The 57671-nt window shown below is 68.2% G+C and carries 48 protein-coding genes and 4 tRNA genes; 30 read left to right on the forward strand and 22 right to left on the reverse strand.

The window, feature by feature from the left end:
- Window positions 1-112: 112 nt before the first annotated feature.
- Window positions 113-195, reverse strand: a tRNA-Leu gene (locus AC3EO7_RS27960).
- Between the two features lie 236 nt (window positions 196-431).
- Between AC3EO7_RS27960 and AC3EO7_RS27965 the strand changes: the two genes are divergently transcribed.
- The 8 genes from AC3EO7_RS27965 (at window position 432) to AC3EO7_RS28000 (ending at window position 11016) form a co-directional block, all read left to right on the forward strand.
- Window positions 432-1868 carry an FHA domain-containing protein gene (locus tag AC3EO7_RS27965; protein WP_435592862.1) on the forward strand — a complete coding sequence of 479 codons (1437 nt, stop codon included), beginning with the start codon at window positions 432-434 and terminating at the stop codon, window positions 1866-1868.
- Between the two features lie 203 nt (window positions 1869-2071).
- Window positions 2072-2539, forward strand: a complete 468-nt coding sequence (locus AC3EO7_RS27970) for an FHA domain-containing protein FhaB/FipA (protein WP_067786390.1) — start codon at window positions 2072-2074, stop codon at window positions 2537-2539.
- A complete protein-coding gene (locus AC3EO7_RS27975; protein WP_431972452.1) occupies window positions 2536-4041 on the forward strand; it encodes a PP2C family protein-serine/threonine phosphatase in 1506 nt (501 codons plus the stop codon). Before AC3EO7_RS27970 ends, AC3EO7_RS27975 begins: the two co-directional genes overlap by 4 nt.
- Window positions 4041-5513 carry an FtsW/RodA/SpoVE family cell cycle protein gene (locus tag AC3EO7_RS27980; RefSeq protein WP_431972451.1) on the forward strand — a complete coding sequence of 491 codons (1473 nt, stop codon included), beginning with the start codon at window positions 4041-4043 and terminating at the stop codon, window positions 5511-5513. Before AC3EO7_RS27975 ends, AC3EO7_RS27980 begins: the two co-directional genes overlap by 1 nt.
- Window positions 5510-6976: a peptidoglycan D,D-transpeptidase FtsI family protein gene (locus AC3EO7_RS27985; RefSeq protein ID WP_431972450.1), complete on the forward strand. Its 1467-nt coding sequence runs from the start codon at window positions 5510-5512 to the stop codon at window positions 6974-6976. Before AC3EO7_RS27980 ends, AC3EO7_RS27985 begins: the two co-directional genes overlap by 4 nt.
- Window positions 6977-7013: 37 nt before the next feature.
- Complete coding sequence (locus AC3EO7_RS27990) at window positions 7014-8525, forward strand: protein kinase domain-containing protein (RefSeq protein ID WP_431972449.1); 1512 nt, start codon at window positions 7014-7016, stop codon at window positions 8523-8525.
- Window positions 8522-10429: a Stk1 family PASTA domain-containing Ser/Thr kinase gene (gene pknB, locus AC3EO7_RS27995; protein ID WP_431972448.1), complete on the forward strand. Its 1908-nt coding sequence runs from the start codon at window positions 8522-8524 to the stop codon at window positions 10427-10429. Before AC3EO7_RS27990 ends, pknB begins: the two co-directional genes overlap by 4 nt.
- Before the next feature lie 167 nt (window positions 10430-10596).
- The gene (locus AC3EO7_RS28000; protein ID WP_431972447.1) at window positions 10597-11016 is read left to right on the forward strand and encodes a CBS domain-containing protein; all 420 of its coding nucleotides are present in this window, start codon (window positions 10597-10599) and stop codon (window positions 11014-11016) included.
- A gap of 130 nt (window positions 11017-11146) precedes the next feature.
- Here the strand turns inward: AC3EO7_RS28000 and AC3EO7_RS28005 are convergent, their stop codons facing one another.
- Together AC3EO7_RS28005 and AC3EO7_RS28010 are read right to left on the reverse strand one after the other, a co-directional pair.
- The gene (locus AC3EO7_RS28005; RefSeq protein ID WP_431972446.1) at window positions 11147-12265 is read right to left on the reverse strand and encodes a dihydrofolate reductase family protein; all 1119 of its coding nucleotides are present in this window, start codon (window positions 12263-12265) and stop codon (window positions 11147-11149) included.
- Window positions 12262-12906, reverse strand: coding sequence for an aminodeoxychorismate/anthranilate synthase component II (locus tag AC3EO7_RS28010; RefSeq protein WP_435592863.1), 645 nt, complete (start codon window positions 12904-12906; stop codon window positions 12262-12264). Before AC3EO7_RS28010 ends, AC3EO7_RS28005 begins: the two co-directional genes overlap by 4 nt.
- A 215-nt stretch (window positions 12907-13121) precedes the next feature.
- On the opposite strand from AC3EO7_RS28010, the gene crgA reads away from it, so the two are divergent.
- Together crgA and AC3EO7_RS28020 are read left to right on the forward strand one after the other, a co-directional pair.
- Entirely contained in the window at window positions 13122-13385 is a 264-nt protein-coding gene (gene crgA / locus AC3EO7_RS28015; RefSeq protein WP_431972444.1) for a cell division protein CrgA, read from the forward strand.
- Between the two features lie 87 nt (window positions 13386-13472).
- A complete protein-coding gene (locus AC3EO7_RS28020; RefSeq protein ID WP_431972443.1) occupies window positions 13473-13931 on the forward strand; it encodes a PH domain-containing protein in 459 nt (152 codons plus the stop codon).
- A gap of 56 nt (window positions 13932-13987) precedes the next feature.
- Here the strand turns inward: AC3EO7_RS28020 and AC3EO7_RS28025 are convergent, their stop codons facing one another.
- Both AC3EO7_RS28025 and AC3EO7_RS28030 read right to left on the reverse strand, forming a co-directional pair.
- Window positions 13988-14857: a rhomboid family intramembrane serine protease gene (locus AC3EO7_RS28025; protein ID WP_435592864.1), complete on the reverse strand. Its 870-nt coding sequence runs from the start codon at window positions 14855-14857 to the stop codon at window positions 13988-13990.
- Between the two features lie 4 nt (window positions 14858-14861).
- Entirely contained in the window at window positions 14862-15389 is a 528-nt protein-coding gene (locus AC3EO7_RS28030) for a peptidylprolyl isomerase (RefSeq protein ID WP_431972441.1), read from the reverse strand.
- Window positions 15390-15507: 118 nt separating this feature from the next.
- Here AC3EO7_RS28030 and AC3EO7_RS28035 point away from each other — a divergent pair, with 118 nt between their 5' ends.
- Entirely contained in the window at window positions 15508-15720 is a 213-nt protein-coding gene (locus AC3EO7_RS28035; protein ID WP_431972440.1) for a hypothetical protein, read from the forward strand.
- A 12-nt stretch (window positions 15721-15732) separates the two neighbouring features.
- On the opposite strand, the gene AC3EO7_RS28040 is transcribed toward AC3EO7_RS28035, so the two are convergent.
- From AC3EO7_RS28040 to AC3EO7_RS28050, 3 genes are all read right to left on the reverse strand, one after another.
- Window positions 15733-16551, reverse strand: a complete 819-nt coding sequence (locus AC3EO7_RS28040) for an ABC transporter permease (protein ID WP_431972455.1) — start codon at window positions 16549-16551, stop codon at window positions 15733-15735.
- Between the two features lie 35 nt (window positions 16552-16586).
- Entirely contained in the window at window positions 16587-17660 is a 1074-nt protein-coding gene (locus tag AC3EO7_RS28045; protein ID WP_431972439.1) for an ATP-binding cassette domain-containing protein, read from the reverse strand.
- A gap of 824 nt (window positions 17661-18484) precedes the next feature.
- Complete coding sequence (locus tag AC3EO7_RS28050) at window positions 18485-19411, reverse strand: acyl-CoA dehydrogenase family protein (RefSeq protein WP_431972438.1); 927 nt, start codon at window positions 19409-19411, stop codon at window positions 18485-18487.
- A 226-nt stretch (window positions 19412-19637) separates the two neighbouring features.
- On the opposite strand from AC3EO7_RS28050, the gene AC3EO7_RS28055 reads away from it, so the two are divergent.
- Window positions 19638-20372: a DUF1275 family protein gene (locus AC3EO7_RS28055; RefSeq protein WP_435592865.1), complete on the forward strand. Its 735-nt coding sequence runs from the start codon at window positions 19638-19640 to the stop codon at window positions 20370-20372.
- Window positions 20373-20409: 37 nt separating this feature from the next.
- Window positions 20410-21762: a TIGR01777 family oxidoreductase gene (locus AC3EO7_RS28060; protein ID WP_435592866.1), complete on the forward strand. Its 1353-nt coding sequence runs from the start codon at window positions 20410-20412 to the stop codon at window positions 21760-21762.
- 32 nt (window positions 21763-21794) lie between these two features.
- Here AC3EO7_RS28060 and AC3EO7_RS28065 read toward each other — a convergent pair whose 3' ends face one another.
- On the reverse strand, window positions 21795-22631 hold the full coding sequence (locus tag AC3EO7_RS28065) for a MerR family transcriptional regulator (RefSeq protein ID WP_435592867.1): 837 nt from the start codon (window positions 22629-22631) through the stop codon (window positions 21795-21797).
- Between the two features lie 136 nt (window positions 22632-22767).
- Here AC3EO7_RS28065 and AC3EO7_RS28070 point away from each other — a divergent pair, with 136 nt between their 5' ends.
- The 3 genes from AC3EO7_RS28070 to AC3EO7_RS28080 all read left to right on the forward strand — a co-directional run bounded on the left by AC3EO7_RS28070 (window position 22768) and on the right by AC3EO7_RS28080 (window position 26037).
- Window positions 22768-23364, forward strand: a complete 597-nt coding sequence (locus tag AC3EO7_RS28070) for a lipocalin family protein (protein ID WP_435592868.1) — start codon at window positions 22768-22770, stop codon at window positions 23362-23364.
- 115 nt (window positions 23365-23479) lie between these two features.
- A complete protein-coding gene (locus tag AC3EO7_RS28075; RefSeq protein WP_435592869.1) occupies window positions 23480-24793 on the forward strand; it encodes a cryptochrome/photolyase family protein in 1314 nt (437 codons plus the stop codon).
- A gap of 77 nt (window positions 24794-24870) precedes the next feature.
- Window positions 24871-26037 (forward strand): DUF1444 domain-containing protein, encoded by a 1167-nt coding sequence (locus AC3EO7_RS28080; protein ID WP_435592870.1) that lies wholly within the window; start codon window positions 24871-24873, stop codon window positions 26035-26037.
- A gap of 49 nt (window positions 26038-26086) precedes the next feature.
- Here AC3EO7_RS28080 and AC3EO7_RS28085 read toward each other — a convergent pair.
- Together AC3EO7_RS28085 and AC3EO7_RS28090 are read right to left on the reverse strand one after the other, a co-directional pair.
- Window positions 26087-26159: transfer RNA gene (locus tag AC3EO7_RS28085), tRNA-Ala, on the reverse strand.
- Between the two features lie 46 nt (window positions 26160-26205).
- Window positions 26206-26313, reverse strand: a complete 108-nt coding sequence (locus AC3EO7_RS28090; RefSeq protein WP_357407440.1) for a DLW-39 family protein — start codon at window positions 26311-26313, stop codon at window positions 26206-26208.
- A 227-nt stretch (window positions 26314-26540) separates the two neighbouring features.
- Here AC3EO7_RS28090 and AC3EO7_RS28095 point away from each other — a divergent pair, with 227 nt between their 5' ends.
- Genes AC3EO7_RS28095 through AC3EO7_RS28110 form a run of 4 tightly spaced genes read left to right on the forward strand, consistent with a single transcriptional unit; the run spans window position 26541 to window position 28958 of the window.
- Entirely contained in the window at window positions 26541-27161 is a 621-nt protein-coding gene (locus tag AC3EO7_RS28095; RefSeq protein WP_431972431.1) for a YbaB/EbfC family nucleoid-associated protein, read from the forward strand.
- Window positions 27149-27508: a WXG100 family type VII secretion target gene (locus AC3EO7_RS28100; RefSeq protein WP_435592871.1), complete on the forward strand. Its 360-nt coding sequence runs from the start codon at window positions 27149-27151 to the stop codon at window positions 27506-27508. The genes AC3EO7_RS28095 and AC3EO7_RS28100 overlap by 13 nt, the downstream gene beginning before the upstream one ends.
- Complete coding sequence (locus AC3EO7_RS28105; protein WP_435592872.1) at window positions 27505-28365, forward strand: hypothetical protein; 861 nt, start codon at window positions 27505-27507, stop codon at window positions 28363-28365. Before AC3EO7_RS28100 ends, AC3EO7_RS28105 begins: the two co-directional genes overlap by 4 nt.
- A gap of 8 nt (window positions 28366-28373) precedes the next feature.
- A complete protein-coding gene (locus AC3EO7_RS28110) occupies window positions 28374-28958 on the forward strand; it encodes a hypothetical protein (RefSeq protein WP_435592873.1) in 585 nt (194 codons plus the stop codon).
- A gap of 192 nt (window positions 28959-29150) precedes the next feature.
- Here AC3EO7_RS28110 and AC3EO7_RS28115 read toward each other — a convergent pair.
- From AC3EO7_RS28115 to dnaA, 10 genes are all read right to left on the reverse strand, one after another.
- A tRNA-Ala gene (locus tag AC3EO7_RS28115) sits at window positions 29151-29223 on the reverse strand.
- A gap of 55 nt (window positions 29224-29278) precedes the next feature.
- Window positions 29279-29352 (reverse strand) — tRNA-Ile (locus tag AC3EO7_RS28120).
- 307 nt (window positions 29353-29659) lie between these two features.
- Window positions 29660-30778, reverse strand: a complete 1119-nt coding sequence (locus AC3EO7_RS28125; RefSeq protein ID WP_431972427.1) for a DUF3566 domain-containing protein — start codon at window positions 30776-30778, stop codon at window positions 29660-29662.
- Window positions 30779-30817: 39 nt separating this feature from the next.
- The gene (gyrA, locus tag AC3EO7_RS28130) at window positions 30818-33331 is read right to left on the reverse strand and encodes a DNA gyrase subunit A (protein WP_431972425.1); all 2514 of its coding nucleotides are present in this window, start codon (window positions 33329-33331) and stop codon (window positions 30818-30820) included.
- A gap of 55 nt (window positions 33332-33386) precedes the next feature.
- A complete protein-coding gene (gyrB, locus tag AC3EO7_RS28135; protein ID WP_435592874.1) occupies window positions 33387-35432 on the reverse strand; it encodes a DNA topoisomerase (ATP-hydrolyzing) subunit B in 2046 nt (681 codons plus the stop codon).
- 299 nt (window positions 35433-35731) lie between these two features.
- Window positions 35732-36640, reverse strand: a complete 909-nt coding sequence (locus tag AC3EO7_RS28140; protein ID WP_435592875.1) for an alpha/beta fold hydrolase — start codon at window positions 36638-36640, stop codon at window positions 35732-35734.
- A 192-nt stretch (window positions 36641-36832) separates the two neighbouring features.
- Window positions 36833-37396: a DUF721 family protein gene (locus tag AC3EO7_RS28145; RefSeq protein ID WP_431972422.1), complete on the reverse strand. Its 564-nt coding sequence runs from the start codon at window positions 37394-37396 to the stop codon at window positions 36833-36835.
- Window positions 37397-37770: 374 nt separating this feature from the next.
- The gene (recF, locus tag AC3EO7_RS28150) at window positions 37771-38952 is read right to left on the reverse strand and encodes a DNA replication/repair protein RecF (protein ID WP_435592876.1); all 1182 of its coding nucleotides are present in this window, start codon (window positions 38950-38952) and stop codon (window positions 37771-37773) included.
- A gap of 54 nt (window positions 38953-39006) precedes the next feature.
- Entirely contained in the window at window positions 39007-40182 is a 1176-nt protein-coding gene (dnaN, locus tag AC3EO7_RS28155) for a DNA polymerase III subunit beta (RefSeq protein WP_431972420.1), read from the reverse strand.
- An 844-nt stretch (window positions 40183-41026) separates the two neighbouring features.
- Complete coding sequence (gene dnaA / locus AC3EO7_RS28160; RefSeq protein WP_431972419.1) at window positions 41027-43060, reverse strand: chromosomal replication initiator protein DnaA; 2034 nt, start codon at window positions 43058-43060, stop codon at window positions 41027-41029.
- 607 nt (window positions 43061-43667) lie between these two features.
- On the opposite strand from dnaA, the gene rpmH reads away from it, so the two are divergent.
- The 7 genes from rpmH (at window position 43668) to AC3EO7_RS28195 (ending at window position 51821) form a co-directional block, all read left to right on the forward strand.
- Window positions 43668-43811: a 50S ribosomal protein L34 gene (rpmH, locus tag AC3EO7_RS28165; RefSeq protein ID WP_005516618.1), complete on the forward strand. Its 144-nt coding sequence runs from the start codon at window positions 43668-43670 to the stop codon at window positions 43809-43811.
- 21 nt (window positions 43812-43832) lie between these two features.
- Window positions 43833-44306, forward strand: a complete 474-nt coding sequence (gene rnpA / locus AC3EO7_RS28170; RefSeq protein WP_431972418.1) for a ribonuclease P protein component — start codon at window positions 43833-43835, stop codon at window positions 44304-44306.
- Entirely contained in the window at window positions 44303-44656 is a 354-nt protein-coding gene (gene yidD, locus AC3EO7_RS28175) for a membrane protein insertion efficiency factor YidD (RefSeq protein ID WP_431972417.1), read from the forward strand. Before rnpA ends, yidD begins: the two co-directional genes overlap by 4 nt.
- Before the next feature lie 4 nt (window positions 44657-44660).
- On the forward strand, window positions 44661-45749 hold the full coding sequence (gene yidC, locus AC3EO7_RS28180) for a membrane protein insertase YidC (protein WP_431972416.1): 1089 nt from the start codon (window positions 44661-44663) through the stop codon (window positions 45747-45749).
- Between the two features lie 123 nt (window positions 45750-45872).
- The gene (locus AC3EO7_RS28185) at window positions 45873-46379 is read left to right on the forward strand and encodes a Jag family protein (protein ID WP_431972454.1); all 507 of its coding nucleotides are present in this window, start codon (window positions 45873-45875) and stop codon (window positions 46377-46379) included.
- A 172-nt stretch (window positions 46380-46551) separates the two neighbouring features.
- Window positions 46552-47340: a 16S rRNA (guanine(527)-N(7))-methyltransferase RsmG gene (gene rsmG / locus AC3EO7_RS28190; RefSeq protein WP_435592877.1), complete on the forward strand. Its 789-nt coding sequence runs from the start codon at window positions 46552-46554 to the stop codon at window positions 47338-47340.
- A gap of 4358 nt (window positions 47341-51698) precedes the next feature.
- Window positions 51699-51821: a hypothetical protein gene (locus AC3EO7_RS28195; RefSeq protein ID WP_435592878.1), complete on the forward strand. Its 123-nt coding sequence runs from the start codon at window positions 51699-51701 to the stop codon at window positions 51819-51821.
- 1611 nt (window positions 51822-53432) lie between these two features.
- Here AC3EO7_RS28195 and AC3EO7_RS28200 read toward each other — a convergent pair.
- Window positions 53433-53915, reverse strand: a complete 483-nt coding sequence (locus AC3EO7_RS28200) for a hypothetical protein (protein WP_435592879.1) — start codon at window positions 53913-53915, stop codon at window positions 53433-53435.
- Between the two features lie 699 nt (window positions 53916-54614).
- Here AC3EO7_RS28200 and AC3EO7_RS28205 point away from each other — a divergent pair.
- The 3 genes from AC3EO7_RS28205 to AC3EO7_RS28215 all read left to right on the forward strand — a co-directional run bounded on the left by AC3EO7_RS28205 (window position 54615) and on the right by AC3EO7_RS28215 (window position 57640).
- Window positions 54615-55565, forward strand: a complete 951-nt coding sequence (locus AC3EO7_RS28205; protein WP_431954254.1) for a ParA family protein — start codon at window positions 54615-54617, stop codon at window positions 55563-55565.
- 70 nt (window positions 55566-55635) lie between these two features.
- Window positions 55636-56661, forward strand: a complete 1026-nt coding sequence (locus AC3EO7_RS28210; RefSeq protein WP_435592880.1) for a ParB/RepB/Spo0J family partition protein — start codon at window positions 55636-55638, stop codon at window positions 56659-56661.
- Window positions 56662-56911: 250 nt separating this feature from the next.
- Window positions 56912-57640 (forward strand): GNAT family N-acetyltransferase, encoded by a 729-nt coding sequence (locus AC3EO7_RS28215; protein WP_431971450.1) that lies wholly within the window; start codon window positions 56912-56914, stop codon window positions 57638-57640.
- Window positions 57641-57671: the final 31 nt, after the last annotated feature.

The following is a 57671-nucleotide window of genomic DNA, read 5'->3' on the forward strand; positions in this document are numbered from 1 at the left end:
GGGGGGGAAAACCCCCAGGGTGGGGGGTGGGGGCGCGCGCCCCCACAAAACACCGCGAAACGAGAAAAGGCTCGCGCTCTCAACGAGCACGAGCCTTCTATCGAGTGAAGCGTGGGCGAAGGGGGACTTGAACCCCCACGTCCCGAAGGACACTGGCACCTGAAGCCAGCGCGTCTGCCATTCCGCCACTCGCCCGAGCGACTCCGGAACATTAGCACGGGGCCGGTCGAGAAACGAAATCGGCTGGTCAGTGTGGCTTGTGATGCCCAATGAGCATCACGGGAACCCGCCGGGGTTTCCAAGAGTTACAGGTGTGGAGGATCGTGGATATCATGCAATGAACGTGGTCGTTGCGCGACACGCCATGCGCGTGTGTCGTTGTTATGAAGCTGGGAACGAGATAGGAAGACGCTCACCGAAGGGAGGCCGAGATGGGCATCGTTTCGCGGTTCGAGCGTCGCCTGCAGGGCGCCGTCGGTGACGTGTTCGCCCGGGTCTTCGGGGGCAACGTCGTGCCCCAGGAGGTGGAGGCGGCGCTGCAGCAAGAGGCCGCCGACCACGTCCAGGACTTGGGCGGTGGTCATCTGCTGGCGCCGAACAGCTACGTGATCACCATCAACTCGTCCGACCACCAGCAACTGGACGCCGATCACGACCTCACGACCCGCGCGTTCGCCAAGCATCTCCGGGACTACATCCGCGATCAAGGGTGGCAGACCTATGGCGAAGTACACGTAGCGTTCGAGGCATCACCTACGCTGCACACCGGACAGTTCAGGGCGAGCGGCCGCGTCGATCCGGACGTCGGCCGTCGAGCTGCACCCGCACCAAGCCCGGAACCCACGCCACAACGACCTGCACACCCGCAACCAGGAGCTGGCCCCATGACGCAGAACTCTGGCTACGACCCGAGCCGTGAGCCCGCGGAGTCCGATCCACGCAATCGCGGGTACGCACCTCCGCCCGGCGGGCGGGCAGGTGGTCCCCAGAACGGTGCGTACCGCGACGAGTACGGGCGCGGCTCCGCGCCGTACGGAGCCTCCGAGTACCAGGCACCGGACGCGCAGCAGGCGTACGGCGACTACCAGAACGGTTACGACTACCAGCAGGGCGGCCAGGGGTACGGCGGCGGCCAGCAGCAGGGCTACGCCGACCAGGGGTACGGCCAGCAGGGCGCCGGCTACGGCGACCGCGGCGACCGCGGCGGCTACGGCCAGCAAGGCTTCGGCGATCAGGGCTACGGCGCGCAGGGCTACCAGGAGCCGGGGTACGGCCAGCAGGGCGGCGGCTACGGCGACCAGGGCTACGGTCAGCAGGGCTACGGCCAGCAGCAGGGCTACGGTGACCAGGGCTACGCCGATCAAGGCTATGCCGATCAGGGCTACGGCCAGCAGGGCTACGCCGGTCAGCAGGGTTACGGCCAGCAGGGCTACGCCGAACCCGGCTACGCCGATCAGGGCTACGGTTCCGAGGAGCAGGGCGGCTACGGCCAGGCCTACTCGCAACAGTCCGGCTACAGCGGCCAGCAGCCGGGTTACGCCGCACCGTCGTCGTACAGCGGCGGCGCCGCCACGGGCTCCGGATACTCGGCCACGCTGCAACTGGACGACGGCAGCGGCCGCACGTACCAGCTGCGCGAGGGCAGCAACATCATCGGCCGCGGTCAGGACGCGCACTTCCGGCTGCCGGACACCGGTGTCTCGCGCCGCCACATCGAGGTCCGCTGGGACGGCCAGACCGCGATGCTGTCCGACCTCGGGTCGACCAACGGCACGCTCGTCAACGGCTCCCCGGTCCAGGATTGGCAGCTGGCCGACGGTGATGTGATCCGCGCCGGGCATTCCGAGATCCTGATCCGTATCGTCTGATCCCGTAAGCTCGCGGTGCAGGTCACGACATGGCCCCCACGGAATCGTCGGTCGTATCGTGATCGAAATCGACTGACGGCCCTATGATGCTGCCAACGCGCGCGGCCCCGAACCCGGGGCCGGCAAGCCGAGCAGGCTGTGGGGTGGGTCGAACCGCACCTACGGCACCGACGTACCTACGGTCGAACAGGAGGTGGAACGCCGTGCAGGGACTGATCCTGCAATTGACCCGTGCGGGGTTCCTGCTGCTGTTGTGGCTGTTCGTCTGGGCGGTACTGCGGACCTTGCGCAGCGACATCTACGCGGCCTCCGGCATCCGGATCCAGCCCAGGGCCGCACGCGGTTCCGCGGTGCTGCCTTCCTTCAGCCGAGGCCAGAAGGGCGCCAAATATCTTGTGGTGACTCAAGGTTCACTCGCCGGCACCCGCATCTCACTCGGCACCCAACCGGTGCTGATCGGGCGTGCGGACGATTCGACGCTGGTGCTCACCGATGATTACGCCTCTACCCGACACGCGCGATTGTCCCCGCGTGGTGACGACTGGTACGTCGAAGACCTCGGCTCGACCAACGGCACCTATCTCGACCGCGCGAAAGTCACCACCGCCGTCCGTGTTCCGCTCGGCACTCCTGTCCGTGTCGGCAAAACAGTGATCGAGCTCCGATCGTGACACTCGTTCTCCGCTACGCAGCGCGCAGCGACCGCGGTCTGGTCCGAGGCAACAACGAAGATTCCGTCTACGCGGGCGCCCGCCTGCTCGCACTCGCCGACGGCATGGGCGGGCACGCGGCGGGTGAGGTCGCGTCGCAGTTGATGATCGCCGCGCTGGCGCATCTCGACGACGACGAGCCAGGCGACGACCTGCTCGGCAAGCTCGACACGGCGACGCGCTCCGGCAACGCCGCCATCGCCGATCAGGTCGAGGAGGAGCCCGAGCTCGACGGCATGGGCACCACGCTCACCGCGATCCTGTTCGCGGGCAAGAAGCTCGGGCTCGTGCACATCGGCGATTCGCGCGCCTACCTGTTGCGCGGCGGCGAGCTGGCCCAGATCACCCGCGACGACACCTTCGTGCAGTCGCTGGTGGACGAGGGCCGGATCACGCCCGAACAGGCGCACACCCACCCGCAGCGTTCGCTGATCATGCGCGCACTCACCGGCAACGAGATCGAGCCGACGCTGATCATGCGCGAGGCGCGCGCGGGCGACCGCTATCTGCTGTGCTCGGATGGTCTTTCGGACGTGGTGAGCGACGAGACCATCGCCAACACCATGCGCGAGGGCAGCACCGACGAGTGCGCCGACCGCCTGATCGAACTCGCGCTGCGCAGCGGCGGTCCCGACAACGTCACCGTGGTGGTGGCCGACGTCATCGATCTGGACTACGGCCAGAGCCATCCGATCGTGGCGGGCGCGGCCTCCGGTCAGGACGAGGACACCCCGCCGCCGAACACCGCGGCCGGACGCGCCGCGGCGATGCGTCCGCCGCGCGCCGCGCCGCCGCGCCGGGCCGCGGCGCCGGAACCGCCGCCGCCGAGCAAGTCGCATCGGCTGCGCTGGATCCTGCTCGCGGTCGCGCTGGTGGTCGCCGTCGCCGTCGGCCTGCTGGTCGGCTACAAGATGATCCGCAACAACTACTACGTCGGCGCGGACAACGGCCAAGTCGTGATCATGCGCGGGCTGCCGGGTTCGGTGCTCGGGTATTCGATCCACGACGTCGACACCGTCGGCTGCGTCGACCGAAGCGGCGCGCTGACCATCATGAAGGCCGGATCGGATCTGCCGTCCGGCTGCCGCCAGCTGCGGGTCAGCGATCTCGAGCAAACCGGGCGCGACAAGGTCAACGCGGGCCTGCCGCCCGGGTCCCTCGGCAAGGCCGAGGACCAGATACGGCTGCTCGCCCAGCAGGAACTGCTGCCGCCGTGCCCGGCTCGCCAGACCACCGCGCCGCCGCAGCAGCCCGGTGTACCGCAGCCCGGTGTCGTGCCGCCGGGCGAGCAGGCTCAGGGACCGGTCGCACCGACCACGACGCCGAACCCGGCACCGACCACCGACCAGGGTGACACCAGGGGAACCGACGTCAGTACACCCACCCGGGTGGAGCAGGCGCCGACGTCGACCCCGGCGCAGAACCCCCAGATCTCGGGGGAGAACTGCCGGGTGACGGACTGATGTCCGCACCGGCACCACCGTCCGCGGGGGCCTTCCCCAGTCCCCCGGGCGGGTTCGCTCCAGCGCCGCCACCGTCCACCAGACGCCACGTCGAACTGCTGCTGCTCGGATTCGCCGCACTGATCACGACCGTCTCCCTGTTCCTGGTCGAGGCCAGCCAGGAACAGTCGGTCACCTGGGACATCGCCAAGTACGGCCTGGCCTTCCTCGCCCTGTTCGGCATCGCGCACCTGGCCGTCCGCCGGTTCGCGCCGTTCGCCGATCCGCTGCTGCTGCCGATCGTCGCGCTACTCAACGGTCTGGGTCTGGTGCTGATCCACCGCCTGGATCTGGGCGCCGCGCAGAACGCGGAATTCAACTCGGAGCCGGTGCCGTCGCCCGATGCCAACCAGCAGATTCTCTGGACCGCGCTCGGCATGGTGGTGTTCGTCACGCTGCTGATCGTGCTGCGCGACTACCGCACGCTGGCTCGCTACAGCTACACCCTCGGCCTGATCGGGCTCGTCGCGCTGATGATCCCGGCGCTGCTGCCCGGTGCCTACTCGGAGACCAACGGTTCCAAGATCTGGATCAGGCTGCCGGGTTTCAGCGTGCAGCCCGGCGAATTCGCCAAGATCCTGCTGATCATCTTCTTCGCCTCGGTGCTCGTCGCCAAACGCGATCTGTTCACCACCGCGGGACGGCACATGCTCGGCATGGAGTTCCCGCGCGCCCGCGACCTCGGCCCGATCCTGGTGGTCTGGGTGGTGTGCATCGCGGTGCTGGTCTTCGAGAAGGACCTCGGCACCTCGCTGCTGATCTTCAGCACGGTGCTGGTGATGCTCTACATCGCGACCGAGCGGGTGGGCTGGCTGATCATCGGCGGCAGCCTGCTCGCCATCGGATTCGTCTTCGCGTACCAGTCGTTCAGCCACGTGCGCGTGCGCACCAACACCTGGCTCGACCCCTTCGCGGATTACCACAACACCGGCTACCAGATCTCGCAGTCGCTGTTCGGCCTCGCCACCGGCGGACTCGCGGGCACCGGCCTGGGCAGCGGACGGCCGAATCAGGTGCCCTTCGCCAACACCGACTTCATCGTCACCACCATCGGTGAGGAGCTCGGCCTGATCGGGCTCACCGCGGTGCTGATCCTGTTCCTCATGCTGGTGATGCGTGGCCTGCGCACCGCGATCGCCGTGCGCGACAGCTTCGGCAAGCTGCTCGCCGCCGGGCTCTCGTTCACTCTCGCCGTCCAGCTGTTCGTCGTCGTCGGCGGCGTCACCAAGCTGATCCCGCTGACCGGCCTCACCACGCCGTTCATGTCGTACGGCGGCTCTTCGCTCTTGGCCAACTACGCGTTGCTCGCGCTGCTGATCAAGGTGTCCGACGCGGCCCGCGCCCCGGCGCCGGTGCGCAAGAAGGACCCGGCGCCGATCGCCGACGCACAGACCGAGCTGCTGCGCCGCTCGGAAGCGAGGCCGCAGGAATGAACACTCCCCTACGGCGGGTCGCGGTCGCGGTGATGGTGATGATCGTCGCGCTGCTCGCGAACGCCACCTACGTACAGGTCATCAAGGCCGACGATTACCGCAGCGATCCGCGCAACTCGCGTGTGCTGCTCGACGAGTACTCGCGCCAGCGCGGCCAGATCTCGGCGGGCGGCACCGTGCTCGCCAGCTCGGTCGCCACCGACGACCGCTACAAATACCTGCGCACCTACCCCACCGACCCGAAGGCTTACGCGCCCGCGACCGGCTACTACTCGATTCAGTACGGCAGCGCCGGGCTGGAGCGCTCCGAGGACCAGGTGCTCAACGGTTCGGACAGCCAGCTGTTCGGCCGCAGGCTCGTCGACCTGGTGTCCGGTCGCGATCCACGCGGCGGCAACGTGCTCACCACCCTGAATCCGGTGATGCAGCAGGTCGCCTACGAACAGCTCAGCGCGAAGGGTTACACGGGCTCGGTGGTGGCCATCGAACCGAGCACCGGCAAGATCCTCACCATGGTGTCCACTCCGAGCTACGACCCGAACCTGCTGGCCGGGCACGACGGGGCGCGCACCACCGAGGCGTGGGACACGCTGAGCAAGGATCCGAGCCAGCCGATGCTCAACCGGGCCGTCTCGCAGACCTACCCGCCCGGCTCCACCTTCAAGGTGGTGGTCACCGCGGCCGCGCTGGCCAACGGCGTCGCGACCCCCGACGATCAGTTCACCGCCGCGCCCAACATCACGCTGCCCGGCACCAGCACCACGCTGGAGAACTACAACGGCGCGACCTGCGGCTCCGGCCCGACGGCCTCGCTGAACGAGGCGTTCTTCCGGTCGTGCAACACCGCGTTCGTCGAGCTCGGCGTCAAGGTGGGCGCCGCCAACCTGAAGGACGAGGCCGCCGCGTTCGGCATCGGCCCGCATCGCGGCATCCCGATTCCGGTGGCGGAGAGCACCGTCGGCACCATCGGCGACAACGCCGCGCTCGGCCAGAGCAGCATCGGCCAGCGCGATGTGGCGCTCACTCCGCTGGACAACGCGGTGATCGCCGCGACCATCGCCAACGGCGGAGTGCGGATGGAGCCGTACCTGGTGGATCAACGGCAGGGGCCCGATCTGAGCGTGTTGTCCAAGACGAAGCCGGTCTCGGTCGGCCAGGCGGTGAGCGCCCAGGTAGCGTCTCAGCTGACCACCATGATGGTCGCCTCCGAGGAGAACACCGTCGGATCACGCCAGTCCCGATACACGATCGCGTCCAAGACCGGAACGGCCGAGCACGGCAGCAACCCGCGCAACACGCCTCCGCACGCCTGGTACATCGCGTTCGCACCCGCGCAGAACCCCAAGATCGCCATCGCGGTGATCGTGGAGAACGGCGGCGATCGGGCGCTGGCGGCCACCGGCGGCTCGGTGGCCGCACCCATTGCCAGGGCCGTGCTGGACGCCGGTCTGCAGGGGGGCTGAACGATATGAACGAGCGAGTTGAAGTTCGGGGGCCCCGATGCTGAACAACGGCGCGATGATCGCCGATCGCTACCGCCTGCACCGCCTGATCGCCACCGGCGGCATGGGTCAGGTGTGGGAGGCGCTCGACACCCGGCTGGATCGTAGGGTCGCGGTGAAGGTGCTGAAGGCGGAGTTCTCCGCCGACCCGACCTTCCGGCACCGGTTCCGCACGGAGGCCAAGACCACCGCACAGCTCAACCACCCCGGAATCGCCGGCATCTACGACTACGGCGAGACCTACGACCCGAGCGCTGGCGAGACCGCCTACCTGGTCATGGAGCTGGTGCAGGGCGAGCCGCTCAACACCGTGCTCAATCGGATGGGCAGGCTCTCGGTGCAGCAGGGCCTCGACATGCTCGAGCAGACCGGCCGCGCGCTCGAGGTCGCCCATGCCGCGGGCGTGGTGCACCGGGACGTGAAGCCGGGCAACATCCTGGTGACGCCGACCGGTCAGGTGAAGATCACCGACTTCGGCATCGCCAAGGCGGTCGACGCCAGCCCGGTGACCAAGACCGGCATGGTGATGGGCACCGCCCAGTACATCGCGCCGGAGCAGGCCGTCGGCGAGGACGCGACCGCGGCGAGCGACGTGTACTCGCTCGGCGTGGTCGGCTACGAGGCGCTGGCGGGGCAGCGGCCGTTCAGCGGCGACGGCGCGATCACCGTGGCGATGAAGCACGTCCGCGAGAATCCGCCGCCGATGCCGGAGGATCTGCCGCCCAACGTCCGCGAACTCATCGAGATCACGATGGGCAAGGACCCGAACCTGCGCTACGCCAGCGGCGGCGAGTTCGCCGACGCGGTGGCCGCGGTCCGCGCGGGTCATCGTCCGCCGCCACCCCGGAACGCGGGCTCCGCGGCCGCGTCGTTCGCGACCGGCGCCACCAGGGTGCTGCCGCCCGGCCCGACCGTCATCCTGCCCGCAGGCCAGGCCGACGGCGCGACCGTGCGCTACAGCGCTCCCGCGGCCGCTGCCCTCGGTGGCGCCGCGGGCAGCGCGCCCGCGACCATGATGAACACGGGCGCGTCGAACGGTCGGCCGCCGGGCAAGAAGCCGTGGAACACGACGCAGAAGGCGCTCGCCGGTCTCGGCGTCGGTGCCGTGCTGCTCGGCGGCGCGGCGATCTGGCTGCTGTTCGGCGGCGACACCAACCCGGACCCGGTGCGCGATCCGGTCAGCTCGTCGGTCGCCCCGCCGCCGATCCCGACCACGACGGCGGCGCAGCAGACCACCACCAGGTACGTGCCGCCGCCACCGGTGACCACGACCGAGGAGCCGACGCCGACTACCACCGAGCCGCCGACGACGACTCCGGAACCCACGACGACCACGGCGCCGCCGAGCACCACAGCGCCGAGCACGACAAAGACCACCAAGACGACGAGTCCGAGCACCACCCGCACCTGGTTCCCGACTTTCGACTTACCATTTCCGGATAATCCCGGTGCCCAGGGCCCCGGCCCCACTCGTAGCGCGCCCGCCACTCCTTCACAAGGACCACGATGACGACCCCGAAGAATCTCTCTTCCCGCTACGAGCTGGGCGAGATCATCGGCTTCGGCGGTATGTCCGAGGTACACAAGGCGCGCGACCTGCGCTTGAGCCGCGATGTGGCGATCAAGGTGCTACGCGCCGACCTGGCCCGCGACCCCACGTTCTACCTGCGCTTCAAGCGAGAGGCGCAGAACGCCGCCGCGCTGAACCACCCGGCCATCGTCGCGGTCTACGACACCGGCGAGGCCGAGGTGGACGGCGGTCCGCTGCCGTACATCGTGATGGAGTACGTCGACGGCGACACGCTGCGCGACATCGTGCGCGGCAAGGGTCCGCTGCCGCCACGGCGCGCCATGGAGATCGTCGCCGACGTCTGCGCCGCACTGGATTTCAGCCACAAGGCCGGGATCGTGCACCGCGACATGAAGCCGGCCAACATCATGATCAACCGCGCGGGCGCGGTGAAGGTGATGGACTTCGGCATCGCCCGCGCGCTGGCCGACAGCTCCAACCCGATGACCCAGACCGCGGCGGTCATCGGCACCGCGCAATACCTTTCGCCGGAGCAGGCCCGCGGCGAGACCGTCGACGCACGCTCGGACGTGTACTCGGTGGGCTGCGTGCTCTTCGAGATCCTCACCGGCGAGCCGCCTTTCACCGGTGACTCGCCGATCGCGGTGGCCTATCAGCACGTCCGCGAGGACCCGCGGCTGCCCTCGCACGTGTACTCGGGCGTGCCGCGCGAGCTGGATTCCGTGGTGCTCAAGGCGATGAGCAAGAACCCGGCGAACCGGTACCAGACCGCCGCCGAGATGCGCGCCGACCTGATCCGGGTGCTCGGCGGCCAGAAGCCGAGCGCGCCGATGGTGATGACCGACGAGGACCGCACCACCATCCTCGGCAACAACGAGCCGCCGCCGCGCAGCTTCCGCACCGTCGAGCGCAACGACGACACCGCCGAGCAGGAACCCGCCGAACCGGGCGGCCAGCGCCGCACCGCGTATCTCGCGCTCGGCGCGGCGGCCGCGCTCGCCGTGGTGTTCGCGCTGTTCTGGGTGCTGATCGGTCCGGGAAGCAAGCCGGATCAGGTGGCCGTGCCCGATCTGTCGAACAAATCGCTGGCGCAGGCGCAGGACTCGTTGCAGAAGCTCGGCTTCACGGTGGCCATCCAGCAGAAGCCGGACAGCAAGGTCGCCAACGGCAACGTCATCTCGACCCAGCCGCTCGGCGGTTCCCGCATCGACGAGGGCAGCACGGTCACCGTGCAGGTCTCCAGCGGACCCAAACAGGTGCAGGTGCCTCGGCTGGACGGTCTGACCGTGCAGCAGGCCGAGCAGGAGCTCAACGCCGTCGGCCTGCGCATGGACCCGAGCGTGGTGCGCAAGGAGTCGAGCGCACAGGACCTGGACAAGGTGATCGGCACCGAGCCCTCCGCGGGCGCACGGGTCGACGTCGACCAGGCGATCGTGGTCTGGCTCGGCAAGGGACCGGAGAAGGTCAGGGTGCCCAGTCTGGTCGGTCAGGACATCAGCGTCGCCCAGCCGAACCTGGTGGACAGCGCCGGTTTCAAGATCGTCATCGAAGAGGTGCAGTCCTCGAAGCCGAAGGGCGAGGTCATCGCGACCAGCCCGGCGGGCGGCACCAACGCCGACAAGGGTTCGACGGTGACCGTCCAGGTGTCCAGCGGCGATCAGATCAGCATGCCGTCCCTGGTGGGTCTCACGCCGTCGCAGGCGGTGGAGAAGCTGCGCCAGAGCGGCTGGACCGGCAGCACGAGCCAGATCGGCCAGAACACCACCGGCACCTTCGACGCGGGCAGCGTCGGGCGGATCGTCAACCAGCAGCCGTCACCCGGTTCGTCGATCTCCAAGACGAGCACGATCACCATCACCACCGGGGTGCTGGGCCCGCCGTGATTCCGAGCCCGCCGTGATTCTGGGCCCGCCGTGATTCCGGGTCCGCCGTGATCCGGATTCGCACGGCGCGATCGTTATCGGAAAGTCGCGACCGGTCGGTGTGATCGGCGCGAGAATGGGGCTGCTCCATCCGAACCAGCAATCAGCATGGAACAGGAGGCAGCCCCATGACCACTGCCAGGGACATCATGAAGCCCGGCGCTCAGTGGATATCCAAGAACGAGACGGTCGGCAAGGCGGCGCGCATCATGGCCGAGCTGGGCGTCGGATCGCTCGTCATCGCGGACGAGAAAGAACGGATGTGCGGCATCATCACCGACCGCGACATCGTCGTGAAGTGCGTGGCCCAGGGCCGCGCGCCGACCGACACCCGCGCGGCCGAACTGTGTGAGGCGACCCCGCGCTGGGTCTCGGCCGATGCCGACGTCGAGGTAGTGCTCGAGGAGATGGAGAGCCATCGCATCAAGCGCATGCCGGTGGTCGAGAACAAGAAGCTGGTCGGCATGATCAGCGAGTCCGATCTGGCCAGGCATCTCGACGACAACCAGCTCAGCGAGTTCGTGACGGCGGTCTACGGCCGGCCGTGATCGAGTAGCGACCCGTCGTCCGGAGCCGCAGACTCCCGGGCGGCGGGCGGACGCGAAACGTTTCGGCTCGTCACGTTCACCCTTACGGCCGTCCTGCGGATCCCTCCGCCGACGGCGCGGTGGCTCGCTGCTACGACAGGTCCAAGTGCCGGTTCATCGACATGGCCTCGTCAGCGAGGTCGGGTAGTTCTATCACCTCGACGCCGTGCTGCCGCAGTTTCTCCACGCCCACGCAGTTCACCACGAACGTCGTCGGCTCACGCCAGGCGATCACCACGCGCGGGATCCCGGCCCGCAGGATGCGCTCGGTACACGGCGATCTGGTCGCCGTCGCGCGCTGCGAACAGGGTTCCAGGGTGCTGTAGATCGTCGCCCTCGCCAGTCGCGGATCGTCGGCGGACAACTTGTTCAGCGCGGATTCCTCGGCGTGCGCCTTCTCGTCGGTCTCGCGCGAATATCCCGCGGCGATCTCGACGCCGTCGGCCACGATGACCGCGCCGACCGAGAACGCGGTGTCGCTCGGCGGGCACTGCCGCGCGAGCTCGATGGCTCTGCGCAGGAATCGGTGGTCGGCATCGTCGGGGCGCAGGAGGTAGCGCAGCACCGCGATGTCGCCGACCTGCTCGACACCGGCGAGCGTTCGGCGCAGGGTCGAGCCGCCGGGGAAGCGAGCGTCGGCGAGAAAACGCGGCGCGGCCGAATCACCCACCACGATCGGCGCGACGGCCAGCTGCAGTTCGTCGGCCAGGTCGGCCGCGAGGAAGGCCGTGTGCATTCCGGTACCGCCCTCGACCATCAGGCGTTCGATGCCGCGCTCGCCGAGATCGTCCAGCAGCGCCGCGAAGTCGATCTCCGCGCCGAGCGCGACCACCTCGGCGATGCCTGCGAGGTGGTCGGCCAGCCTGGCGGCGCCGGAATCGGTGGTGTAGACGAGTTTCTTCCCGCCGTGGTGCCAGAAGTTCAGCTCTCGGTCCAGGTCGCCGCGCGCGGTGACGGTGACCTTGAGCGGGAACTCGGGCTTGCCCTGCGCCTTGCGCGCGGCGCGGCGCTCGGCGCTGTTCACCAGGAGCCGCGGATTGTCACGGCGCAGGGTCTCGGCGCCGACCAGGATCGCGTCGGATTCGGCGCGTACCCGGTCGACGCGATCGAAATCCGCCGCGTCCGAGAGCAGCAGCCGATCGGGACCGGCGTCGTCGATGTAGCCGTCCAGGCTGACCGCCACCGACAGCAGCACGTACGGCCTGGTCACTGCAGCACCAGTGCCGCGACCTCCGCCTCGAGCAGCTCGACCAGACCCTCGGCGGGCCGCTCGCCGCAGATCTCGAGCCAGTTCGCCAGCATCCGGTGCCCGCCCTGGGTGAGCACCGATTCGGGATGGAACTGCACGCCGTGGATGGGCAGGGTGCGGTGCCGCATGGCCATCACGATCCCGGATTCGGTGCGGCCGAGCACCTCGATGTCCTCGGGCAGGGTGTCCTCGAGCACGGTGAGCGAGTGGTACCTGGTCGCCGTGAACGGGTCGGGCAGGCCGGCGAGCACGCCCGCGCCGATGTGGAACACCGAACTGGTCTTGCCGTGCAGCAGTTCCGGCGCACGGGTGACGGTCGCGCCGAACGCCTCGCCGATCGCCTGGTGCCCGAGGCAGACGCCGAGCAGCGGGGTGTTGCTGCGGGCGCAGGCGTGCACCAGGTCGATGCTGGCGCCCGCTCGGTCGGGGGTGCCGGGGCCGGGGCTGATCAGGACGCCGTCGTAACCGGCGATCGCGGCGTCCACGTCGGAGAGCTGCGGATCGTCGTTGCGCCAGACGACCGCGTCGACTCCCAGCTGGCCCAGGTACTGCACCAGGTTGAAGACGAAGCTGTCGTAATTGTCGACGACCAGAACACGCATGGTTCGAGATTACGTGGCGACACGGCAGGCCGTCGCATCCATTACCAGTTGGGATAGCCTAGGAGGAACACCGGAGGGCGTCCGAGCCTCGCCCGGGCCGTCCGCGCTGTCGCCGGAACGGTGGCCGCGGCGACCGAGCTCGGTGCGGTCGACTGAACGCACAGAGAACTGAATTAGCCCCCGGTACCGACCTGCACGCCGAATACGAGGACGTCATGCCCAAGTCGAAGGTCCGTAAGAAGGCCGACTACACGATCAACCCCGCCAGCCGGATCCCGGTGAAGGTGAAGGCGGGCCCGTCGCCGGTCTGGTATGTCGCGATCATGCTCGGCTTCATGCTGGCCGGGCTGGTCTGGCTGCTGGTGTACTACCTGGCCGCCGAGCAGATCAGCTGGATGAACGACCTCAACGCCTGGAACTTCCTGATCGGCTTCGGGCTCATGGTCGTCGGCCTGATCATGACCATGCGGTGGCGCTGATCCGCTTCGGGATTACAGACGTGTCATTCATGCACACCTGTGGATGACCCTGTGGACAACTCGAGGACCGATTGGGGAGAGTGCCGCGTGAACCCTGAATCCCCCTCTGTGGAGCCCCGTCTCGCATGGGCCACGCCAACCGCCGCGCTCGTCGCGGTGGCGGTCGGCGGCGTGATCCTGGCCGGTGCGGCGATCTTCGCCGCGGATGCCGCGAGCCGCCTGCTCATCGGCTTGGCCGCGGCGGGCCTGCTCGCCCTGGCCGGCCTGGGTTTTCGACAGCGACCGCGACTGTCGATCCAGACCGGCGACGAGCCTCGGCTGGTGGTGCGCGGGCTGCTCGGCCCGGCCGAGTACCGGCCCGACCAGATCATCAAGGCGCGGGTGGTGAGTTACCGCCGCCTCGGCCGCAAGTCACCGATGCTCGAGATCGACGTGCGGCACGAGGGCGAGGAGCGGCTGTTGATCTTCGGCCGCTGGGATCTCGGCACGTCGCCGGAGACCGTCTTCGAGGCGCTCATCGCCCACCGGATCGCGTACCTGCGCTAGCCGCGATCCGCGGGTGCGGGTGCGCATGTTTCACGTGAAGCGAGCCGACAAGCGGCTCAGGACACCAGCGCCGCGGCGAGGCCGATGAGCGCCACCGAGACAGCGCCGACGCCCGCGATCGCGACCCAGCCGATGGTGCGAGCCGTCTCCCGGCTCCTCGCGTGCACCCACTGCGGCAGGAACAGCACGCCCATCGTCGCGAGCGTGCCCGCGACGAGCCCGCCTAGATGCACCCACAGCGAGACCCCGGGCAGCGAGAGGCTGAGCAGCACGTTGATCGCGATGATCACCAGAATCTGCGTGGCGTTCACGCGCAACCGGATCAGCAGCACCGCGACCGCGCCGAACATCCCGTACACCGCGCCGGAGGCGCCCGCCCCGACGGTGTTCACCGGTTCGAGCAGCATGCCGCCCGCCGAGCCGCCGATCAGCGCGACCAGGTAGATGGCCAGCATCCTGGCGCGCCCGAGGAACGGCTCCAGCTGAATTCCGACGATGTAGAGCGCGAACATATTGAGCGCCAGGTGCAACGGCCCCCAGTGCAGGAAGCCGGAGCCGATCACCCGGAACCAGTCGCCGTCGGCCACGAGCTTGGGAATCATCGCCCACCGCAGAAACAGTTCGGACCGGTAGTTGTCGGCGAGGCTGCCCGCCTGGGCCGCGGTGATTCCGTAGACCAGCACGTTCAACGCGATCAGCCCGTAGGTCACGACGGGAGTAGTCGTTGCGGCGACCGGGGCTCCCGCGACCGTGCGGATCGGCCGCACCTGACTGTCCGCCTCCCGCACGCAATCGACGCAGTGCTGCCCGACCGCGGCGGGTCGCAGGCATTCCGGGCAGGCAGGCCGCCCGCAGCGGGTGCACGCCAGGCCGGTCGGACGGTTCGGGTGGCGGACGCAGGTCGGTGCGGGCGGCTGAGCGTTCATCGGTTCAATCGATCGTGACGGTGGAGATACGGACGGGCTCTTTGGGGCGGTCGTTGCGGTCGGTCGGGGTCGCCGCGATGGCGTCGACGACCTTGCGCGAATCCGGGTCGACCACTTCGCCGAAGATCGTGTACTTGCGGTTCAGGTGCGGCTGCGGGCTCACGGTGACGAAGAACTGCGAACCGCTGGTGCGGGCTCCGACGTTCGCCATGGCCAGCAGATAGCCGCGATCGAAGCGCAGCTCGGGATGGAACTCGGCGGAGATGTCGTAGCCGGGCCCGCCTCGTCCCGTGTCGCCGGGATCGCCGCCCTGGATCATGAAGCCCTCGATCACCCGGTGGAACGCGGTGCCGTCGTAGAACGGGCCCGAGGTGCCCCCGCTCGCGTTCTCGGTGGTGTACGCCGCCGAGCCGTCGATCAGCCCGAGGAAGTTCCGCACCGTCTTCGGCGCGTGATAACCGAAGAGCGCGAGCTTGATATCGCCGTGGGTCGTGTAGAGCGTCACCCCGGCGGTCTGAATCGGAGAGGTCACGCCCGCCATGCTAGCGATCGCGCGGTCCCGATCCGGCGCACCGCCCGCCGGACCCGCAGCGCGTCGAGACCGGTCGGTAGTTACTGCGCGGTTCACTCAGCTGTGCCAGAGTGGTCGAATGAGCTTGGGGCGTTTGCACGTATCCGCACGTTCTCGTAACCGGCTGATTGCCGGTGTCCTCGCCGCGCTGGCAGGCGGTGTGGCCTGGCTGGTGCGCAGCAAGCGACCGCTGCCGCCGGAGCCCGCGCCCGCGCCGCCGCGCATCGGATACTCCAGGAACGGTTCCGCGCCGACCCCCGTGTCGGGAGCCGGCGCGGGGCACGACCGCTGAGCGGAGCTTCGATCAGCGGCTGACGGTGCGCTTGTACTGGCGCAGTGCCATCGGCACGAACATCGCCAGGATCAGGACCACCCAGATCAGCGTGGTCGCCACCGGATGCTGCATCGACCAGGCGTCCGAGACCGGCACCATCGGGCTGGTGTTGCCGAACAACTCGCGGGTCGCCTGCGTCAGCGCGGAGACCGGGTTCCATTCGGCGAACATCTTCAGCACGGTCGGCAGGTTGTTCATCGGCACGAAGGTGTTGGCCAGGAAGGTCAGCGGGAACATGACCATGAAGCTGGCGTTGTTGAACACCTCGGGCGCGCGGACCAGCAGACCGACGAAAGCCATGATCCAGGACACCGCGTAGGCGAACAGCAGCAGCAGGACGTAGGCGAGCACCGCGTCGAGGAAGGAGCCGCGGATTCGCCAGCCGACGAGCAGACCCGTCAGCGACATCACCACCAGGCTGACCACGTTGATCACGACGTCGCTGACGGTCCGGCCGACCAGCACCGCCGAAGGCGCCATCGGCAGCGAGCGGAACCGGTCGATGATGCCTTTCTGCATGTCCTCGGCGAGCCCGGCGCCGGTGAACGAGGAGCCGAACACCACGGTCTGGGCGAAGATGCCCCCGATCAGGAACTCGCGGTAGCCGCCTTCCATACCCGGCACCTGGATCGCACTGCCGAAGACGTATGCGAAGAGCAGCACGAACATGATCGGCGAGAGCGCCGAGAAGATGAGCACGTCGGGCACGCGCTTGATCTTGATGACGTTGCGCTTGGCAATCGTCACGCTGTCGCTGACCACGATGGAGAGGCGTTCGCCGAGCCCCATCCGGTACGGGGCCTCGAGTGTCGTCGTCGCCGCGGTCATCGGGCCTTTCCTTCCGTCTTCTCGAGTCGTTCGGCGGCGTTCTCGAGTCGTTCGGCGGCGTTCGCTCCGCCGGAGCCGTTCGCCGCGGCGCTCCCCGGGCCCTTGTCGCGCGCATCGCCGCCGACGGACTCCTCGGCCTCGTGCCCGGTGAGGGTCAGGAACACGTCATCCAGCGACGGTCTGCGGAGACCGACGTCGTGGACCTGCACGTCGCTCTCGGCGAGCAGGCCGATCGCGTCGGCCAGCGCCTGGGAGCCGTTGCTGACCGGCACGGTGATCCTGCGCAGGCCCGGTTCGAGGTGGATCTCGCCGTCGGCGAGGCCCTGCAACGCCTGCCGCGCGACGGTGAGCTTGTCGGCGCGGTCGACGGTGAGCTCGATGCGATCGCCGCCGACCATGGTCTTCAGTTCGTCGGCGGTGCCGCGCGCGATGACCTTGCCGTGGTCGATCACCGCGATCGCATCGGCGAGCCGGTCGGCCTCTTCCATGTACTGGGTGGTGAGCAGCAGGGTGGTGCCGCCCTCGACCAGCTCTTCGATGACGTCCCAGAGGTCGAGCCTGGCCCTCGGGTCCAGGCCGGTGGTCGGTTCGTCCAGGAACAGGACCGGCGGGTTGGCCACCAGCGCGCCGGCCAGGTCGAGCCTGCGGCGCATGCCGCCGGAGTAGCCACGCACCGGTCGATCCGCCGCGTCGCTGAGCCGGAAGCGTTCCAGCAGTTCGCGGGCGCGCTCCTTACTGCGCTGCACGCCCATGTGATAGAGCCTGCCCACCATCTCGAGGTTCTCGAAACCGGTGAGGTATTCGTCGACGGCGGCGTACTGGCCCGACGCGCCGATCTTGGACCGCAGGACCTGCGGGTTGCGCAGGACATCGATGCCCGCGACGGTGGCCCTTCCCGCGTCGGGGACCAGCAGGGTGGTGAACACCCGGACCGCGGTGGTCTTGCCTGCGCCGTTGGGACCGAGCAGCGCTGTGACGGTGCCTTCGGGCACCGTCAGATCGAGTCCGTCGAGGGCGACCAGTCTGCCGTAGCGTTTGACCAGACCCTCGGCGACTATTGCGTCGGGCATGACTCTCCTGATGTCGAATTCTCGATGTCGAATTGCCTCCGACGCCCCTCATCTCGGCGCCGCGGCGTTCTCACGGGGTCGGACAACCGACCGATACGGGGGTCAGTATCGTCCCGACTTCCGTCGAGCGCACCTCGTTTGTCCCGAGATGGACAGCAAAAGGTCGCATCCCGGTCCAGGCGGTGCTCGGGGGTGCCGGAACGGGATGCGACCGGTTCGATCGTCCCGCCCGCCTGCCACTCGGGTCGCGGGTAGCCGACTACCCGTTTCCGGCGCACGCGGTACTCACGCGGCACCGCGCCGCACGCGGTGCCGCCGTTCGAACCGACCTCGGTGACCACCGGCACATACTCGCACCGGGGTACGACACGTTCCGTGCGCCGCGAGACATGCCCAGACCGCTGCGACACGCGACAAACCCGGCGGAATCAAGCCCGCTCGCGCGCCCGGAAAGGGATCCACGCCACACAGCGACCACCCGGAACGTTTCCGGTCGGAAACGCTTTTCGTATTGCCTCGCTCGGCGCCGAATGGAATGGTCTGCACCGCAACATCTTTGACAAACGCCAGGTCATAGCCACACCACACGACCGTCACGGCCCGCGGTCCGCCGCCGCGAACGAGCAACCACAACGCGTGTCGCCTAACCGAAAATCTTGGAAAGTGGCCACCCCCATGCGCACACAATCACAAATCTTCGCGTAGGATCAGTCACGTCGGCCCCTCCCCCCCGGGCCGACCTTACGCGGGCCTCGGCTAACTCCCCCCCTTCGCCGAGGCCCGCTCCCTATTTCCGGACCCTTTTTCGCGGCCCGATCTTCCGCTCAGTCGCTGGTTTCCGTGTCGAAGCCGACCGCACGCCAGGCGGTTGCCAGCCGCTGCGCCCGCACCCGTCCCGCGGTGCCGAACAGCGGGCGATCCCGTTCCCAGCGCTCCCGGGCGACCGGATCGGCGGCTTCCCAGAGCGGCGCGAGCTCGTCCACCACCCGGCCGAATTCGGCGAAGACACCGCCGAGCGCGATGTGCACACCGGGCGACGCGGGCCGGTCGAGATCCAGTCCACGCACCGCGGCCGCCAATGCGAGCAGTCGCTCGAGCACCGGGCGCGGCCAGGACGACTCCCGCGCCACCCGCACCAGCCAGCCGAGCGCGCCCGCGAGCACGTGCACGTCCTCGATGGTGCGGAACGGCTTGAGGAAATCGGTGTAGCCGTCGCCGGGCAGCACGATCGCGGGCGCGTCGGTGAAAGTGACGGTCGCGTGCGGGATCTCCGGCGCGAACGGCGCGGGGGGCAGATCCGTCACCACGACGCCCGGCGCCGAGGTCTCGACGAGCGCGGCCCGCAGCATGTTGCGACCGTCGGCCGCGGCGCCCGCGCTGGCGATGACCACCAGCCTGCGCGCCAGACTGCCCAGCGTGGTGAAGGCCTTGGTGCCGCTGACCGTCGCAGCGCCGTCGCGCTCGGTCAGCGCGGTGCGGATGGCAGAGGGGTGCGCGCCGCCCGCCTCGGTCGCCGACACCGCGACCGCGTCCTCGGCGGGCAGTTCGGGCAGCAAGGCGCGCAGCGCCTCCTGGTAGCCGGAGAGGAACGCGAAGCCGAGCCGGTCGGCCGCGAAACCGCCCGCGATGGCGGCGTCGACGGGTTCGGCGAAACGGGCGGCGACCGCGCGATGCCGCGCCCAGGCGGCCGTCACGGAGTCGACCGGATCGCCCGGCGGTTCGGTCAGCAGATAGTCGAGCACAGAGTCCACTCCTGCACGCTAGCCCGACCACGGCCGGAGACCGACTGTTCGGCCGGACTGGTAGCCCGCGCCGGGTCCTCCCTCAGTTCCCGATTCGACCGCGTACGACGCGGCCGCCGTCGCTCCGGTGTGAGCTCGAGCAAACATTCGGACACACCCAGGCTCCGGTCAGCGGATTCTCAGGACTCGCGGGTATCACTGAGGGGTCCTATCCGCCTCGGGAGGAGTCTGACCTGTGAAACAGCCGGACGAGGACCGCAGAAAGGAACTCTTCGACGCCGAGGCCCGCATCTCGTGGGTGCTCGCGGCGCTGGCCGGTCTGATCGGCGCGGCGGCCTTTATGCACACTGCCGGTTACTTCGTCACGTTCATGACGGGCAATACCGAGCGCTCCGTGCTCGGCTACTTCCACGAGGAACCCGATGTGGCCGTCGCGGCCGCGCTGCTGCTCGTCTCGTTCCTGTCCGGCGTGGTCGTCGCCTCGTGGTGTCGCAGGCGCTACTGGTCGGGTCATCCGCACGGACCCACTCTGCTCACCACCGCGTGCCTGACCTTGGCCACCGTCATCGACCTGGCGCTCTACCTCGTAACGGATACGACCAAGATCGATTTCGTCCCGATCCTGTTCGTCGCCTTCGGCGTCGGAGCGCTGAACACCTCGTTCGTCAAGGACGGCGAGGTCTCGGTGCCGCTCAGCTACGTCACCGGCACACTGGTGAAATTGGGCCAGGGCATCGAACGTCACGTCAGCGGGGGCGACTACGCCGACTGGCTCGGCTACTTCCTGCTGTATCTGTCGTTCGGGCTCGGCGCCCTGCTCGGCGGTCTGCTGAGCTTGATGGTCGCGGGCTGGGCGATGCTGATCACCGCGACGGTGGTGTGCACCCTCGTGACCGGCTACACCTACCTGCATCTGGACAAGCACGGCCCGCTGCCGATCGAGGAACGCCGCGAGACAAACGACGCATAAACGTTTCATCAGTGCGTTCCGCGGCTACAGTCGAGGCATGGCCATCGCCTGCTCGAGCGTTGTCGCCGCGCCCCGGTCCGAGGTCTTCGCCTGGTACGCCCGCCCCGGCGCCTTCACCAGGCTCGCGCCGCCGTGGCAGCCCGTCTCCCTGATCGCCGAGACCGATTCCCTCGCCGACGGACGCGCGGTGCTCGGCCTGCCCGGCGGGCTGCGCTGGGTGGCCAGGCACGATCCCGACGGCTACCAGCCGCCGCGGCGTTTCGTCGACGCCGTCACCGCGGACGGCCTCGCCTCCGAGCCGGCGGCCCGGCTGCTGCGCTGGCGGCACGTGCACGAATTCGAAGAGGTCGACGCACGGCACACCCGCGTGATCGATCGGGTGGACACACCGATCCCCGAATTCGTCCTGCGGCCGACGTTCGACTACCGATACCGCCAGCTCGCCGACGACCTGCTCGCGCACCGCCGCGCCGCCGAGCACGGCTTCGGCACGACGACCATCGCGGTGACCGGGGCATCGGGCCTGATCGGCACCGCGCTGTGCGCCTTCCTGAGCACCGGTGGTCACCGCGTGCTTCGCCTCGTCCGTCATCCGGCGCGCACGCCGGACGAACGCCGATGGGACCCCGCCGATCCGGATCCCGCGCTGTTCGACGGTGTGGATGCGGTGGTGCACCTGGCGGGCGCGTCGATCGCGGGACGGTTCACCGAGGACCACAAGCGGGCCGTCCGCGAGAGCAGGATCGGACCGACACGCAAGCTCGCCGAACTCGCCGCGCGATCCGGACTTTCGACCTTCGTCAGCGCCTCCGCCATCGGCTTGTACGGCTACGACCGCGGCGACGAGACGCTCACCGAGGAAGCCGACCGTGGCGACGGCTTCCTCGCCGAGGTGGTCGCGGATTGGGAGGCGGCCACCGGCCCCGCCGAAGACGCGGGCATCCGCACGATCCGGGTCCGCACCGGCATCGTGCAATCCCCGCGGGGCGGCACCTTGCGGTTGCTGCGTCCGCTGTTCGGTGCGGGCCTCGGCGGCCGGATCGGCGACGGGCGCCAATGGCTGTCCTGGATCGGGCTGGACGACCTGGTCGACGTGTACCACCGCGCGCTCTGGGACGAATCCCTCGCGGGCCCGATCAATGCCGTTGCGCCGCAGCCGGTCCGCAACAGCGAATACACGGAGGTGCTCGCGCACGTGCTGCACCGTCCCGCCCTGCTGCCGGTGCCCGACTTCGGTCCGGCCCTGCTGCTCGGCAGGCAGGGCGCGCGTGAACTGGCCGCCGCCGACCAGCGCGTGCTACCGACCCGGCTGGTCGCCGCGGGCCACATGTTCCGAACTCCCGACCTCGACGCGACCCTGCGTCACCTGCTCGGCCGAATCCCACGGTGAAATCCGCTGGGCCGACTCGCCGCCGGTCGCTCTCAGCGCAGCCGATCCACCGCCGCGGCGAGACTTTCCACCCGCTCGGCGGCATCGGGCAGGATCACGTCGTCCCAGCCGGGACCTCCTGCGAACACCCGGGCCCCCGCCGCGAGACACGCGCGCACCGCAGAAGTCAGCGCCGTCGACTCGCGCTGCGACCAGAGCAGCACCGCGGCCGGTTTCGCGGGCCGGGCCAAGGCGTCGACGAGCGCCGCGGTCGGCACATCGGGGCCGAGCATCCGGGCGCCGACCCCGCGTTCGGCCAGCGCGGCCCGCAGCACGTCGAGCGGCAGCGCGTGCGTTTCGCCGCTCGTACAGGCGAGCACGGCGCTCGCGGGGCCGACCGGCGGATTGGTGCGCTGCATCGCGGCCGCGACGCACCAGGACAATAGATGCTCGACATCCACGCAGCCCTCGCCGCCGCCCTGCCGCGCGACGATGTCGGCGAAAGCGGGACGGCACAACCGTTCCCAGGTGTCGACGACGCCGTAAGCGCGGAGGTGCGATTCCACCAGCGCGCTGACCGTGCCGGTCTCCAGGGCGAACGCGGCGGCGAGCAACGCGTCCCGGTCGCCGAGCCCGAGCGCGGGTCCGCGCGCGGCCGCGGCGGCGCCTGCCGGGCTCGCACCACCCTGGATCAGCGCGAGCATGCGCTCCAGCACCGCGATGTCGGTCTCGGAGTAGAGCCGGTGGCGGCCGGGCCGGTCCTGGGCGGGCCCGATCCGGTAGCGCCGGTTCCAGCTGCGCAGCGTCGCGGTCGGGATACCGAGACGCTCGGCCACCGCGCGCACCGTGTAACCGGCCGCGTCGGAGGTGGGAACGGAACCGGCGGGCATCGTCTCATTCTGCCCGGTCGACACCGTCCCGCTGAGCACGGACGCCCGGATTCGCGTCGTTCCTGATGAACTTTTTGCATCGTTTATGCATCGTTGACTGATAGCATGGCGAGTGTCACCGACCCGAGGAGCTGTCATGGACTCTCGCCGAACAGCGTGGTGGTGTGTGCGCCTGGCTTCTGTCGTCGTGGCGGCGGGCGCGGCCGCCGGAACGGCGGCGGCCGAACCGCCCGCCCCGGTATCCAGTTTGGAGCTGGACCGCTACCTCGGACAGTGGCGTCAGCTCGCCGCGATCCCCCAGTACTTCAACCTGGCCTGCGCCCGCGACACCACCGCCGACTACGCGCTCGATCCGCGTGGCGACATCGCCGTGCACAATCGGTGCATCACGTGGACGGGCGCGGTCAACGAAATCCGCGGCACCGCGACGGTCAACGATCGAGCCACGGGCGCGCAGCTGCACGTCAGCTTCCCCGGCGTGCCGACCCAGGACCAGCCGAACGGGCCGACGAACTACATCGTCACCGCGCTCGGCCCGGACTACTCGTGGGCCGTCGTCACCAACCCGACCCGGAGCTCAGGATTCGTGCTGGCCCGCGATCCCGCACTCGACCCGCGGGGATGGGCAGACGTACGCGCGGCGATCATCGCGGCGGGCCAGGACCCGTGTACGTATCTCACCTCGCCCACCACCGGCGGGCTGTCCGCGATCGAACCACTGTGCGCGACATGAGGTTCGAGCTGGTGCGGTCCCCGCGAGGGCCGCGTTCGCGCCGGTGCGGCAGAGCCGCCCGTGCCGGCGCGGCGCGTCCCTCGTGGGGCCCGCGGCGGCGGTGCGGAGGCGGCCGATGACCACCACGGTGGCGCTGTTCACCCGCGACCTGCGAGTGCACGACAATCCGGTGCTCACGGCGGCGCACCGGGAAGGCGACGCGGTGGTTCCGCTGTTCGTCGTCGATCGCGACCTGGTGCCGGATCACTGCCCGCCCAACCGCGCTCACTTCCTCGCCGCCGCACTGGCCGAACTCGACGACGAACTGCACGCCATCGGCGGACGGCTGGTGCTGCGCCGCGGCGACGTCGTGGACGAGGTCGACCGGCTCGTCGCCGAAATCGGCGCGGCGAGCGTGCATCTCGCCGAGGACGTGAGCCGGTACAGCCGCGCGCGCGAACAAGCGTTACGAGACCGACTGCGGCGCGGCGACTGTCGGGTGCACGCGCACGCCGCCACGGTCACGGCGACCGACCCCGAGCTGCTGACGCCGTCGACCGGCCGCGATCACTTCGCGGTCTTCACCCCCTACTTCCGGCGCTGGACGGAAACACATCAGCGCAAGCCGCTCGGCACACCGCGCGCCCTCACCCTGCCGCGGATCTCCGGTGACGCGCTGCCCGATCCCGGCGACCTGAGCTCGGGCGAGCCGTCACCGCAGCTGACCGTGGGCGGCGAGACCACGGGCCGAAAACTGCTCCGCGACTGGCTGTCCGGCCCGCTCGCCGGGTACGCGCGGCACAGCGACGATCTGGCCGCCGATGCCACCTCCCGGCTCTCGCCTTACCTGCACTTCGGCTGCCTCTCCCCCACCGAGGTGGTGCGCCGAGTCGACATGTCGACCGAGGGCGGGCACGCCTTCGCCAGGCAGCTGGCCTGGCGCGATTTCCACCACCAACTCCTCGCCGCCCGGCCCGACGCCGCCTGGCACGACTATCGCGCGCGACCGATCCGCTGGCGCGACGATCCGGAGGCGGTGGACGCGTGGCGAGAAGGACGCACCGGCTACCCGATCGTCGACGCGGGCATGCGGCAACTGCGCGCCGAAGGCTGGATGCCGGGCCGAGCGCGACTGATCGCGGCCAGCTTCCTCACCAAATCCCTTCGGGTGCACTGGCGCATCGGCGCGGACCATTTTCTGCACTGGCTCGTCGACGCCGATCTCGCCAACAACCAGCTCAACTGGCAGTGGGTGGCGGGCACCGGCACCGACACCAGGCCGAACCGAGTACTGAACCCGCTGCGCCAAGCCAAACGCTACGACCCCGAAGGGGATTACGTCCGGCGTTGGATCCCGGAACTCGCGCACCTCGATGGCCCGATGATCCACACACCGTGGCGCGCGGACGCCGACTATCCCGCACCGATCATCGACTGCGTCGGCATGTGACGGCCGATGAACACGCTGTACTGCGACTGTCGGTATCGGCGATTACGTTTGGCCGAGTGGATAATTCACGACAGCCAATGCGGAGCGAGTTCGCCGCTCTCGTGCGCCGACACCTCGACGATCTCGGCATCGAGGGCGCGAAGTATCAGCCCGGCGAGTTCTGCTTCGAACTGCCCGACGGCCTGGTCATCAACCTGCACAACATCTTCCGCGACACCGCCGAGACGACGCCGGAGGACCGTTCGGAGCGCGTCACGCGATTCCTCAGGGCGCTGACCGCCGACGACGAGGTGCCCACGTATTGGGAATCGGTCCGGCCCATGATCTTTCCGGCGCTGCGCCCGTCCACTTACGGAGGGCTCGGTTTTCGGCCGCTCTCCCGGCCTGCCTTTCCCTTCGTCGACGAACTGATCGTGATCGACCTGCCCGACAGGCGCGTGATCGTCACGAACGATCACGTGAAGAGCTGGGGCATCACCCCCTACGAAGTGTTCGACGCCGCGCGCGAGAACCTCGCCGAAAAGGCGCCCGCCCTCGAGCTGGAGGAGGGCGGCTACTCCCGCATCGTCGACACCGGCGACCTCTACGCGACCTCCTGGCTGTTGCTGCCCGGCTGGCTGTCCTCGCTGGGCGCCGAGGGTCGCCGCGCCGTCGCCTTCATCCCTGAGGACGAATGCCTCATCCTCGCGCTGGACGAACCCGAACTCCTCGCGCACCTCTTCGACGCCGCCGAGGAGCAATACGTCGACGCGGTGCGGCGCCTCTCACCCCAGGCCTACACCACCAACGGGAACGGCGTGGTCGTCCCGTTCGACCTGGCGGGCCCGCACCCGCAGCTGCACGCCGCCCACCGGGCGCGCGGCGGTCTGGCCAGCACCGAGTACCACGCCCAGCAGGGCGAGCTCATCGAGGCGCTGGACGAGGAGGACGGCTTCGCCCCCTACGGCATCGACCCTGCCTATCCCTCCGAGCTCCACTTCGCGGCCGGCGACAGCGGTTCCTACACCATTGCCCCCTGGGCGGCCGAGGTCGAGACGCTGCTCCCCGAAGCCGACTACATCGATCTCTGCCTGACCGACGAGAACAACGAGATCGTCGAAACCCTCGCCATCCCCTTCGCCACCCTCGCGGCCGTCACCGAGCTCACCCCGGTCCCCACCTTGAACCCGCCCCGCTACCTGGCCAGAAACTGGCCCGACGCCCCCACCCTCGCGCGCCTGCGCGCCCTCGCGGTCGACCTCTAGCCGAAAACGGGAATCGGCGCGTGCTCACGGAAGCGCGCGCCGATATGCGTGGAGCCTAGGGGAATCGAACCCCTAACCCCTGCCTTGCAAAGGCAGTGCTCTGCCAATTGAGCTAAGGCCCCGTGCCCCGTAGCTGGGATGGAGTGAGCCCCGTGGCTGGAATGGATTTCAGCGAGTGGTGACCTCGTGCCACAAGTCCGCTTCGTCGCGCTTGCGCAGCTTGGTGATTCCGAAGAGAACCGCGACCACGACACCGACCGTGAGAAGAAGTTTCATGGTCCCCACCCTACTCGGCACACGGCCGGAACCGAATGCCGCGCGGGCGCGTCATAGACAACGAGCGAACACCTGTGCGCACAGAAGTCTTCGCTCCCGAGCCGCCGCGAAGCGCCACCGAAGGATCGGCCCTTTTCGTTCGGCCGCAAGGAAGTTCGTGATGGTAACGTCCGGCCCCGGCGCATCCGGGTATGCCGTGACGTCATGGGAGAGGGAAGGGGAGTCCGATGATCGGCGAGGATCTCGGCGACGCCGCCGAGAATTTGACCCGCTGGGCGGAGAATCTCGAGCGCAAAGCACAGAAATATCAGGATTTGCAGGGCCGGATGGCGGCACTGACGATCACCGAGTCCACCAGCGACAACCGGATCGGCGTGACGGTCGACAGCAATGGCGTGCCGACCGCGATCCACTTGGCAGCAAGCACCAGGGGTATGGATCCCGCCGCCGTTTCCTCGGCCATCATGTCGTGCCTGCGCAGCGCTCAGGCCAAGCTGCGCAGCAATGTCACGGCCCTCGTGCATGAGATGGTCGGCGATGACGGGCCCGGTGCGGGCATCATCGGACAGTACGCGCAGCGTTTCCCCGATCCCGAACCACAATCGCCGACGCCGCTTTCCTCTGCCCCGCAGGCGCCGAGCCACACGGCACCGCAGACGCCCACTTATCCGCCGCAGACGCCCAGCTACACGCCACAGCAGACACCCTCCGGATGGCCGTCGGCCGCGCCGCCGTCGGATGCGCCGCCGCGGCCCACAAGCCGGAAACCCGATCGAGACCAGATCGTCCGCCCGGATGAGCGCGACGAGGACGATGCGTACTACAACCGAAAGTCGTGGTTGATCTGACCATGGGAAATCCTGACGCCGTGTCGGTCGACCCCGAGGAAGTACGCAATCATGCGACCTCGCTCGAGACCCTGATGACGAGCTTGACCATGTCGCTGGAGGCCGCGAGCTATCTCGGGTCCGCTGATGACGGATTCGGTACCTATCCCCGGCCCCTCGTAAAAATGGTCTTCGATGACGATCAACGCGGCATGGTCGACGCGCTGCGCAAGCTCTCGGAGACTGTCGCTGCCCTACCGGACAACCTGAAGACGGTGGCAACAACGTTCGAAGACGTCGACGGAAAGATCGCGACGTCGCTCGCCGAACTGCAAGAGCAGATCCGCAACTCTAGTGGGGCACGATGAGTTTCAACGACCAGCCGGTGCCCGAGAACGACCTGATCGACAAGGGCGTCGACCATCGCACTCAGTACTACCAGGAGGATGTCTCTTTCCTGTCGAACGTCGGCTTGGCGGGCGACGAAGAACTAGGCGGCATCGGGGTAACGAAAGGCACGTTGGCCGGGGATGCCTGGGACATCTACGGGAACATCCGGGCGGGCAACATTGGGGAGTCCGTCTTCGGCGCGGCCGGTGTCGGCGCGTCCATAGCAGAAGCGATCACCGATCCATTCGCATTCGTCGGCGGCCAGATCGCACGGTGGATGTTCGAGCACATCGAGCCGATGCGCCAAGCCCTCGAATCGCTGGCGGGTAATCCCACCATGGTCGAGGCGTACTCGACGTCCTGGTTCGAAATTTCCAAAGAACTGACCGGTATAGGTGAGGCGTGGAAGACGGGCCTCACAACGGACATCTCGACGTGGACCGGCAGCGCGGGCGACGCGTACCGCAACCGCGCCAACGAGCTCATCGACAAGATCAGCACGGCCGCTGGACTTGCGGCCGGCCTCGGTGCATCCATGGATCTTGTGTCGAAGTGGGTCGACATCGCCCGCACTTTGGTGCGAGACATCCTGTCGAGCATGATCGGTGCGGCGATCGGATACACGATCGAACTCGCTGTGACCGCTGGTGCGGCGGCCGGACACGTCATCGCGTCGGCGCTGCGTCGTTTCGCCCGGGACAGCCTGGAGATCTCGGTCTACCTGAAAGATCTCGCGAAATCGTTCATGGACCTCAAAACGTACCGGGAGCCCGCAGCGAAGTTCATGGCGCATCTCATGGGCATGGACGAGGAACCGGAAGCACAACCCGCCTAGCTCATTGGATGGAGTCCCAGTTGTACAACGATTTTCCGAGCGAGCACCAGCGCGCAAGCGAACCGATCGAGCACGGTCCGTCTGCCATTGGACCGCAAGGCCTTCCGCTGAAGCACGGCACCGCGCACCACCCGATAGACGCATACCGATCGGAGGCGGGGCCGACAGGCATTCTGGTGGATACCGGGTACTACCGTTATTGGCTCCTGGGGCCCGCGTACGCCTCGGCGCGGCCCCATATCCTGGTGAACGGCATCGAAGTGCGCGAGACGAAATGGGGACTCACCCAGGTTCCGGTCGGTCCCGGCGTCCACCACCTCGAAGTCTTCACCGGCGGGCCCAATCGGTTCTGGTCGGGAAGGACCTGGTCCAAACGACAGCCCATCGGTTTCGCCGATGCGGCCGTACCGGTTCGGTCCGGTCAACAAACCACTGTCCACTACCGCTCACCTTCGCTGTATCTGTTCAAGGGCGCGATCGGCCCGGAACCGATGGAGTGCCCAGGGATGTGGTGGGTGTGGGTGAGCTGGGCGCTGATCGGTTCATTAGCGCTGATGGTTCTCTACGGAGTGATAGCTGACTTGGTCAGCTGACGAGAGCTCGATCCGCCGCTACTACCGCAACGATGTGGACGACGCCATCCGAGGCCGAGAACAACAGCTGATAGCTGTTCCTCGGCCCGGAACGGGCGCGCCGATCGCGGCCCGAAAAAGCGGAGAGCGTGCGATTTTACGGCGGTTACCTCAGCCCGGAGCGCGATCACGCGACGCAACAAAGACGTGTTGTGGAGCCTAGGGGAATCGAACCCCTAACCCCTGCCTTGCAAAGGCAGTGCTCTGCCAATTGAGCTAAGGCCCCTTGCCTACGGGAAATGGCGTCGGACCGCCAGAATGGTCGTAGACCGGAATGGGAGTGGGCCTAGGAGGACTTGAACCTCCGACCTCTTCGTTATCAGCGAAGCGCTCTAACCGCCTGAGCTATAGGCCCGTGTGACATCGGTTCAGGGTCGTGTACTGGAACATACCAACCTGAACCCGCCGAGGAGAAAGGTTACCCGACGCCACCGGATTCAACCAAAACGGCTGGTAGCGGGCCTGGAGTGGGCAATTTCCAGCCGCCCGCGACAGCGGGGGCAACCGACTCGACAGGCCGATGCCTCGCCGCACACGGCAACGGCCGGTATCCACCCCGAAGGGCTGATACCGGCCGTTGCCGAGAACTTCCGCGGCTCGGGTGCCTCCGCCTTCGCTCCACTGTGCGCGGAGCTGTCGACGGAACTCGCCCGGCTGCGCGACTAGTCCGGGTCCGCGAGGGTGACCTGGATGCCGCCGACCAGATCGCAGCACTGGTTGTAGATGAACGTGCCCACCGTGCCGAGCGCGGTGAACAGCACCACGTTGATCAGCCCGATGACGCCGGCGTAGCCGAACACCGTGCCCGCATCGATCAGGCCCACCGAACCGCTGTCCTGGGACACCATGTCGGTGAAGGTGTTGTTCAGGCGCTCCCACACGCCCATACCCTCGAGCACGATGTAGAGCAGGCCGACAGCGAGCATCCACACGAAGAACAGCGCCACGCTGATCACCAGCGAGATCTTCAGCGTCGACCAGGGGTCGATGCGGCGGATCTGCACGGTGGCGCGCAGCGGCTCACCGGAGGTGGCGGCCGCGGCCATCGCGACCGGCGCCGCGGGCGAGATGTGCCCCTGCGGGGCCATGCCGACGGGTTCGGGGTGCGGTAGTGGGTGCCGGATCTCGGACAGGTCGGGCATGTCCTTGATGAGTTCCGGCCGCGCGATGCTGCGGGTGGGTCCGTCGATGCCGACCGATTTCACCATCGCCGCTTCCTTGCGCGCCGCCTTGGCCGCGAGGTCGGCCGTGGTGCGGGCATTGGTGGCGCCGCCGCCCAGGCCGACTGCCGCGCCGCCACCGGCGCCGTTGCCCATCCCGCCGCCACCGCCCGCGGCGGCCGCGCCGTTGCCCACCCCGCCACCGCCCGCGGGCGGCCTGCCCGCGACCGGCGCCTGACCGGGCCGATACAGGTTGGACTGCGGCTCGCGCTGGGGCAGCTGCGACCAGCCGTCCTTGTACTGCGCCTGACCGCCGCCCGGCCCCTTCTTCTCCGGGCCGTCGGGACCGCCGCCTGGTTCGGCGGACGGGCCCATCCGCACGGTCTCCTGGTCGAACCCTTCCTTCGCGCCGCCGGACTCCGGTGCACCCTGCTTCGGCGCGAAATCGCCTTGCTTGCCCGCATTCTGCTGCGGCTGGCCACCCTGCTGGCCACCGGCCGGCTGTCCGGATTCGGGCGCGCCCGGCCTGGGGATCGGCCGCGGCGGAATCGGGGACGGTGCGATCCGCTCGGTCACACCATTCGTGGGGTGCCCGTCATTCGGCTGATTCGGAGTGGTCAATGGGAATCCTTAGATCCGTTCGTTGCCGCCGCTGGAGGGTTACTGCTGAGAGGAACCGGAGTCGTCGCCACCGTCGACCTGATCGGGTTCGTCGGCGTTGCGCGCGATAGCAAGCAACGTATCGCCCTCGGCGAGGTTCATCAATCGCACGCCCTTGGTCTGTCGCCCCGCCTTGCGAACCTGCTTTGCCGCCGTCCGGATGACTCCACCGCCGGACGTGATCGCGTAGAGCTCATCCTCGTCGTCGACGATGAGCGCACCGACCAGAGTGCCACGCCGGGCGTCGAACTGGATAGTCAATACACCTTTACCGCCACGTCCCTGCGCGGTGTACTCCTCGATGGCGGTGCGCTTCGCGTAGCCGCCCGAGGTCGCGACCAGCAGATACGTTTCGGGCCGAACGACGTTGAGCGACAACAGCTCGTCGTCGGCGTTGAACCGCATGCCCTGCACGCCGGAGGTGGCGCGGCCCATCGGACGCAGCGCCTCGTCGGTGGCCGAGAAGCGGATCGACTGGCCCTGCGCCGAGACGAGCAGCAGGTCGTCGTCCGCCGAGCAGAGCACGGCGCCGACCAGCTCGTCCTCGTCGCGCAGGTTCACCGCGACGATGCCGCCGCTGCGGTTGGAATCGAAGTCGGACAGCCTCGATTTCTTCACGAGGCCATTCTTCGTGGCCAGCACCAGATACGGGGCGTCTTCGTAGGATTTGATCTGAATGATCTGGGCGATCTTCTCGTCCGGCTGGAAAGCCAGCAGGTTGGCCACGTGCTGACCGCGCGCGGTGCGGTTGGCCTCGGGCAGCTCGTACGCCTTGGCGCGGTAGACCCGGCCCTTGTTCGTGAAGAACAGCAGCCAGTCGTGCGTCGAGGTGACGAAGAAGTGCTTGACGATGTCGTCCTGCTTGAGACCCGCGCCCTGCACGCCCTTGCCGCCGCGCTTCTGCGAGCGGTAGAGATCGGTCTTGGTGCGCTTGGCGTAGCCGGTCTCGGTGATGGTGACGACCACGTCCTCGCGGGCGATCAGATCTTCGTCGGCCACGTCGCCGTCGGCCGCGATGATCCGGGTGCGCCGCTCGTCGCCGTACTTCTCGACGATCTCGGCCAGCTCGTCGCGCACGATCGCGCGCTGCCGCTCCGGCTTGTCGAGAATGTCCTTGTAGTCGGCGATTTCGCTCTCGATCTTGGCCAGATCGTCGACGATCTTCTGCCGCTCCAGCGCGGAGAGGCGCCGCAGCTGCATGTCGAGGATGGCGGTGGCCTGGATCTCGTCGATCTCGAGCAGCTGCATCAGGCCGGTGCGCGCGGTGTCGGTGTTGGCCGAACGCCGGATCAGCGCGATGACCTCGTCGAGCGCGTCGAGCGCCTTGACCAGGCCGCGCAGGATGTGGGCCCGCTCCTCGGCCTTGCGCAGCAAGTAGCGGGTACGCCGGACGATGACTTCCAACTGGTGATCGACGTAGAGCCGGATCATCTGGTCCAGGCGCAGTGTGCGCGGCACACCGTCGACGATCGACAGCATGTTGGCGCCGAAGCTGGTCTGCAGCTGGGTGTGCTTGTAGAGGTTGTTCAGCACCACCTTGGCGACGGCATCACGCTTGACCGTCACCACGATTCGCATGCCCGCGCGGTCGGAGGACTCGTCGTGGATATCCGAGATACCCGCGATCTTGCCGTCTTTCACCTGCTCGGCGATCGAGTTGATGAAGTTGTCGGTGTTGACCTGGTACGGCAGCTCGGTGATGACGATCGTGGTGCGACCGCGGTTGTCCTCTTCGATCTCCACCACACCGCGCATGCGGATCGAGCCGCGACCGGTCGTGTAGGCGTCGTTGATGCCCTGGTTGCCGACGATCAGGCCGTGCGTCGGGAAGTCCGGACCCTTGACCCGCTCCATGCACGCGGCGAGGGTGCTCTCCTCGTCCGCGTCGTGGTTCTCCAGCGCCCAGTAGATCGCCTCGGCGAGCTCGTTGAGGTTGTGCGGCGGAATGTTGGTCGCCATGCCGACCGCGATGCCGTTGGAGCCGTTCATCAACAGGTTCGGCACCCGGCTGGGGAGAACCACCGGCTCCTGCGAACGACCGTCGTAGTTCGGCGTGAAATCGACCGTTTCGTGGTCGATTTCCCGCAGCAGCTCCATCGCGAGCGGCGTCAGGCGGCACTCGGTGTACCGCATGGCGGCCGCGCCGTCGTTGCCGCGCGAGCCGAAGTTGCCCTGGCCGTCGACCAGCGGGTAGCGCAACGACCACGGCTGGGCCATGCGGACCAGGGTGTCGTAGATCGAGGCGTCACCGTGCGGGTGGTAGTTACCCATGGTCTCGGCGACCGGACGCGCGGACTTCACGTAGCCGCGGTCGGGACGGTAGCCGTTGTCGTACATCGCGTAGAGCACGCGCCGGTGCACCGGCTTGAGGCCGTCGCGCACGTCGGGCAGCGCGCGGCCCACGATCACGCTCATCGCGTAATCGATGTAGCTGCTCTGCATTTCGTTCTGAATGTCGACCGGCTCGATCCGGTCGCCTGCACCACCGTTCGGGGGCAGCGTTGTCTCAGTCATGCGGTCTCCTTAGCGGGGCGTGAAAAGGCTGAATGGCAGCGGGTTCTCACGCCGGCTACACGTCGAGGAAGCGAACGTCCTTGGCATTGCGGGTGATGAAGCTGCGACGCGCCTCGACGTCCTCGCCCATCAGGACGGAGAACAGCTCGTCGGCCGCGGCCGCGTCATCGAGCGTCACTTGACGAAGCACCCGCACCGCGGGGTCCATCGTGGTCTCCCACAGCTCCTTGGCGTTCATCTCGCCGAGACCCTTGTAGCGCTGGACGCCGTCGTCCTTGTTGATCTTCTTGCCCGCCGCGAGGCCCGCCTCGAGCAGACCGTCGCGCTCCCGGTCGGAGTAGGCGAACTCCGGATCACTGCGCTGCCACTTGAGCTTGTACAGCGGCGGCTGGGCCAGGTAGACGTGTCCGTGCTCGACCAGCGGCCGCATGAAGCGGAACAGCAGGGTCAGCAGCAGGGTCGAGATGTGCTGGCCGTCCACGTCGGCGTCGGCCATCAGCACGATCTTGTGATAGCGCAGCTTGGCGATGTCGAACTCGTCGTGGATGCCGGTGCCGAAGGCGGTGATGATCGACTGGACCTCGTTGTTCTTGAGGACCCGGTCGATGCGCGCCTTCTCGACGTTGATGATCTTGCCGCGCAGCGGAAGGATCGCCTGATACATCGAGTCGCGGCCGGACTTGGCCGAGCCACCGGCGGAGTCGCCCTCGACGATGTAGATCTCGGACTTGCTCGGGTCCTTGGAGCGGCAGTCGGCCAGCTTGCCGGGCAGACCGCCCAGATCGGTAGCGGACTTGCGACGCACCAGCTCGCGCGCCTTGCGCGCCGCGACGCGGGCCTGCGCCGACGAGACCGCCTTCTGCACGATGGTCTTCGCGTCGGCCGGGTTGGCCTCGAACCAGTGCGCGAGGTGCTCGTTGCAGGTGCGCTGCACGAACGACTTGACCTCGGTATTGCCGAGCTTGGTCTTGGTCTGGCCCTCGAACTGCGGGTCGGAGATCTTCACGCTCACGATCGCGGCGAGGCCCTCGCGGATGTCGTCGCCGGTGAGGTTGCCGTCCTTCTCCTTGAGCAGCTTCTTGTCCTTCGCGTACTTGTTCACCACCGTGGTGAGCGCGGCGCGGAAGCCCTCTTCGTGGGTGCCGCCCTCGTGGGTGTTGATGGTGTTGGCGAAGGTGTGCACGGACTCGGAGTAACCCGAGTTCCACTGCATGGCGACCTCAAGCTCGTGGCCGGTGCCCTTGCCGGTGAAGGCGACCACCGAGTTGTGGATCGGCTGCTTGGTCCGGTTGAGGTGCTTGACGAAGTCCTCGAGCCCGCCCGGGTAGTGGTAGGTGCGGACCTTGACCTTCGGCTCCGCGGTGACGGGCGCGTTCTCGTCGAGGTGCTTGGGCGCCTCGGCGGTGTCGCTGACGACTTCGTCGGTGATCTCGTTCTCGGAGACCCGCTGGTCGGTGAGGGTGATGGTGAGCCCCTTGTTCAGGAACGCCATCTCCTGCAGACGCCGCGCGACCGTCTCGAAATTGAAGGTCGTGGTCTCGAAGATCTCCGGATCCGGCCAGAACCGGATGGTGGTTCCGGTGCGCTTGGTCGCCTCGCCCTGCATCAGTTTGCCGGGCTTGGAGTCCTTGTACTCCTGGGTCCAGTGGTAACCGTCGTGGTCGACCTCGGCCTCGAGCCGGCTGGACAGCGCGTTCACCACCGAGATGCCGACGCCGTGCAGACCACCCGACACCGCGTAGGCGTCGGAGTCGAACTTGCCGCCCGCGTGCAGCTGGGTCATGACCACCTCGATGGTGGGGATGCCCTGCGCGTGCATGCCGGTCGGGATGCCGCGGCCGTCGTCGACCACCTCGACGCCGCCGTCGGCGAGCAGGCTCACCTCGACCTTGGTCGCGTAGCCCGCCATCGCCTCGTCGACGGAGTTGTCGACCACTTCCCAGATCAGGTGGTGCAGGCCGCGCTCACCGGTAGAGCCGATGTACATGCCGGGGCGTTTGCGCACCGCCTCGAGTCCCTCGAGGACGGTGATGGAGGAGGCACCGTAATCCTGCTTGCCCGATGTCGCCTTGGTCGAATCGTTGGAGTCCTTGGCAGCCACTGGTCGGTAGCTCTCCTTACTTGCTGACCCCGACGCAGCGATCGCCACAGCGCAAGCGGGGCCCGGGTCTTGACAGGTCGAGATTCACGGGCCCACGCGGGGGCTGCGCGGAACGCGCCGAAGGTTCGCCGCTAGTTACGCCACCATCCTACTGGTAGACCCGCGCCACAATGCACCTACGACACCCCTGACGGCTTCATGGCTGCGAGAAATCGACCGACGACGAGTCGGGTCTTCCTCGCGACCGTTTCAGGGACTCTCAGATGTGCTCAGCACGCCGAGCCGAGCGCTCGCCGCGATCATCGGGAGACCGCGACCCGATCGACGAACTCGGCGGTGCGCGCGGCGAGGGCATCGGGATGCGAGATCGGCGACCAGTGCCTGGCCTCGATCTCGGTGCGGGTCAGGTCCGCCACCCACCGGTCGGCCTCGGCGTGCACCACCGGGCGCACCGCCCTGTCGCCGGTGGAGACGATCAGCTGCACCGGGACCGGCACCGGGCGCGGGCGCGGATTGCGCAGGTGCGCATGGATATTCGCACGGTAGAGCTTGAGGTTGTTGATCATGTCGGCGCGCAACGTCGGCGCGGTCTGTACCAGTGCGGGGTCGAGGCCGTCGAAGAAAGCGAGGAAGCGCGGCCAGCGACCGGACAGTGCGCGCAGCGCCGGATCGGGCAAGCCCGGGATCTGGAAGGCGACGGTGTAGGCCGAGGCGATGCCCTGCGCGAGCGATCCACGCAGCCGGGCCGCCGAGAACGGGCCGCGCAGGTACGCGCCGAGAAAGTCGAGGTTGGGACCGGAGACCGAGCTGAACGACGCGATCCGGTCGCCCGCCGCGGGGTCGCTGACGAGTTCCCAGCCGATCACCGAACCCCAGTCGTGCCCGAGCACGTGCACACGCTGCCCGGGCGCCACCGCGTCTACGACGGCGCGCACGTCGGCGGCCAGTTCCTCGATCCGATAAGCCTGGACCTCGGTGGGCACCGTGCTGTCGCCCGCGCCGCGATTGTCGAACGCGATGACCCGGTAGCGGTCGGCCAGCTCGGCGGCAACGCGATTCCACAGGATGTGAGTATCCGGCCAGCCGTGCACGAGCAGGATCGGCGTTCCCTCGGGATCGCCGCATTCGAACACCGCGAGTTCGACGTCGCCGCAGCGAACGGTCGTGTTGGCCGTGGCGGGGAACGGGCCCGCGGTGCTGATCGTCATCGATCCGTCTCCTGTGCGCGTTGTCGATCCGATGCAGGGCATGGGCGCAGCATCGGGCGTTCCACGTGAAAGCCGCAGGTCCCGAGGCGGGGACTGTGGAGATACCTGTGGATATGCGGATAAACGTAACACCGGGTATCGGATAATTGCCAGAGCGGATTCGGCACTCGACGACCGAGCCCTGGCGGGCGATCAGCCGTACGTGTCGCGCGGACCGCGACCTTTGATGTGCCGCTCGCCCTTGCGCCAGCTGGGCGCGGCGGGGCCGGAGATCTTCAGCTGGGTCACCACGCCGTGGCCGACGGCGGCGTTGATCTTCGCCAGGATCTGGCTCTGGAGCATGCGCAGCTGGGTCGCCCACGCGGTGGACTCGGCGGCGATGCTCAACACACCGTCCTTGAGCGCGATCGGGGTGGCATGCGAGGCGATGTCCTCGCCGACGACACCCGCCCAGCGGCCCAAAACCGTGCCCTCGGCGACCTTGCCGTCCCAGCCGCGGCCCTTGGCGATGCGGGTGGCGAGATGAGACAACAGCTGGGGATCGCGGTCGTCGGGGCGCGCGCCGGACCAGCCCGTGCGCCTGCGCGCGCCGGTACGCAGCTTCCGAACCGGCGAGGCCCTGCCCTGCCCGACCGACTTCCCGCTGGCCTTGGCCGCGGCCCGCGCCTCTTCGAGCGCGCGCCTGGCCAGGTCGATGCCGCGCAACTGCGGCTCACCGCCGGGCTGCTGAGCGCCCTGTTCGGGCTGATCAGTCATCGTCCCGCTCCGTTCGACCGCCTGGTTTGTCCCCAGATCTTGCTCTGTTGTCCCCAACCGCAGGCCGGTCGGGTTCGACGCCGAAACGCCCGGTCAGCGCACCGACCGTCGCGGGGTCGAACGCCTGTTCGTGGCGTTTTCCGGAGGTGCGGCGCAGTGCGGCCGCGATCGCCGAACGATTCCGCACCACTGTGGGAGAACACCTTTCGGCGAGGTTCTCCACAGGCGCTGGGGATGAATCGACAGTCCCGTCCCGACCCCGGTGCAGGGCAACTGTACGGGAGCCCGCCGACGAACCGTCGCACGCGTCGCCGCTCGCCCCGCGTCGGTGTTCCCCCTCTGTGCACAACCCGCGGACTTCCCTGTGGACAGCTTCAGGCGAATCCCGGTGCGGGCTCGACGATGCGTGAGGTGCGGTGCGTCGATTCCCCGGTGGTTTCCACCCGGAGCGGAACCGCGGCCAGTTCTTCTGGCACGTCCTCGGGCACTGCGGCGGTGATCAGTACCTGTTCGGCGCCCGCCGCGACCTCGGCGAGCGCGGTGCGCCGCCGCCGGTCGAGTTCCGCGAAGACGTCGTCGAGCAGCAGCACCGGTTCGGCTCCGGTCGAGCGGAGCAGGTCGAACGCGCCGAGGCGAAGGGCGAGAGCGAAGGACCAGGACTCGCCGTGGCTGGCGAAGCCCTTGGCAGGGGCGTCGCCGAGAACCAACTCGAGATCGTCGCGGTGCGGGCCCACCAGGCAGACACCGCGGTCCAATTCCTTGGACCGCGCCGCGGCGAGCTCCCGCAGCACGATCTCCTCCAGCGCCGCCGTGTCGCCTGCCTGCGGCTCCCGTGCGGGATCGAGGAACTCCGGCGGCAGATAGGCGCTGCGGTAACCGATTGCGGCGGGCCGGGATTCGGGCGCGATCGACCGATAGGCATGGGCGAGATGGGGATACAGGTCGTGCACCAGCCGTAACCGCTCGGCCAGCAGCACCGAGGCGTGCTCGGCCAGGTGCCCGTCCCACACGTCGAGGGTGCTCAGGTCGGCCCGCGATCTCGCTTGCCGCCCAGCGGTTTTCAACAGGGCGGAGCGCTGGCGCAGCACGCGGTCGTAGTCCGCGCGAACGCCGGCCAACCTGGGAAGCCGGGCTGTGCACAACTCGTCGAGGAATCTGCGGCGCTCCCCCGGGTCGCCGCGCACCAGCGCCAGATCCTCCGGCGCGAACAGCACGGTCTGCAGAATGCCGAGTATCTCCCTCGGTCTGCGCACCGGCGATCGGTTGATCTGCGCGCGATTGGCCGCGCCCTGGTTGAGCTCCACGTCGACGCGCAGCTCACGACCGGTGTTGACCACCGTGGCGCCGATCCGCGCTCGCTGCGCGCCCATCCGGATCAGTGGCGCGTCGGCGGCCACCCGGTGCGAGCCCAGGGTGGCCAGATAGCCGATCGCCTCGAGCAGGTTGGTCTTGCCGTTGCCGTTCGATCCCAAGAAAACCGTTCGGCCTGGGGATAATTCGAGTTCCGCGTGCTCCCAGGAGCGGAAGTCGCGCAGCGACAGCGCTCGGATGAACATTCGCTACACCGCCCCGGTCACCACGGGCGACGGCACCGGATCACGCACAGATGCTCAGCCCGGGAGCCGGACCGGCATCAGCAGGTAGATGTAGGAGCTGGCCAGCGCGGCGAAGGACCCGGAGTCGAGCACCGCGGGCTCCTCCTCGCTCGCCGGAAGCAGCACCGCGGGACGGCTGGGGGTGGTGAACCCGAAGGTGACCCGGTCGGAATGCAGCGCGGACAGGCCGTCCACCAGGTAGCCCGGGTTGAAGGCGATGGTCAGCGCTTCGCCGCGGAAATCGGCGGGCAGCCATTCCTCGGCGCGACCCGCGTCGTCGCCGCCTGCCGAGAGCAACAGGCCCTCGCTGGAGAACTCCAGACGCACCTGTGCACCGCGCTCGGCGACCAGGGCGACGCGCTTGATGGCCTCGGTCAGCGCCGCCACTTCCAAGGTGGCGATGGACGTGTGCTCCTTGGGGAGCAACTGACGGAACTTGGGGAATTCCGCGTCGAGCAGCCGGGTGGTGGTGCGGCGGCCCGCGTTGACGATGCCGAGCAGACCGTCCGAGCCCGCGCCGGTGCCCAGCGAGAGCTGCACGGGGGCGTCGGAGGGGCCGAGCGTCTTGGCGGCCTCGGACAGCGTGCGCGCCGGGATGAGCACCGAGGTCTCGATATCGGTGCGGGCGGGCTGCCATTCGATGTGGCGCACGGCGAGCCGGAAGCGGTCGGTGGCCGCGAGAACGACCTGGGGACCCTCGATCTCGACGCGGATACCGGTGAGCATCGGCAGGGTGTCGTCACGGCCCGCCGCGACGGCGACCTGGCCGACGGCCTCGGAGAAGACGTCCACACTCAGTTCACCGGTCTGCTGCGGCACTTCGGGGAGCTGGGGATAGTCCTCGACGGGCATGGTGGGCAGCGAGAACTTGGCGCTGCCACAGGAGATCAGCACGCGGGTGCCGTCGACCGAGACGTCCACCGGCTTGTTGGACAGCGCCTTGGTGATGTCGGCGAGCAGGCGGCCGGAGACCAGGACCTCGCCGGGACCGGCGACCTCGGCCGCGACGCGCATCTGCGCGGAGACCTCGTAGTCGAATCCCGAGACGGTCAGTCCGTCCTCGCTCGCGACCAGCAGCACGCCACCCAGCACCGGCACCGGAGGCCGGGACGGCAGGCTGCGCGCGACCCAGGCGACGGACTCGGCGAAATCCTCTCGAGCGACCCGAAACTTCATGCTCGCAAGCTCCATCGCCCGATCTGTCCTCTCCCGGTTCCGTGATCCGTGTATTGCGTCCGTCCGAACACTGTTGGCTCGGACAGCGTGCTGGCTCGACAGCGTGTGGTTCTCGTCAGGGGGTGCTGGATCGGCCGCACCAGCAGTCTGGCACAGGCGACCGACTTAAAACCGTACCCGCGTGTGGCGCGGCTACCTAGTCCGACCCTCGATTCGCGCTCGCGTGTCCGGAGCGGATGTCTCTGTGTGCGACGGACCGGTCCCCTCTTCTCCTTGCCTGTGCAGACGAGTGGCTCCCGACCGGACGTTGCTCGACCGACTTTCCACACACCCTGTTTTGAAGAGAGATCTATAAGAAGAAGAACTGAAGTAGTAGTAGGCACTGTGGAATCTGTGGACTGAGCCCGTTTGCGCTGGTCCGGGGGTGTGGTGCGGTGGGGATGGCCGTCGGGTGACTCGAGGATGAATTCGAGGCGTCTGTGGAGGTTCGAAAACTGTCCCCCGTTCATCCTCGAGCCGTCCTCGAGTTGTTCCACCGGATTCACCCTGTTGTTCACACGTGTGCACCATTCGGTGGACAGCTCGAGGAATCCTCGAGGACTCCACACGGACTCCTCGAGGATTCCACAAGCCCTCGACCGAGACGAGGCTGGTCAGAGCCTGTGGGCAGATATCGATGGGGATGATGTTGATATCCGGCTGTGAGTGAAGGCCGACGGACCCATCCCCAGTCCTGTGCACCAACCGGTGGACAAACCGGTGGATTCCTCGAGGACTCCACAAGGATTCCTCGAGGAATCCACAACGCACAAAAAAGCACCGCCCCTGGTCAGAGGCGGTGCTGGGTTGTGGAGAACGCTCAGCGCGAGCGCTGTTTGATTCGGGCTGTGAGTTCCTGGACCTGGTCGTAGACGCGGCGCCGTTCGGTCATCTCCTTGCGAACTTTCTTCTCCGCGTACATGACCGTGGTGTGGTCGCGGCCGAACGCCTGGCCGATCTTGGGGAGCGATAGGTCGGTGAGCTCGCGGCACAGGTACATGGCAATCTGTCTGGCCTGCGCCAGCGGCCTCGCCTTGCCGGGGCCGGTCAGCTCCTCCAGCGTGGTGTTGAAGTACTCCGCGGTCACGGCCATGATCGTCGCCGCGTTGATCTCCAGCGCGGCGGTGTCGGGCATCAGATCCCGCAGCACCACTTCGGCCAGGGGCAGATCCAGTGGCTGACCGTTGAGCGAGGCGAACGCGGTGACCCGGATCAGCGCGCCTTCGAGCTCGCGGATGTTGCGTTCCACCCGGCTGGCGATCAGTTCCAGCACGTCGTGCGGCACGTCGAGCCGATCCATCCGCGCCTTCTTGCGCAGAATGGCGATGCGGGTCTCCAGTTCCGGCGGTTGCACGTCGGTGATCAGGCCCCACTCGAACCGGGTCCGCAGCCGCTCCTCGAGGGTGGCCAGCTGCTTGGGCGGACGGTCGGAGGAGACCACGATCTGCTTGTTGGCGTTGTGCAGCGTGTTGAAGGTGTGGAAGAACTCCTCCTGGATGCCTTCCTTGCCCTCGATGAACTGGATGTCGTCGACCAGCAGGATGTCGGTCTCGCGGTAGCGGCGCTTGAACGCCACCTTGCGGTCGTCGCGCAGGCTGTTGATGAAGTCGTTGGTGAACTCTTCGGTCGACACGTACTTCACCCGCATGCCGGGAAACAGCCGCTGGGCGTAATGACCCGCCGCATGCAGCAGGTGCGTCTTGCCGAGGCCGGAAGCGCCCCAGACGAACAGCGGGTTGTAGGCCCGGGCGGGCGCCTCGGCGATGGCCACCGCCGCGGCGTGCGCGAAGCGGTTCGAGGCGCCGATGACGAAGGTCTCGAAGGTGTACTTCGCGTTCAGGCTGGCCGACGAGTTCGCAGGCGCGGGGCTCTCCTGGCTCTTGGCGAAGTACGTCGGCCAGTTGTTGCGCACGTTGACGACCGGTTCGTCGTCGGGCTGCTCGGTGCGCAGCCCTTCGCCGGGTTCGCGGACCGATTCGTGCGCGGCGGGCGCGGCCTCGCGCAACGGCATCCGGGCGGGCCCGCGCATCGGTGCGGGACCCGGCTCGGGCGTGAACAGGGACTCCTGTCCCGGCGGAGTCGAATCCCGCCGCGAACCCATCCCCTGCCGCGGCCCGGTCGACACCTCGGGGACCTGCGCGCCGGGCTCGGCCGGGCCCGGGTAGTCGCCCGCGATCGGCGAGCGGTAGGCCGAGGTCGGATAGTCGTCGGCCGGGTAGTCCGTGCTCGGCGGGTACTCGGGCGCCGGGGTGTATTCGGCCGCGGGGTTGTATTCGGAAGCTGTGCTGTACTCGGGTGCGTACTCGGCGGCGGGCGCGTAGTCCGGAGCCTGGGGATAGTCGGACGAGTACTCCGGCGCGGGCGCGTAGTCCGACTGCTGGGCGTACCTCGGGGCGGGGTAGTCGGTGCGGCTCGGCGGATCGGCCGGGAAACCGATGGGGCCGCGCTGCGTCTCCCTCGGGCGCTGCGCTTCCCGGTTTCGGTGGGCCGTCTCCCTGCTTCGCTCGGGGCGGCTGGTCATCCTGGCGTGCCGGGGATTGGCGGCGGAACGATCGGCGCTCGATGTGGCGGGCGCCGCGATGCGCACGCCGAGGCCCTCGACCTGGGGACCGAGGCGGCGGGCGAGCGAGCGGAGGATGGGTTCGCGCAGGTCGCGTTCGATGGCCTCCTGGGCCAGCGACGAGGGCACCGAGAGCAGGGCGAAGCCCTGGGCCACGGTGATCGGCTTGACGAGTTTGAGCCAGGCCTGCTGTGCTCGGGTCACCGCCGCGATGGAGCCGTCGTCGGAACCGGTGGTGAGCTCGGCAATCACCTCGGGCCACACGGTGGCCAACACGTTCTGCTCGTCGTCCATGCAGTTTCCTCCCCGGATGTAGGTCGATAGGAGCAGACGGCCGGGGTACGCGAGCAGGTTCGAGAATGGGCTATCCTGTGATCCCGCGTACGTCCGTAGCCGTGTGGACGCTGCTCGGATTCCCCCGTACCAAGGCAGCGGCGCTGGCGCCGTCGGCCTACGAATATGCCACTCCAGGGGTCTTTCCACACAATTATCCACAGATGTGGAAAACCCTGGGGAAATGTCGAACGGGCTCGGAGTTCGCGGAGATCGCGCCCCGACCTGGGGTTCTGTAGCAACCGTCTGGCAACACGTCGCTCATGGCGCCCTTCGGGACGCCTAGGGGTGTGGACGAAGTCACGAAGACGCCCGGGCGCGTCGCGCACCGGAGCCCTCGATTCGGCCTCGGGGGCCGAGTTTGACCCGTCTCCAGCGGATCAGTACCCTCGTACAGTCACCCCTTGGTGCGGTGGCGGTCCTGTGCTGACCGTGTTTGGTCGTTGAACGACCGTGTGCGCCAGGACCGACGCGCGCCGATGATGACATCGCGATTCATCGCGCACATACGTATCACCGACAAGCTTCGGGCGCCGAAGGGCGCCCACCAACTCGAGGAGTGTTGACCGTGGCCAAGGGCAAGCGGACGTTCCAGCCGAACAACCGTCGTCGGGCGCGGGTTCACGGCTTCCGCCTCCGGATGCGCACCCGTGCGGGTCGCGCCATCGTTTCGGCGCGTCGCCGCAAGGGCCGCGCCGAACTCACTGCCTGATCCTCGCTCTCGGACGCTCGGGTGTTGCCTGAGCCGTATCGGTTGCATCATCGTGCCGACTTCTCCCGGACGGTGCGCCGCGGCCAGCGAATCGGGAGGCGAGATCTGGTCGTACACGCGCTCGTGCACGGGTATGACGGAGTTGTGGGCGCTGATGAACGACACGGTTCTCCGGTAGCAACCGGAGCGATCGTTCGTGTCGGCGGGCCGAGGTTCGGATTGATTGTCAGCAAGGCGGTGGGCTCCGCGGTGGTTCGGCACCGGGTGGCCCGCCGCCTGCGTCATATGTGCGCCAAGGTGATCAGCGAACTGCCTGCGGACGCTGACATCGTGATCCGGGCACTGCCCGGCGCCGCGAACGCGGAATCCGACGAACTGCTGCGGCAGTTGCGCAGCGGATTGCGCAAACTCGGTGTCGCACAGGCCCCCGGCCGGACCGACGGACGGGCTCGACCCGTCGCCGCCGTGCCCGCGGACGCGGACGTTTCGTCGTGAAGTTCGCCGCCACCCTGGCCCGGCTGCCCGCTCGTACGCTGATCTTCCTGATCGAGCTCTACCGGACTTATGTCTCCCCCACACGGATGCCGGTGTGCCGCTTCACCCCGACGTGTAGCGAGTACGCGGTCACCGCGTTGCGTACCAGAGGGCTGTTCGTCGGCCTCGTATTGACGGTCGTGCGATTGGCCAAATGCGCGCCCTGGCACCCTGGTGGGTGGGATCCCGTTCCCGAGCGCAAGCAGCGCACACGGAACGAGGCTGCGGCCGACGCCCCGACGTCGGCGCCACACGCTTGTAAAGGATCGCCGCGCGCGGCGATCGGCGACACGAACGACGGGAGTGCATAGAGCCGTGCTCGACTTCATCTACTACCCGGTGTCCTGGATCTTGTGGTTCTGGCACCGTGCTTTCGCGGCGATCCCTGGCCTGGGCAAGGACAGCGGCCTGGCCTGGGCGCTTGGGGTGGTGTTCCTGGTCTTCACGCTGCGCATCGTGCTCTACAAGCCGTTCGTGAAGCAGGTGCGAACCACCAAACAGATGCAGGAATTGCAGCCCCAGATCAAGGAGCTGCAGAAGAAATACAAGAACGACCGCCAGAAGATGGCGGTGGAGATGCAGAAGCTCCAGAAGGAGCACGGCTTCAACCCGCTGATGGGCTGTCTGCCGATCCTGGCGCAGGTGCCGGTCTTCCTCGGTCTGTTCCACGTCCTGCGTTCGTTCAACCGCACCGGGCACGGGTTCGGTCAGCTGGGCATGACGCCCGAGGAGAACGCGAACACCGCGAACTACGTCTTCAACGCGGCCGACGTCCAGTCCTTCCTGAGCGCCCGCATCTTCGGCGCGCCGATCTCGGCGTTCATCACCACCCCGGCCAACGAACTCCTCGCCTTCGCCGACTACGGCGGCGTTCCGAGCCGGGTGAGCATCGCCCTGGTCGCCATCCCGCTGATGGTGATCGCCGGTCTGGCGACCCACTTCAACGCCCGCGCCTCGGTCGCGCGGCAGACCCCGGAGGCCGCCGCCAACCCGCAGGCGGCGATGATGAACAAGCTGGCGCTCTGGGTCTTCCCGCTCGGCGTTCTCGTCGGTGGTCCGTTCCTGCCGATCGCCATCCTGATCTACTGGGTCTCCAACAACATCTGGACCTACGGCCAGCAGCACCTCGTCTTCGGCCGGATGGCCAAAGAAGAAGAGGCCAAGAAGCAGGCCAAGCTCGAGCAGCGCGCGCAGAACGCGCCGAAGCCCGGCGCCAAGCCGGTGAGCACGAAGAAGAAGCCGGCGGCGGCCGCGACCGCCGCCGACGCAGAGCCGTCCGATGCGGAACCGTCGTCGAACGGCACCCCGAAGTCCGCGGCAGGCAAGGCCCCCGGACAGCGCAGGCCCGGTGGGCAGAAGCGCTCCGGCACCCGGGGCCGGCCGAACCAGAAGCGTCGCCGCTGACCGCCGAGCAACCCTTGATCGCGCTACTGCCCGGCGCCGAGCGCCCGGCGCGCGCGATGGACAGATGAAGGAATCCAAATGACTGTTGAAACCGACGGAGGGGACGCCACCGTGGCAACGACGATGGTGAACGCCGGAGCGGATGCCGGCGACGTGGCGAGCGATGCCGAGGAAGCCCTGATCGAAGAGGGCGAGATCGCGGGCGACTATTTGGAACAGCTGCTCGACGTGCTCGACTTCGACGGTGACATCGACCTGGACGTCGAAGGCGACCGGGCCGTCGTGAGCATCGATGGCGGACGCGACCTGTCGAAGTTGGTCGGCCGCAACGGTGAGGTCCTCGACGCGCTCCAGGAGCTGACCCGCCTCGCGGTGCAGCAGGCCACCGGCGTGCGCAGCCGCCTGATGCTGGACGTCGCGGGCTGGCGCGCCAAGCGCCGCTCCGAGCTCAGCGCGCTCGGCACCGCCGCCGCCAAGCGGGTGCTGGAATCCGGTGAGCCGGAATCGCTCACGCCGATGACGCCGTTCGAGCGCAAGATCGTGCACGACGCCGTCGCGGCGATCGATGGAGTCAGCAGCGAGAGCGAGGGCGTGGAGCCCAACCGCTTCGTGGTGGTCGTTCCGGGCTGATCGCCGGGCCTATCCGGTGGACGGCGCGTTTCGTCACGCTGACGATTGATGATTGGATTGGCCTCTGGTCTTCGGACCGGGGGCCTTCTCCATGCCGGGGCGTCGCGGCCTCTCGGTCGCTCGCGCAACCCCGCCCCTATCGTGCAATGTGGTCGACCTCGAGCTCGGAAGGATGTTTCACGTGGAACGACAAATCGGTGGAAGCGCCGAGCTGCCGACCGAGCTGGAGCCGCCCGCGGCGGCCGCCACGGTCTTCGGTGATCGGCTCGACATCGCCCGCCGGTACTGCGCCGCCCTCGCGACCGCCGGTGTCGAGCGTGGTCTCATCGGCCCTCGCGAGGTGCCACGGCTCTGGGATCGGCACATCCTCAATTGCGCGGTCGTCGCCGAACTCATGCCCGAGGGGGCGACCGTCGTCGACATCGGTAGTGGCGCGGGTCTCCCCGGGATCCCCTTGGCCATCGTCCGCCCGGACCTCCGCATCACCTTGGTCGAGCCGTTGCTGCGCCGCACCGTTTTCCTGAGCGAGTTCATCGAAGCGGCCGGACTGGACATCACCGTCGTCCGCGGCCGCGCCGAACAATCCGGCGTGATGAAAGAAGCGGGCGGCGCCGACATCGTCACCTCCCGCGCCGTAGCGCCCCTCGCCAAACTCGCCCAGTGGTCCCTCCCCCTCCTCCGCGACCACGGCCGCATGCTCGCCCTGAAGGGCGTCAGCGCGGCCGAAGAACTGGAGCGCGACGGTGAGTCGCTCACCCGCGCAGGCGCGGGGAAGTTCGAGGTCCTCGAATGCGGAGTCGGCGTGCTGGAAACGCCGACGTTGGTGATCAGCGCGGAACGCCTGCCGCGGGCGGAACGCGCGCCCCGGCGGCGTACGGAGAAGGAGGGGGCCCGCCGCGCGGGCGGTCGAGCCGAGGGCGGGGTGCTGCGCCGGGGTGTGGAGCGGCGTCGGTCGAAGTAGGTGGTTCCTTCTCGTCCGTGTGTGCCAGGTCCGTCGGGGCCGACGGGGCGAGCTGACCGCCCGTCTTGATCGCTGACCGTCGTTGGCTTCGAACTGATTGGGCCGTACGGCCCGTCCGCTTCCGGTCGTCGACTCGTTCGCTTCTCGCAGTCGCTGGATTGATTCGATGAGACGCACGGTCGGTCTGGTCTCCTGGTAAGGAATCTGGGAAGTGCGCGGCGCGATGGTGGGCATTCGTCGAGTGGCGAGTGCCTCACGCCCGTTTACATGGTTACCGCGTGGGGCTGTGCGGCTTTCGCGCGCACAATCGAAGGGCAGCCATCGTGGGTATAGATGTTGCCGAGCGCCAAGCGATTTCGCGCGAACGGTTCCGGCGGCGATCAGATCGGCGGGCACCCTGGTATGCGTGAGGCCGGTCGCGAAGCCGACCGCTGTGACCCGGCGGTCATCGAGTCCGCGTAGGCACGCTGAGCGTTCCTCGTGGGGCTGTCGGCTAGCTGGTGCAGTCGCGGTCGCGGTGATGTGTGGACTACTTCCCGCTATGGGGATGTACGGACGCCCAGCTGTCTGCTGGGTGGAACATTGCCATGCGGCGTCTAAAACTTTCGCCATTGCGTCTCTGGTGGTCGAGTGCGTGACATCTGGTACCCAGCGAAGTGGGCACGCTGGCCGAATCCGCATCGTTTCGACTTGGTGCGACGAGTGATCGAGTCTGGCCCTGTCAGTTGCGCGCGCGGCGTCTGGGCGGTTGGACGGTTGGACGCGTGGCGTCCAGTCGGTTGCCCAGGTGGCGTGTGGCGGTCGCTGTGTGGTGGAGCGAACGGTGGTGCGTCTCGATGTGGATGGGCATGCACACGTACGAGTTCGGTGCGCCGTGGCGGCCGCGCTGGTCACGTGGCGGCGCGGTGGGGTCCGTCCCGCCGAGGTGTGCCGTGCGCCGATACGGGTGGCTGTGCCGTGGGCGCTGTGGCCGCGTGGGAGCCGGGCAGGCGGGTGGGTCGAGAGAGGTACCGACGCGAGCGGTCTGCTGTCGGTCGGTCATGCGAAAGCAAGTTGTCGGTGTGGCAGCGCGGCGGTGTGTGGGTCCCCGTCGGACAGGTCGGGGGTGCGCACCGAATCACGCGCGATGCCGAGCGCGTCCGCGAGTCGCAACGGGAATTCCGCGCTGGGCGTGGAGGCGATGAGCACCGTCGCGGCCAGATTGACGTCACCGGCCTTGGCGACCGCCGCGCGGGCGGGCTCCAGCGACCTCGAGGAGACGGTCCGACGCTCGGCCTGCCACCGACGGCCGGGCGGGCGATGGACGACTGGCGACTGGCGACTGGCAGTCTCCGGTGGGCGGCGGCCTCTCGCCGGACGGGGCGACGGTTGCGCGGCAGGCGGGGTCGACGGCCGCGCGAGCGACGGGCAGCGGGCGACCGACGGCGATGGGCGACGGCAGTTGCCCCTGTGGCGCGGGCGATGGACGATGGCGGCGACCAACGCCCCGATCACCTTGCGCAGCACCCCGCCTCGCTTGCGCCGGGGCGGCGGTCGCGGAGGACGGGGCGGCGCGACGTACGCGGGCCCGCGCGACGGCCACACCGGCCCGAGCGACCGCGCCAGCAGTCTCCGGCGGGCGGCGGCCTCTTTGCCGAGCGGGGCGACAGTGGTGGGGGTGGACGGCTGGGTGAGCGACAGGCGAGCGACGACGGTAGGTGCCCGCAGACCAGGCGAAGGATGGCAGGCGACCGATGGCCGGGTGTGCGATAGACGATGGACGGCAGGCGCCCGCCGGCCAAGCGGCGGACGGCAGTCTCCTGCCGATGGCGGCCTTAGCGACAAGCGGCGACAGTGGCAGCGACGGCAGCCGCGCCGAACTATCGAGTAGTCGTGGGTTGGAGCCCGGCGCTAGTGGTTCTGCTGGCGGTACGTTCCGAGAACTCCTGCGGGAGCCATGTTCGATGTTTCACATGAAACAGGGCACCGTGTCGCAGACCGCAGAGCGAATCGCGCATGTCCAATGAGGTCTGGGCGGCGGCCTGTAGCGGACGGCGGCGTATGAACACAGGCGGCAACGGAAAGCAGCGGCGTACAACGGCAGCGGAGACAAACCATTGAGCAGCCCGGTGCGAGTGGTGTTGTGGGAAGCGCATTCCGTGGACTCGTGCGCGAGCCATGTCCGATGTTTCACATGAAACCAGCCGCCGAGCCGCCCACGGCAGAGCGGATCACGCCGACCTGTCCGGTGAAGTCTGGACGGCGTCTCGCCGTGAGTGCCCGTCAAGACAAGGATTGGATGACGCCGACGACGGACACGGTCGGAGGTCTGCTGTGATCCTCGGCCGAGGGCGGGCCGCGGACGCAAATGCCCATCCTCGAGGAGTTGGCGGCAACGCCCGACTCAGTCCGGGGCGTACGCGGCGTTGGCGGCAGACGAGGAGCGGCTGCGGGTTCCCGTGACAAATCGTCGGCCTGCGGGCTCCGTGAGATCCATGGCCGTGAATAGCGGAGACAGACCTCGGAGCGCGTGACCTACTCCCCTCCCCCATTGCCGCCGCACATGACTGATCGATTCGAGCGGCCGCGATCGCACGACGGCGCAGCATCATCAGCGGACGGGCAGCGGGTGGACCCTCCACCGCCGCTGCTTCACGTGAAACATCAGCTTCGATCACCCAGCGCATGGTGGCGCGCGAGCGAATGCGAGCGAGCCGCCGCCTGAGCCGCCGCCTGAGCCGCCGCCTGAGCCGCCGCCTGAGCCGCCGCCTGAGCCGCCGCCTGAGCCGCCGCCTGAGCCGCCGCCTGAGCCGCCGCCTGAGCCGCCGCCTGAGCCGCCTGAATCGCGGTAGCTTGGGACTCAGCCGGGGGCGCCATCGGAGGCAGATCAGGAGCCGAAGGGGCTGCGTGGCCGAAGCTGAAGCCTGAGACCGGAGGCGGCGCTGCGGCAGTTGCGGTTGGAGCCAGGGCCGAAGTCGGACTCGCGGTCGGACCAGGCGCTGGATCTGAGGCCGGAGCCGGAGCCTCAACTGGAGCCGTATTCATAGCCGGAGCTTCCGTAGAGGCCGGAGCCGAAGTCGCTGTCGCAGCTGGAGCCGCAGCCGGATGGGCTGCGGGCGCAGGAGGCGGAGTTGAAGCCGGAACCGAGGCCGGGCCGGAGCCGTATTCAGACCGGAGCTGCGGCAGGGGCTGGGGCCAGCCGCCGTCGGTGGAGCCGCAGCGGCAGCCGGAGGAGGTGGCGGGGCCCGAGGCGGAGCGGGGGCCAGGAGTCGCAGTCAGGGCCGGAGCCGGTGTGGACCTCAGTCCGAGGGTGGAGGCGGAGCTGGAGCCGAAGCTGAGGCCGGGGCCCGGAGTCGAGCCGTCGTTCAGCCGGAGCCGCACATGGATCCGCGGCCACCGCACGTGACTCATCGATTCGAGCGGCTGTGATCGCGCGACGGTGCAGCATCACCTACGGGCGGGCAGCCGGTGGACCCTTCTCCGCCGCTGCTTCACGTGAAACATCAGCTTCGATCGCCCAGCGCATGGTGGCGCGTGAGCGAGCCGCAGCCTGATCCGGCTGGAGGCCCAGCCGGACCGCAGCCGAGGCGGAGGCTGGAGCTGAATCTGAGGCCGGAAGCGGGAGCCCAAGCCGCAGCCGGAGCCCGAAGCGGAGCTCGAGCCGGTGCTGGAGTCGGGGCCGAAGCGGCTCTAGCCGGAGCTGAGGCTGCGGCTGAGGCCCGAGTTGGAGCCCGGGGCCGGGACCGAAGCTGAAGGCGGTGCTGGAGCCGCAGCCCACGCCGCGCCCGCACCCGCAGCTGGAGGCGGCGCGGAGCTGAAGCCGGGCCGGAGGCGATGCTAAGGCCAAAGCTGAATCCGGGGCCGGAGTGGAGCCGAAGCCGGGGCGGAGTCGAGCCGTTGTCCAGCCAGTCGGGGCGAGGGCTGCGATTCGTATCAGCGAGAGGACTTTCCTGGCGCGCTGTTCCGTTGGGATGGCAGGGTTCGCGCCTGCCGCGTGGCGCGTTGCTGTGAGGTCCGAGAGTTCCCGTGTCTCTGCGTTATCCGGCCCAGCAGTAACCAGATTCGCATCGTCGGGAGATACGCGGGTGATGGTGTGGAGGAGCGGCGGGGTCGGAGGCGGAGCTGGGCCGGGACGCGGAGCTGAAGCCGAGGCCGGAGGCGGCGCCGGAGCCGAAGCTGGAGCCAGTGCTCAAGGCAGCGCCGCACCCGCACCCGCAGCTGGAGGCTCGAGGGGCGGCGAGGAGCCGGATCTGAAGCCGGAGCTGGGGCCGAATCTGGAGCTGAATCTGGAGCTGAAGCGCAACTGGAGCCGCAGATGGGGCCGGAGTTACGGCACGGGCTGGAGCTGACGCCGAGTCGCAGCCGGAGGGGCGGCGGAGGTGGAGGTGGAGCTGAGCCCGAATCTGAAGCCGGGGACAGGAGCTGAAGCTGAGCCGGAGCCGGTGCTGGACTTCGAGCCGTGGCCGGAGAAGGAGCCGAAGCCGGGGCCGGAGGAGGAGTGAAGCCGGGGCCGCCGCAGTCAGACCCGGAACTGGGCCGGGGCTAGAGCCGAAGCCAGCGCCGTAGGCGGACCTCGGCCGCAGCCGGAGGGGCAGAGGGGCTGGAGCCGGAGCTTGCGCCACAGCCGCAGCCGCAGCCACAGCCAGGGCGGAGGCCGGAGCCGCTGCCGGAGCCGCGGCCGCCGCAATCAGAGCCGGAGCCGGAGCTCCGGTCGGGGCCGGAGCTCAAGTCGGTGCCGTAGGCGGCGCCGCAGCCGCAGCCGGACCTGTGGGGGCTTAAGTCGGCGCCGGGGCCTGGAGGTGAAGTTGGGGCCAGGAGCTGAAGCCGGTGCCGGGGCCGGTAGCGGTGGCGCAGCTTGGGGCTGAAGCCGGGGCCGCGTCTGAAGCCGTAGCCGGGGCCGGGGCCGAGGCGAAGCCGGGGCAGGGGGTCGAAGACCGGGCCGGGGCCGAGGCTCGAGCCAGGGCGGAACCGAAGCCGGAGCTGAAGCCGCCGCACGAGGCGGAGCCGTCGCCACAGCCAGAGTCGGAGGGTCGGCGGTAGCGTGGCCGGAGCTGAAGTCGGGGCCAGGCTCAGGCTGAAGTCGGGGGCGGAGTCGAGTCGTGGTTCAGCCAGCCGGGAGGGGGATGCGATTCGGATCGACAGAGTCGTCCTGGTGCGTTGACCCGTTGGCATGGTCGGCTTGGATCTGCCGCTTAGTGAGCGCAACTGTGGGGTGGGAGCATTGCCGTGTCTCTGGGGTATCCGGCGCGGTATCAAACGATTTGCACCGTCGTCGGGAGATGGGTGGGCGGTTGTGTGGTGGGGCGGCAGAGCGGCTGTACGGATTGATGTGGGTGCGAGTGGAGACTTCCCCTTGGGGGATGGGGAGTGTTCGATCGATGTTTCACGTGAAGCATCGATGCCCGGCGTCGGCGGTCGAGCTGGTAGGAGTTCGATGCGCGAGGGGTTCCCGGACTTCCTTCGGAGTCGAGTCGCTCTGCGCGCGCTGACGGGTGTTGTGGTTTGGATGTTTTCGCCGTGGGGCTCCGAACTGTTCAGCTGCGGTGGTTGGCTCGCGGCTGCCGCCAGCGTGGGACGGAGCCCGCGGAGCCCGACCGCTTCTCTCGTGAACTCGCAATAGTGCAGTGTCGCCGCGAATGCCGTGCGCGGACGTGTAGTCGAAAGTGGCGGCCCGCTCCCCGAGGACCGGCAGTTGCTTTCCGCGCCCTTCCTCGCCGAGGCGGACGGCAGCCCCCAATGGTGGTGCCGATGAGTCAGTCGCGCCGGCGGTTGCGCTGGGACCAGCTGCGACAGAGCGGTCGTGCCGGGAGTGCGTGCATCAGAACGATCGTGCCGAGAGAGCTCGCAGCAGAGCAGTCCTGCCGAGAGCGCTTGCAGCAGAGCAGTCGTACTGCGGGTGTTCGCAGCAGAGCAGTCAGACGGGGGGTGTTCGCAGCAGAGCAGTCAGACGGGGGGTGTTCGCAGCAGAGCGGCGGTGCCGAAGGTACTTGTGGCAGAGCAGTCGCGCCGGAGGTACTTGCACTAGAGCAGTTGCGTCGAAACAGTGCGGCGCTCGGAGCGCTGTCATTGCTGGAGGATTCGGAGCGATTCGAGGGACGGATCTTCCCTGTCGGCTACGTCGGGCGGCTCATTGGTGGGAGCGGCGGCGTGCCGTCAACCGCGCATCGGCAACTCGCGCTCTGGACTCCCCTGCTGCTCTTGGTAACCCGCCCTCCGATGCCGATGCCGATGCCGATGCCGTTGCCGTTGCCGTTGCCGTTGCCGTTGCCGTTGCCGTTGCCGTTGCCGTTGCCGATGCCGATGCCGATGCCGATGCCGGAGCCGATGCCGGAGCCGATGCCGGAGCCGATGCCGGAGCCGATGCCGGAGCCGATGCCGGAGCCGATGCCGGAGCCGATGCCGGAGCCGGAGCCGAAGCCGGAGCCGGAGCCGAAACCGAAGGCGGAGCCGAAACCGAAGGCGGAGCCGAAACCGAAGGCGGAGCCGAAACCGAAGGCGGAGCCGAAACCGAAGGCGGAGCCGAAACCGAAGGCGGACCAACGACCAGCGACAAGCCACCAGCGACAAGTCAACTGATGACAAGCGATGACTGACAAGCAATAACAGGACAACCGACGAGCAACGCCATCCCCACACCCGACCGACGACAGCAGACCGACGACAACCGTCGGATCCCCCATGCGGACGACTCCAGAGCCGCCTCCCGAAGCACTACCGCCCCTTCGGAACTAACGCAACAGCGATCCGGCACCGCACCAACAAACACATTGCTTCACGTGAAACATCGCCCACCCGTTGCCGCAACAGATGCGCAGATCCCTACCCACGACATCGCCGCAACCAGCCCCAACATCGAAAAGACGAGCCCCTATCTCAACCAAACTGCACTGCCGGACCAACCTCCACGCGCCCGAAAACCGAAACCGGACGCCCCCGAACCCCCATCCCCCCAGTGCAAACCACCTCCCCGCCGGAATTCCTGCGGTGCGCAACGCTGATTCGCGGCTATCTGCGTGTCGCCGCGATTCAACTTTCTTCTAGCGCTCAGTGCTGGCAAGCTAGTGTGCGTCGGGCGTGAGCGTTGGTGCCACGGTGGGATGTGGTGTGCGGGACAGCTCCGCTCGGTTGATCGGACGCCATCCCGATGGAGCATCATGTTCGATCCGACACAGGCTGTTGAAACACGGCGTCGGCATGGGCCGAGAGCACGTGGTCTGTAGTTCTCTGGTTAGGAGCTGTCTATGTCGAGCGGTCCGGCGAATGTTTCACGGGAAACCATGTCGCGCGTGCCGGGGATGCTGGACTCCAGCAACTTCGATGCGGAGGCCTTCGGAAGCACACCGTTCGGGCACATCTCCCCCAGTGAGACCCCGATTGCGGCCGAAGCTCAGCGCGCCAGTCAGATCTTGCATCCAGGAAAGGTGACAGTGCCGAAACCTCGCGAGCAACGGATCATCACCATCGCGAATCAGAAGGGCGGGGTCGGTAAGACGACCACGACGGTGAATCTTGCCGCGGCCCTGGCGCATCAGGGGATGAAGGTGCTCGTGATCGATCTCGATCCGCAGGGCAATGCCAGCACTGCGCTCGGCATCGAGCATCACTCGGGTGTCCCTTCCAGCTATGAACTGCTCATCGGCGAGGTCTCCGTCAAGGACGCTATCCAGCAGAGTCCGCACAACGAGCGGCTGCTGTGCATCCCGGCGACGATCGATCTCGCGGGTGCGGAGATCGAACTAGTCTCGATGGTCGCCAGGGAGGGCCGCCTCAAGGGGGCTATCCAGGAGGCCAATATCGCGGGCTACGACATCGATTACGTGATGATCGACTGCCCGCCGTCCCTCGGCCTGCTGACGGTCAACGCGATGGTTGCCGCCAAGGAGGTGCTGATCCCGATCCAGTGCGAGTACTACGCGCTGGAGGGCGTCGGTCAGCTGCTGCGCAATATCGGGCTGGTGCAGGCCCACCTGAATCCCGAGCTGCACGTGTCGACGGTGATCCTCACGATGTACGACGGCCGCACCAAGCTCGCCGACCAGGTCGCGGAGGAGGTGCGCGGCCACTTCGGCGATGTCGTGCTGCGCTCGGTGATTCCGCGCAGCGTGAAGGTCTCGGAGGCTCCGGGCTACGGGATGACCGTGCTCGATTATGATCCAGGCTCCCGGGGTGCGATGAGCTACCTCGACGCCGGACGTGAAATGGCCCAGCGGGCGATGGCCCGGCAGGCCGCGAACGGCGCGGAGTGATTCGGGTACTGGTGACCCGGGTCGGCGTGACCCGGGTCGGTGGCGAACGAGGGAAGGGATCGGTGGGCCGATGACTCAGGCGAAGAAGGGTGGGCTAGGGCGCGGTCTGGCCGCGCTGATCCCGACGGGCCCCGCGGCCACGCAGGGTCTCGGCAGCGCCGCGGCCAACGTCGTGATCGGTCTCGATCCCGTCGGTCCGCAGCCCGCTTCGGCCTATCTGCACCGCGTCCCCGATCCCACCGAAACCGCCGACGGGGCCGATCTCGCCTCCCCCGGCGGCGCGATCTACCGCGAGATTCCGCCGGATCAGATCGAGCCGAACCCGAAGCAGCCGCGACAGGTCTTCGAAGAAGAAGCGCTCGCCGAGCTGGTGCACTCCATCCGCGAATTCGGGCTCATGCAGCCGATCGTGGTGCGCCGCGTCGAGCCGGGCGTCGACCGCTACCAGTTGATCATGGGTGAGCGGCGCTGGCGGGCCTCCCAGGAGGCCGGTCTGGAAGCGATCCCGGCGATCGTCAGGGAGACCGCCGACGAGTCGATGCTGCGCGACGCCCTCCTGGAGAACATCCACCGGGTGCAGCTGAATCCGTTGGAAGAGGCGGCCGCATACCAGCAGCTGCTCGAAGAATTCGACGTCACCCACGAAGAACTGGCCACCCGGATCGGTCGATCCCGTCCGGTCGTCACGAACATGATCCGTCTGCTGAAGCTGCCGATCCCGGTGCAGCGGCGGGTCGCCGCGGGCGTGTTGTCCGCAGGCCACGCGCGCGCCCTGCTCGGACTGGACGCGGGCGCCGACGCACAGGAGGTGCTGGCCGCCCGCATCGTCGCGGAGGGACTCTCCGTGCGGGCCACCGAGGAAGCCGTCACGCTGGCCAACCGCGACCCGGATGCGGCCACTCCCCCGGCTCCCCGGCGCAAGCCGATCCACATGCCCGGCTTACAGGACGTGGCCGAGCGCCTGTCGAATTCGTTCGACACCCGAGTCACCGTGAGCCTCGGCAAACGCAAGGGCAAGATCGTCGTCGAGTTCGGGTCCGTGGAAGATCTGGAACGCATCGTCGGTCTGATGGAACAAGAGCAGCTCGGTCAGTAACAGAAAAGGCAAAATAACCCCGTGTTAACGGTAAGTACGGGCCCGGCGTCGAAACGTCACTGTGACGGCGTCGAAAACTGCGGTGCCACACCGGCATTCCGCGCGCAATCGGCCCGGCACGAGGGCTTCGACCAACAGCACAGCGACGTGGAATGAGGCGGGTTCGCTTGATCGCTTATTCTTGCTGGCGAGAAGACGTTGATGCGGCGTGAGCGTGGATGAATCGGACAGCTGGAGGCTGAGCAGAGCGGTGTCGACCAGCGTCACAGCACTTACCCTCGGCGGACTGGACAAGCTGCCCGCGCATGCTCGTCGCTGTGTCTTCTGGGAGATCGATCCCGCCGTCGCGGAGGACTCGCGAGCATTCAGTGATCCGGTCTTCGAAAAGGAAGCCTGGCTGTCGACGGTCATGCTCGAGTGGGGATCGTGCGGCCAGGTGGCGAACGTGGACGGCAGCGTGGCGGGCTGTGCGCTGTACTCGCCGCCCAGTGCCGTGCCGCGCGCGTCGCTGTTCCCCACCTCCCCCGTCAGCCCGGACGCCATTCTGCTGACGACACTGCGCACCGAATTTCCGCACCGTGACGAGGACGTCGCCCACCGCTTGGTGCAGGCCGTGGTGGCGGATCTGGTGCGTCGCGGTGTCCGGGCCTTGGAGGCGTTCGGCATTCGTACCGAGCCGCCGGCCACCCGCCTTTCGGACCGTTTGGTCGGTTCGATGACGCTCATGGAACGGATCGGCGCACCGGTCCGCGGTTCCGCCGCGGCCTCCCCCACCGAATGCTCACCGCAGACCTGCATGATCGATGCGGACTTGCTGGAGGATTTCGGGTTCAAGGTCGTCGCGCCGCACCATCGCTTCCCGCGGCTGCGCCTGGAGCTGGATTCCGATCACGGTTGGAAGGAAGACGTGGAGCGCGCGCTCGACCAGCTGCTCGCCGCCGCGTCCATGACAGCTCCTACCAGGGTGGGCGCACGCTGAGCCGAGAAAGCCCCTGTCGACCGGAGTCGGC

Source organism: Nocardia sp. bgisy118 (assembly GCF_057708605.1).

Coding starts and splice junctions, on each gene's coding strand:
- AC3EO7_RS27965 (WP_435592862.1), top strand. CDS start 432: ATGGGCATCGTTTCGCGGTTCGAGCGTCGCCTGCAGGGCGCCGTCGGT.
- AC3EO7_RS27980 (WP_431972451.1), top strand. CDS start 4,041: ATGTCCGCACCGGCACCACCGTCCGCGGGGGCCTTCCCCAGTCCCCCG.
- AC3EO7_RS27985 (WP_431972450.1), top strand. CDS start 5,510: ATGAACACTCCCCTACGGCGGGTCGCGGTCGCGGTGATGGTGATGATC.
- AC3EO7_RS27990 (WP_431972449.1), top strand. CDS start 7,014: ATGCTGAACAACGGCGCGATGATCGCCGATCGCTACCGCCTGCACCGC.
- pknB (WP_431972448.1), top strand. CDS start 8,522: ATGACGACCCCGAAGAATCTCTCTTCCCGCTACGAGCTGGGCGAGATC.
- AC3EO7_RS28000 (WP_431972447.1), top strand. CDS start 10,597: ATGACCACTGCCAGGGACATCATGAAGCCCGGCGCTCAGTGGATATCC.
- AC3EO7_RS28010 (WP_435592863.1), bottom strand. CDS start 12,906: ATGCGTGTTCTGGTCGTCGACAATTACGACAGCTTCGTCTTCAACCTG.
- crgA (WP_431972444.1), top strand. CDS start 13,122: ATGCCCAAGTCGAAGGTCCGTAAGAAGGCCGACTACACGATCAACCCC.
- AC3EO7_RS28025 (WP_435592864.1), bottom strand. CDS start 14,857: ATGAACGCTCAGCCGCCCGCACCGACCTGCGTCCGCCACCCGAACCGT.
- AC3EO7_RS28035 (WP_431972440.1), top strand. CDS start 15,508: ATGAGCTTGGGGCGTTTGCACGTATCCGCACGTTCTCGTAACCGGCTG.
- AC3EO7_RS28040 (WP_431972455.1), bottom strand. CDS start 16,551: ATGGGGCTCGGCGAACGCCTCTCCATCGTGGTCAGCGACAGCGTGACG.
- AC3EO7_RS28045 (WP_431972439.1), bottom strand. CDS start 17,660: ATGCCCGACGCAATAGTCGCCGAGGGTCTGGTCAAACGCTACGGCAGA.
- AC3EO7_RS28060 (WP_435592866.1), top strand. CDS start 20,410: ATGGCCATCGCCTGCTCGAGCGTTGTCGCCGCGCCCCGGTCCGAGGTC.
- AC3EO7_RS28065 (WP_435592867.1), bottom strand. CDS start 22,631: ATGCCCGCCGGTTCCGTTCCCACCTCCGACGCGGCCGGTTACACGGTG.
- AC3EO7_RS28070 (WP_435592868.1), top strand. CDS start 22,768: ATGGACTCTCGCCGAACAGCGTGGTGGTGTGTGCGCCTGGCTTCTGTC.
- AC3EO7_RS28075 (WP_435592869.1), top strand. CDS start 23,480: ATGACCACCACGGTGGCGCTGTTCACCCGCGACCTGCGAGTGCACGAC.
- AC3EO7_RS28080 (WP_435592870.1), top strand. CDS start 24,871: ATGCGGAGCGAGTTCGCCGCTCTCGTGCGCCGACACCTCGACGATCTC.
- AC3EO7_RS28090 (WP_357407440.1), bottom strand. CDS start 26,313: ATGAAACTTCTTCTCACGGTCGGTGTCGTGGTCGCGGTTCTCTTCGGA.
- AC3EO7_RS28095 (WP_431972431.1), top strand. CDS start 26,541: ATGATCGGCGAGGATCTCGGCGACGCCGCCGAGAATTTGACCCGCTGG.
- AC3EO7_RS28105 (WP_435592872.1), top strand. CDS start 27,505: ATGAGTTTCAACGACCAGCCGGTGCCCGAGAACGACCTGATCGACAAG.
- AC3EO7_RS28110 (WP_435592873.1), top strand. CDS start 28,374: ATGGAGTCCCAGTTGTACAACGATTTTCCGAGCGAGCACCAGCGCGCA.
- gyrA (WP_431972425.1), bottom strand. CDS start 33,331: ATGACTGAGACAACGCTGCCCCCGAACGGTGGTGCAGGCGACCGGATC.
- AC3EO7_RS28140 (WP_435592875.1), bottom strand. CDS start 36,640: ATGACGATCAGCACCGCGGGCCCGTTCCCCGCCACGGCCAACACGACC.
- AC3EO7_RS28145 (WP_431972422.1), bottom strand. CDS start 37,396: ATGACTGATCAGCCCGAACAGGGCGCTCAGCAGCCCGGCGGTGAGCCG.
- recF (WP_435592876.1), bottom strand. CDS start 38,952: ATGTTCATCCGAGCGCTGTCGCTGCGCGACTTCCGCTCCTGGGAGCAC.
- dnaN (WP_431972420.1), bottom strand. CDS start 40,182: ATGGAGCTTGCGAGCATGAAGTTTCGGGTCGCTCGAGAGGATTTCGCC.
- dnaA (WP_431972419.1), bottom strand. CDS start 43,060: ATGGACGACGAGCAGAACGTGTTGGCCACCGTGTGGCCCGAGGTGATT.
- AC3EO7_RS28185 (WP_431972454.1), top strand. CDS start 45,873: ATGGTGAACGCCGGAGCGGATGCCGGCGACGTGGCGAGCGATGCCGAG.
- rsmG (WP_435592877.1), top strand. CDS start 46,552: ATGTTTCACGTGGAACGACAAATCGGTGGAAGCGCCGAGCTGCCGACC.
- AC3EO7_RS28205 (WP_431954254.1), top strand. CDS start 54,615: ATGCTGGACTCCAGCAACTTCGATGCGGAGGCCTTCGGAAGCACACCG.
- AC3EO7_RS28210 (WP_435592880.1), top strand. CDS start 55,636: ATGACTCAGGCGAAGAAGGGTGGGCTAGGGCGCGGTCTGGCCGCGCTG.